57 protein-coding genes and 1 pseudogene (1 of these 58 cut by a window edge) are annotated in these 54,799 nt (G+C 72.8%); 22 read left to right on the forward strand and 36 right to left on the reverse strand.

What is annotated here, in order from left to right; genetic code table 11:
* Positions 1–344: 344 nt before the first annotated feature.
* Positions 345–1,013: a DNA-3-methyladenine glycosylase gene (locus tag AF335_RS32990; RefSeq protein ID WP_102922116.1), complete on the reverse strand. Its 669-nt coding sequence runs from the start codon at positions 1,011–1,013 to the stop codon at positions 345–347.
* Between the two features lie 63 nt (positions 1,014–1,076).
* On the opposite strand from AF335_RS32990, the gene AF335_RS32995 reads away from it, so the two are divergent.
* Complete coding sequence (locus AF335_RS32995) at positions 1,077–1,859, forward strand: sporulation protein (protein ID WP_102922117.1); 783 nt, start codon at positions 1,077–1,079, stop codon at positions 1,857–1,859.
* A 34-nt stretch (positions 1,860–1,893) separates the two neighbouring features.
* Here the strand turns inward: AF335_RS32995 and AF335_RS33000 are convergent, their stop codons facing one another.
* Complete coding sequence (locus AF335_RS33000; RefSeq protein ID WP_102922118.1) at positions 1,894–2,325, reverse strand: barstar family protein; 432 nt, start codon at positions 2,323–2,325, stop codon at positions 1,894–1,896.
* On the reverse strand, positions 2,322–2,780 hold the full coding sequence (locus tag AF335_RS33005; RefSeq protein ID WP_244927230.1) for a guanyl-specific ribonuclease: 459 nt from the start codon (positions 2,778–2,780) through the stop codon (positions 2,322–2,324). The genes AF335_RS33000 and AF335_RS33005 overlap by 4 nt, the downstream gene beginning before the upstream one ends.
* Before the next feature lie 84 nt (positions 2,781–2,864).
* Between AF335_RS33005 and AF335_RS33010 the strand changes: the two genes are divergently transcribed.
* Both AF335_RS33010 and AF335_RS33015 read left to right on the forward strand, forming a co-directional pair.
* On the forward strand, positions 2,865–3,404 hold the full coding sequence (locus tag AF335_RS33010; protein ID WP_102922119.1) for a YbhB/YbcL family Raf kinase inhibitor-like protein: 540 nt from the start codon (positions 2,865–2,867) through the stop codon (positions 3,402–3,404).
* A gap of 443 nt (positions 3,405–3,847) precedes the next feature.
* A complete protein-coding gene (locus tag AF335_RS33015) occupies positions 3,848–4,381 on the forward strand; it encodes an HNH endonuclease (protein WP_102922120.1) in 534 nt (177 codons plus the stop codon).
* Positions 4,382–4,420: 39 nt separating this feature from the next.
* On the opposite strand, the gene AF335_RS33020 is transcribed toward AF335_RS33015, so the two are convergent.
* The 4 genes from AF335_RS33020 to AF335_RS33035 all read right to left on the reverse strand — a co-directional run bounded on the left by AF335_RS33020 (position 4,421) and on the right by AF335_RS33035 (position 7,635).
* Positions 4,421–5,191 (reverse strand): sulfite exporter TauE/SafE family protein, encoded by a 771-nt coding sequence (locus AF335_RS33020; RefSeq protein WP_102922175.1) that lies wholly within the window; start codon positions 5,189–5,191, stop codon positions 4,421–4,423.
* Between the two features lie 86 nt (positions 5,192–5,277).
* Entirely contained in the window at positions 5,278–6,231 is a 954-nt protein-coding gene (locus tag AF335_RS33025; protein WP_095578664.1) for an SPFH domain-containing protein, read from the reverse strand.
* Positions 6,232–6,335: 104 nt separating this feature from the next.
* On the reverse strand, positions 6,336–6,746 hold the full coding sequence (locus AF335_RS33030) for an NfeD family protein (protein ID WP_184743223.1): 411 nt from the start codon (positions 6,744–6,746) through the stop codon (positions 6,336–6,338).
* A 79-nt stretch (positions 6,747–6,825) separates the two neighbouring features.
* Positions 6,826–7,635: an ABC transporter ATP-binding protein gene (locus AF335_RS33035; RefSeq protein ID WP_102922122.1), complete on the reverse strand. Its 810-nt coding sequence runs from the start codon at positions 7,633–7,635 to the stop codon at positions 6,826–6,828.
* Between the two features lie 92 nt (positions 7,636–7,727).
* Here AF335_RS33035 and AF335_RS33040 point away from each other — a divergent pair, with 92 nt between their 5' ends.
* Positions 7,728–8,534, forward strand: a complete 807-nt coding sequence (locus AF335_RS33040; RefSeq protein WP_102922123.1) for a hypothetical protein — start codon at positions 7,728–7,730, stop codon at positions 8,532–8,534.
* 217 nt (positions 8,535–8,751) lie between these two features.
* Here the strand turns inward: AF335_RS33040 and AF335_RS33045 are convergent, their stop codons facing one another.
* The 4 genes from AF335_RS33045 to AF335_RS33060 all read right to left on the reverse strand — a co-directional run bounded on the left by AF335_RS33045 (position 8,752) and on the right by AF335_RS33060 (position 11,498).
* A complete protein-coding gene (locus AF335_RS33045) occupies positions 8,752–9,018 on the reverse strand; it encodes a chaplin (RefSeq protein ID WP_102922124.1) in 267 nt (88 codons plus the stop codon).
* 210 nt (positions 9,019–9,228) lie between these two features.
* Positions 9,229–9,468, reverse strand: coding sequence for a chaplin (locus AF335_RS33050; RefSeq protein WP_087928690.1), 240 nt, complete (start codon positions 9,466–9,468; stop codon positions 9,229–9,231).
* A gap of 151 nt (positions 9,469–9,619) precedes the next feature.
* A complete protein-coding gene (locus tag AF335_RS33055) occupies positions 9,620–10,264 on the reverse strand; it encodes a response regulator (protein WP_102922125.1) in 645 nt (214 codons plus the stop codon).
* Positions 10,257–11,498, reverse strand: coding sequence for a GAF domain-containing sensor histidine kinase (locus tag AF335_RS33060; protein WP_102922126.1), 1,242 nt, complete (start codon positions 11,496–11,498; stop codon positions 10,257–10,259). The genes AF335_RS33055 and AF335_RS33060 overlap by 8 nt, the downstream gene beginning before the upstream one ends.
* Positions 11,499–11,673: 175 nt before the next feature.
* On the opposite strand from AF335_RS33060, the gene AF335_RS33065 reads away from it, so the two are divergent.
* Together AF335_RS33065 and AF335_RS33070 are read left to right on the forward strand one after the other, a co-directional pair.
* On the forward strand, positions 11,674–12,375 hold the full coding sequence (locus tag AF335_RS33065; protein WP_102922127.1) for a nitroreductase family protein: 702 nt from the start codon (positions 11,674–11,676) through the stop codon (positions 12,373–12,375).
* A gap of 341 nt (positions 12,376–12,716) precedes the next feature.
* On the forward strand, positions 12,717–13,412 hold the full coding sequence (locus AF335_RS33070) for a transglycosylase SLT domain-containing protein (protein ID WP_102922128.1): 696 nt from the start codon (positions 12,717–12,719) through the stop codon (positions 13,410–13,412).
* Between the two features lie 80 nt (positions 13,413–13,492).
* Here the strand turns inward: AF335_RS33070 and AF335_RS33075 are convergent, their stop codons facing one another.
* Positions 13,493–16,144 (reverse strand): ABC transporter ATP-binding protein/permease, encoded by a 2,652-nt coding sequence (locus tag AF335_RS33075; RefSeq protein ID WP_102922129.1) that lies wholly within the window; start codon positions 16,142–16,144, stop codon positions 13,493–13,495.
* Positions 16,145–16,439: 295 nt separating this feature from the next.
* Between AF335_RS33075 and AF335_RS34975 the strand changes: the two genes are divergently transcribed.
* Both AF335_RS34975 and serB read left to right on the forward strand, forming a co-directional pair.
* A complete protein-coding gene (locus AF335_RS34975; RefSeq protein ID WP_170127859.1) occupies positions 16,440–18,122 on the forward strand; it encodes a streptophobe family protein in 1,683 nt (560 codons plus the stop codon).
* 6 nt (positions 18,123–18,128) lie between these two features.
* Positions 18,129–19,361, forward strand: coding sequence for a phosphoserine phosphatase SerB (gene serB, locus AF335_RS33085; RefSeq protein WP_102922131.1), 1,233 nt, complete (start codon positions 18,129–18,131; stop codon positions 19,359–19,361).
* 127 nt (positions 19,362–19,488) lie between these two features.
* Here serB and AF335_RS33090 read toward each other — a convergent pair whose 3' ends face one another.
* The 7 genes from AF335_RS33090 to fabG all read right to left on the reverse strand — a co-directional run bounded on the left by AF335_RS33090 (position 19,489) and on the right by fabG (position 24,099).
* Positions 19,489–20,007 (reverse strand): SixA phosphatase family protein, encoded by a 519-nt coding sequence (locus AF335_RS33090; RefSeq protein ID WP_102922132.1) that lies wholly within the window; start codon positions 20,005–20,007, stop codon positions 19,489–19,491.
* Positions 20,008–20,171: 164 nt separating this feature from the next.
* Positions 20,172–20,393 carry a hypothetical protein gene (locus AF335_RS33095; RefSeq protein ID WP_102922133.1) on the reverse strand — a complete coding sequence of 74 codons (222 nt, stop codon included), beginning with the start codon at positions 20,391–20,393 and terminating at the stop codon, positions 20,172–20,174.
* A gap of 160 nt (positions 20,394–20,553) precedes the next feature.
* Entirely contained in the window at positions 20,554–20,670 is a 117-nt protein-coding gene (locus tag AF335_RS36355) for an SGM_5486 family transporter-associated protein (RefSeq protein WP_260421950.1), read from the reverse strand.
* A 134-nt stretch (positions 20,671–20,804) separates the two neighbouring features.
* Positions 20,805–22,088 (reverse strand): MFS transporter, encoded by a 1,284-nt coding sequence (locus AF335_RS33100; protein WP_228772958.1) that lies wholly within the window; start codon positions 22,086–22,088, stop codon positions 20,805–20,807.
* 66 nt (positions 22,089–22,154) lie between these two features.
* Positions 22,155–22,481 (reverse strand): hypothetical protein, encoded by a 327-nt coding sequence (locus AF335_RS33105; RefSeq protein ID WP_102922134.1) that lies wholly within the window; start codon positions 22,479–22,481, stop codon positions 22,155–22,157.
* A gap of 137 nt (positions 22,482–22,618) precedes the next feature.
* Entirely contained in the window at positions 22,619–23,389 is a 771-nt protein-coding gene (gene fabI / locus AF335_RS33110) for an enoyl-ACP reductase FabI (RefSeq protein ID WP_102922135.1), read from the reverse strand.
* Between the two features lie 5 nt (positions 23,390–23,394).
* Positions 23,395–24,099, reverse strand: a complete 705-nt coding sequence (gene fabG / locus AF335_RS33115; protein ID WP_102922136.1) for a 3-oxoacyl-[acyl-carrier-protein] reductase — start codon at positions 24,097–24,099, stop codon at positions 23,395–23,397.
* Positions 24,100–24,304: 205 nt separating this feature from the next.
* On the opposite strand from fabG, the gene AF335_RS33120 reads away from it, so the two are divergent.
* A complete protein-coding gene (locus tag AF335_RS33120) occupies positions 24,305–25,843 on the forward strand; it encodes a TldD/PmbA family protein (protein ID WP_244927232.1) in 1,539 nt (512 codons plus the stop codon).
* A gap of 105 nt (positions 25,844–25,948) precedes the next feature.
* Here the strand turns inward: AF335_RS33120 and AF335_RS33125 are convergent, their stop codons facing one another.
* Positions 25,949–26,365 (reverse strand): hypothetical protein, encoded by a 417-nt coding sequence (locus tag AF335_RS33125; RefSeq protein ID WP_102922138.1) that lies wholly within the window; start codon positions 26,363–26,365, stop codon positions 25,949–25,951.
* A gap of 186 nt (positions 26,366–26,551) precedes the next feature.
* On the opposite strand from AF335_RS33125, the gene AF335_RS33130 reads away from it, so the two are divergent.
* Together AF335_RS33130 and tyrS are read left to right on the forward strand one after the other, a co-directional pair.
* Entirely contained in the window at positions 26,552–27,958 is a 1,407-nt protein-coding gene (locus tag AF335_RS33130) for a metallopeptidase TldD-related protein (RefSeq protein WP_102922139.1), read from the forward strand.
* Positions 27,959–28,080: 122 nt separating this feature from the next.
* On the forward strand, positions 28,081–29,505 hold the full coding sequence (tyrS, locus tag AF335_RS33135; protein ID WP_102922140.1) for a tyrosine--tRNA ligase: 1,425 nt from the start codon (positions 28,081–28,083) through the stop codon (positions 29,503–29,505).
* Between the two features lie 116 nt (positions 29,506–29,621).
* Here tyrS and AF335_RS33140 read toward each other — a convergent pair whose 3' ends face one another.
* On the reverse strand, positions 29,622–29,900 hold the full coding sequence (locus AF335_RS33140; protein WP_102922141.1) for a GlsB/YeaQ/YmgE family stress response membrane protein: 279 nt from the start codon (positions 29,898–29,900) through the stop codon (positions 29,622–29,624).
* A 222-nt stretch (positions 29,901–30,122) separates the two neighbouring features.
* On the opposite strand from AF335_RS33140, the gene AF335_RS33145 reads away from it, so the two are divergent.
* Together AF335_RS33145 and AF335_RS33150 are read left to right on the forward strand one after the other, a co-directional pair.
* Positions 30,123–30,509: a DUF3099 domain-containing protein gene (locus AF335_RS33145; RefSeq protein WP_102922142.1), complete on the forward strand. Its 387-nt coding sequence runs from the start codon at positions 30,123–30,125 to the stop codon at positions 30,507–30,509.
* 240 nt (positions 30,510–30,749) lie between these two features.
* On the forward strand, positions 30,750–30,974 hold the full coding sequence (locus tag AF335_RS33150) for a hypothetical protein (RefSeq protein ID WP_102922143.1): 225 nt from the start codon (positions 30,750–30,752) through the stop codon (positions 30,972–30,974).
* Between the two features lie 138 nt (positions 30,975–31,112).
* Here AF335_RS33150 and moaA read toward each other — a convergent pair whose 3' ends face one another.
* The 3 genes from moaA to AF335_RS33165 form a co-directional block, all read right to left on the reverse strand.
* On the reverse strand, positions 31,113–32,102 hold the full coding sequence (gene moaA, locus AF335_RS33155; RefSeq protein WP_244927233.1) for a GTP 3',8-cyclase MoaA: 990 nt from the start codon (positions 32,100–32,102) through the stop codon (positions 31,113–31,115).
* A gap of 123 nt (positions 32,103–32,225) precedes the next feature.
* Positions 32,226–33,854 carry a solute symporter family protein gene (locus AF335_RS33160; protein WP_102922145.1) on the reverse strand — a complete coding sequence of 543 codons (1,629 nt, stop codon included), beginning with the start codon at positions 33,852–33,854 and terminating at the stop codon, positions 32,226–32,228.
* Positions 33,851–34,231 (reverse strand): DUF485 domain-containing protein, encoded by a 381-nt coding sequence (locus AF335_RS33165; protein WP_102922146.1) that lies wholly within the window; start codon positions 34,229–34,231, stop codon positions 33,851–33,853. Before AF335_RS33165 ends, AF335_RS33160 begins: the two co-directional genes overlap by 4 nt.
* 572 nt (positions 34,232–34,803) lie before the next feature.
* Here AF335_RS33165 and AF335_RS33175 point away from each other — a divergent pair.
* Complete coding sequence (locus AF335_RS33175) at positions 34,804–36,348, forward strand: S8 family peptidase (protein ID WP_102922148.1); 1,545 nt, start codon at positions 34,804–34,806, stop codon at positions 36,346–36,348.
* A 72-nt stretch (positions 36,349–36,420) separates the two neighbouring features.
* Here the strand turns inward: AF335_RS33175 and AF335_RS33180 are convergent, their stop codons facing one another.
* Both AF335_RS33180 and AF335_RS33185 read right to left on the reverse strand, forming a co-directional pair.
* Entirely contained in the window at positions 36,421–37,122 is a 702-nt protein-coding gene (locus tag AF335_RS33180) for a lysoplasmalogenase (RefSeq protein ID WP_102922149.1), read from the reverse strand.
* A complete protein-coding gene (locus AF335_RS33185; RefSeq protein ID WP_102922150.1) occupies positions 37,119–38,027 on the reverse strand; it encodes a sterol desaturase family protein in 909 nt (302 codons plus the stop codon). Before AF335_RS33185 ends, AF335_RS33180 begins: the two co-directional genes overlap by 4 nt.
* 1,025 nt (positions 38,028–39,052) lie before the next feature.
* Here AF335_RS33185 and AF335_RS33195 point away from each other — a divergent pair.
* The 4 genes from AF335_RS33195 to AF335_RS33210 are packed head-to-tail and all read left to right on the forward strand — an operon-like array spanning position 39,053 to position 43,540.
* Positions 39,053–40,066: a DEDDh family exonuclease gene (locus AF335_RS33195; RefSeq protein WP_102922177.1), complete on the forward strand. Its 1,014-nt coding sequence runs from the start codon at positions 39,053–39,055 to the stop codon at positions 40,064–40,066.
* A gap of 48 nt (positions 40,067–40,114) precedes the next feature.
* Positions 40,115–40,966: an SURF1 family cytochrome oxidase biogenesis protein gene (locus tag AF335_RS33200; protein ID WP_102922152.1), complete on the forward strand. Its 852-nt coding sequence runs from the start codon at positions 40,115–40,117 to the stop codon at positions 40,964–40,966.
* 29 nt (positions 40,967–40,995) lie between these two features.
* Complete coding sequence (locus AF335_RS33205) at positions 40,996–42,780, forward strand: glycoside hydrolase family 15 protein (protein WP_102922153.1); 1,785 nt, start codon at positions 40,996–40,998, stop codon at positions 42,778–42,780.
* 4 nt (positions 42,781–42,784) lie between these two features.
* Complete coding sequence (locus AF335_RS33210; protein ID WP_102922154.1) at positions 42,785–43,540, forward strand: SDR family oxidoreductase; 756 nt, start codon at positions 42,785–42,787, stop codon at positions 43,538–43,540.
* Positions 43,541–43,870: 330 nt separating this feature from the next.
* On the opposite strand, the gene amaP is transcribed toward AF335_RS33210, so the two are convergent.
* The 5 genes from amaP to AF335_RS33235 all read right to left on the reverse strand — a co-directional run bounded on the left by amaP (position 43,871) and on the right by AF335_RS33235 (position 46,325).
* Positions 43,871–44,470: an alkaline shock response membrane anchor protein AmaP gene (gene amaP / locus AF335_RS33215; RefSeq protein WP_102922155.1), complete on the reverse strand. Its 600-nt coding sequence runs from the start codon at positions 44,468–44,470 to the stop codon at positions 43,871–43,873.
* A 4-nt stretch (positions 44,471–44,474) separates the two neighbouring features.
* The gene (locus AF335_RS33220) at positions 44,475–45,161 is read right to left on the reverse strand and encodes a DUF6286 domain-containing protein (RefSeq protein ID WP_184743154.1); all 687 of its coding nucleotides are present in this window, start codon (positions 45,159–45,161) and stop codon (positions 44,475–44,477) included.
* Positions 45,162–45,331: 170 nt separating this feature from the next.
* On the reverse strand, positions 45,332–45,673 hold the full coding sequence (locus tag AF335_RS33225) for an Asp23/Gls24 family envelope stress response protein (protein WP_102922178.1): 342 nt from the start codon (positions 45,671–45,673) through the stop codon (positions 45,332–45,334).
* A gap of 29 nt (positions 45,674–45,702) precedes the next feature.
* Complete coding sequence (locus AF335_RS33230; RefSeq protein WP_102922156.1) at positions 45,703–45,891, reverse strand: hypothetical protein; 189 nt, start codon at positions 45,889–45,891, stop codon at positions 45,703–45,705.
* Between the two features lie 11 nt (positions 45,892–45,902).
* Positions 45,903–46,325 carry an Asp23/Gls24 family envelope stress response protein gene (locus tag AF335_RS33235; protein WP_102922157.1) on the reverse strand — a complete coding sequence of 141 codons (423 nt, stop codon included), beginning with the start codon at positions 46,323–46,325 and terminating at the stop codon, positions 45,903–45,905.
* A gap of 200 nt (positions 46,326–46,525) precedes the next feature.
* Between AF335_RS33235 and AF335_RS33240 the strand changes: the two are divergent.
* A pseudogene (locus AF335_RS33240) lies at positions 46,526–47,349 on the forward strand (nucleopolyhedrovirus P10 family protein).
* Positions 47,350–47,426: 77 nt separating this feature from the next.
* Positions 47,427–48,212 (forward strand): hypothetical protein, encoded by a 786-nt coding sequence (locus tag AF335_RS33245; protein ID WP_102922158.1) that lies wholly within the window; start codon positions 47,427–47,429, stop codon positions 48,210–48,212.
* 62 nt (positions 48,213–48,274) lie between these two features.
* Here AF335_RS33245 and AF335_RS33250 read toward each other — a convergent pair whose 3' ends face one another.
* The 3 genes from AF335_RS33250 to AF335_RS33260 all read right to left on the reverse strand — a co-directional run bounded on the left by AF335_RS33250 (position 48,275) and on the right by AF335_RS33260 (position 51,565).
* Positions 48,275–49,066 carry an enoyl-CoA hydratase/isomerase family protein gene (locus AF335_RS33250; RefSeq protein ID WP_102922159.1) on the reverse strand — a complete coding sequence of 264 codons (792 nt, stop codon included), beginning with the start codon at positions 49,064–49,066 and terminating at the stop codon, positions 48,275–48,277.
* A 128-nt stretch (positions 49,067–49,194) separates the two neighbouring features.
* Complete coding sequence (locus AF335_RS33255; protein ID WP_030366669.1) at positions 49,195–49,416, reverse strand: helix-turn-helix domain-containing protein; 222 nt, start codon at positions 49,414–49,416, stop codon at positions 49,195–49,197.
* A 550-nt stretch (positions 49,417–49,966) separates the two neighbouring features.
* Positions 49,967–51,565 (reverse strand): ABC-F family ATP-binding cassette domain-containing protein, encoded by a 1,599-nt coding sequence (locus tag AF335_RS33260; RefSeq protein ID WP_102922160.1) that lies wholly within the window; start codon positions 51,563–51,565, stop codon positions 49,967–49,969.
* Positions 51,566–51,801: 236 nt separating this feature from the next.
* Here AF335_RS33260 and ypfJ point away from each other — a divergent pair, with 236 nt between their 5' ends.
* Positions 51,802–52,689, forward strand: coding sequence for a KPN_02809 family neutral zinc metallopeptidase (gene ypfJ / locus AF335_RS33265; RefSeq protein WP_102922161.1), 888 nt, complete (start codon positions 51,802–51,804; stop codon positions 52,687–52,689).
* 45 nt (positions 52,690–52,734) lie between these two features.
* Positions 52,735–53,142: a VOC family protein gene (locus AF335_RS33270; protein WP_102922162.1), complete on the forward strand. Its 408-nt coding sequence runs from the start codon at positions 52,735–52,737 to the stop codon at positions 53,140–53,142.
* Positions 53,143–53,178: 36 nt separating this feature from the next.
* On the opposite strand, the gene AF335_RS33275 is transcribed toward AF335_RS33270, so the two are convergent.
* Both AF335_RS33275 and AF335_RS33280 read right to left on the reverse strand, forming a co-directional pair.
* Positions 53,179–54,573 (reverse strand): hypothetical protein, encoded by a 1,395-nt coding sequence (locus tag AF335_RS33275; protein WP_102922163.1) that lies wholly within the window; start codon positions 54,571–54,573, stop codon positions 53,179–53,181.
* A gap of 99 nt (positions 54,574–54,672) precedes the next feature.
* A protein-coding gene (locus AF335_RS33280) for an alpha/beta hydrolase family protein (protein WP_102922164.1) crosses the window boundary here: on the reverse strand, positions 54,673–54,799 show its end. 1,001 nt of this gene lie beyond the right edge of the window; 127 of the gene's 1,128 nt are visible here — the last part of the coding sequence; its start codon lies off the right edge, out of view; it ends in the stop codon at positions 54,673–54,675.

Consider the following 54,799-nt stretch of genomic DNA (forward strand, 5'->3'; position numbering starts at 1 on the left):
ACGCTGTTGAGTTCTCAAGGAACGGACGCTTCCTTTGTACTCACCCTCTCGGGCTTTCCTCCGAGCGCTTCCCTTCGGTATTTCGTGTTCCGACTCTATCAGATCCTTTTCCGTGCCGTTCCCGGCTGGAATTTTGTTTCCGATCCCCTGTCGGCGGGGTGTTCACTACTTTAGCGGCTTTTCCTGTCGGCTCCTAATCGAGCCGATCGACGCCATATTTCGGCACAGCGAAATACAGCCCCGGTCAGGGGCAACCTCGTAACGTAGTGATTGCGCCGCCCTCTCGGATCGCGCACACAGCGCGTCCGTCTCAAGCGGCTCGGGCTACGTTAGGTCTTCCGCGCTCAGGAGTCAAGCACCGTCCTGCTCGCCTTCGCGCCCCGATGGCGCGGTGCGTGAGCCCGGTACGGGCTCACCGTCGGATCCCCGTCCGCCCAGAAGCGCCACGGGTGCGTCGCTCCCTCGCCTCCTACCCCCGTGCGCGGGCCGTTACGCACCCGGTCCGGGTGAACCGGGTGACCGCTGAGGAGGGCCAGCGGGGCGTCCGGGCCGGCGCAGATGTCGACGCCGTTGAGACCCCGGTCCACGTCGAGGGCCGTGGCCAGGCGCGCGGGCCCCTGGGCCAGCTCGCGGTCCTTGCGTGCCTTCGGCCGGCGTGCGCGGGCGAGATCCGCTCCCTTGACGACCTCACCCGCACGCAGCAGCACTCCGCCGGCCGTGCCTTCCGGGCCGCATACGAGGTTCAGGCTGAACCACATGCCGTAGATGAAGTAGACATAGGCGTGGCCGGGCGGTCCGAACATCGAGGCGTTCCGCTCGGTCCGGCCCCGGTAGGCGTGTGATCCGGGATCGGCCTGGCCCGCGTATGCCTCCACCTCCGTGATCCGGAGCTCGATCGGCCCGTCGGGGGACGTACGGACCAGGGTGCGGCCCAGCAGGTCCGGGGCGACCTCCAGCACGGGACGGTCGAAGAAGTGCCGGGCGATTGGCATACGGTCAGGCGCGGCGATCATGCTGATCGAGCGTAATCGAGTGTGGGAGGGGTCCGCATGCGGCCCCGGGGAGGAAGAGGAAGCATGGGTTTCAAGAAACTGCTGGCGAGCCTCGGCGCCGGGGGCGCGTCCGTCGAGACGGTGCTGTTCGAGGAGAACGTCGTTCCCGGCAGCGTCGTCCAGGGCGAGGTGCGGATCCAGGGCGGATCGGTCGCGCAGCAGATCCAGGGCCTCTCCGTCGGGCTCCAGGCCCGGGTCGAGGTCGAGGGGGGCGAGCAGGAGTACAAGCAGGACGTCGAGTTCACCCGGGTACAGCTGGGCGGCGCCTTCGAGGTGCAGGCGGGGGCGGTGCACACCGTGCCGTTCGGCCTGGAGATCCCGTGGGAGACGCCGATCACCACCTTCCTGGGCCGGCACCTCACCGGTATGAACGTCGGGGTGACCACGGAGCTCGCGATCGCCCGCGCGGTGGACTCCGGCGACCTCGATCCGGTGAACGTGCACCCGCTGCCGGCGCAGCAGGCCATTCTCGACGCCTTCGGGCAGCTGGGCTTCGGCTTCAAGGCCGCCGACCTGGAGAAGGGGCACATCCGCGGTACGCGGCAGCGGCTGCCCTTCTACCAGGAGATCGAGTTCCGCGCGCCGTCCCAGTACCGCGGGCTGAACGAGGTAGAGCTGTCGTTCGTCGCGGACGACCGTGAGATGGACGTGGTGCTGGAGATGGACAAGAAGCCGGGGCTGTTCACCGAGGGCAGCGACACCTACCGGTCCTTCACGGTCGACCTGCACGCGTACGACCGTACGGACTGGGCCGCGTACCTCAACCAGTGGCTCGCCGAGGTCGGCGGCCGCCGCAACTGGCTCTGACGGGCCGGAGCCGGGGGCCGGAGCCCCCGGCGGCTCAGCCGAGCAGCACGGCCAGGGGCGCTTCGGCGTCGGCCCAGTAGTCGACGGCGTCACCGAAGATCGCCTCGGCCGTGCGGGCCTCCTTCGGGGCCGCCTTGCGGAAGGCCGCCCAGTCCTCCGTGACCAGCAGATAGCCGCGGGCCTTGCCCTCCTCGCGCCACCACGAGAGGTCGGTGAGGCAGTCGGCGAGGGCGTCCCAGTTGCGCCCGAACCACTCGGGGAACTCCAGGTCGGTCGCGCACCTGTCGAGGAAGGCCGTCTTGGTCGTGACACCGCCGAGGCGCAGCGCGGCCGCCCGCCATTCGGCCTCGGCGGCGAGGGCCGTGACGCGGGGGGCGGTGTCGGTCGGGGGCAGCCGGTAGGTGCCGGGCGGGGTGGTGCCGAGGAGGAGCCCGGTGAGTCCGGGCGCGGGCAGCAGGCCGGTCATGGTTGTACCACCGCTTCGAAGGTCTCGTAGTGGTCACCGGTGTAATAGCGCTCGGCGTGGGTGCCGGTGATGATGCGCCGGGCGCCGCGGTTGCGGGCGCCGGGGGTGGGGACGGTGTACTCGTGGTAGTAGCCACGGGTCTGCTTCGGCAGCCGGTTCTCGTAGTTGCCGAAGACGGTGCCGTCCTTCTCGTAGGGGAAGGGGCCTCCCTTGTCGATGAGGTCGAGGGTCTTGCGGGCCTCGGCGGGCAGCCGGTCCCGGGGGACGGTCTTCATGCCCTTGGCCCAGGAGGGGACGGGCGTGGCGGCGGCCGAGGTGGCACCGCCGCCGCTCTTCTTCCCTTCGGAGGAGCAGGCGGGCAGGAGGAGCAGGGGGAGGGTGGCGAGGAGGGCGGTCAGCGCGCGCAGGGTGCGGCCGGCCGGTCGTCGTCCGAATGGTCCAAGCAGTCGAAGCACGTTTCGTATCGTCTCAGCCCGGGCCGCCCGCGCCTGGTTAGGCTGGCGCTTTCACTGTTCCGCGCGTAACTGGAGGCGTCGAAGGTGTCAGAGCAGAAGCGTCCGCCGCTCCCCCATGAATTCCACCCGCCGGTACCGTCGTTCACGGTGGTGAGCGAGGACCTGACGGAGGGTGGGAGGCTCGCCGGCGCCCAGGTGTTCGCCGGGGGCAATGTCTCGCCGCAGCTGCGCTGGGAGGGCTTCCCGGCGGGTACGAAGAGCTTCGCCGTCACGTGCTTCGACCCGGACGCCCCGACCGGCAGCGGTTTCTGGCACTGGGTGCTCTTCGACATCCCCGCCTCGGTGACGGAGCTGCCGGCCGGTGCCGGTTCGGGTGACATGAAGGGGCTGCCCGAGGGCGCGGTGCACGTGCGCAACGACTACGGCACCCGGGACTTCGGCGGCGCGGCGCCGCCGCCCGGGGACGGCCCGCACCGCTACGTCTTCACGGTGTACGCGGTCGACCAGGAGAAGCTGGGCCCGGACGAGGCCGCCTCGCCGGCGGTCGTGGGCTTCAACCTGCGGTTCCACTCCCTGGGCCGGGCTCAGCTGGTCGGCGGGTACGAGGTGCCGGCCGCGGGCTGAGGCCCGCCGGACGAGGCGTGCGACCGGAAAATCCGTTGCGCCCCGCCGCCCCGGATCGCACAGTGGTGCATGGCTGACGGCCCCGCATGGCCGTCGGGCAGTGGACACCGCAGTGGCGGGGGCGGCGGGGCGTTTCGCGCTTCGGTCGTCTGCCGGAGCCCGGTGTTGGGCCGGGTGGCCGCGTCCACTGCCGCCGCTCCGGGCCCGTGTGTCACTACGGGGGAAGGGCCCGGAGCGTCGCCCCCGTTTCTTCCCGGGCGGCTTCCCGGGCGGGGTTGCCGCCTTTGCGCGCCGCTCTCCCGCCGCTTTCACCTCTCCCCCCTCAGCCCTTCCCTCCCAACTCTCTTTCCCCATAAGGAAATTGCGTTGTTTTCCGGCCGTTTCCGAAGGCACAGTTGAGCCACCTCGCCGCAGGGGCGGGGACGGTCCGGGAGGTGGACGGAATGCGGGAGACTCTGGTCCTCAACGCGAGCTTCGAGCCGCTGGCGACGGTGTCGCTGCGGCGGGCGGTGGTGCTCGTGCTTCAGGGCAAGGCCGTCGTCGAGCGGGCCCGGCCCGGGCTGCGTGTGCGGGGCGCGGCGGTCGAAGTGCCGGTGCCCCAGGTGATCAGGCTCTGCCGGTACGTACGGGTGCCGTTCCGAAGACGGGCGCCGTGGTCGCGGCGGGGCGTACTCGTACGGGACAGGCACCGCTGCGCGTACTGCGGGCGGCGGGCGACGACGGTGGACCACGTGGTGCCGCGCTCGCGCGGGGGCGAGGACAGCTGGCTGAACACGGTGGCGGCGTGCGCGGAGGACAACCACCGTAAGGCGGACCGGACGCCGGAGCAGGCGGGGATGCGGATGCTGGTGCTGCCGTTCGAGCCTTCGCCGGGGGATGCGATGGTGTCGGCGGTGGGGTTGTCGGGGCGGGAGCTTTTCCCCACCCCGCCCCTTCCCGATACCGGGGGCAAGCCCCCGGGCCCCCGGCCGCGCTGACGCGCGGTGGCCTCAAACGCCGGCCGGGCTGAATTTTCGCTACCTCAGCAGCATCTGTGTGATGGCCACGACCCCCACCGCCACGATGACCCCGCGCAGCGCCACCGGCGGCAACCCGCGCCCGACCTTCGCGCCTATCTGGCCTCCCAGGGCCGAGCCCGCGGCGATGAGCAGCACCGCGGTCCAGTCGAAGTCCGCGACGAAGAGGAAGAAGACCGCGGCGACGCCGTTGACGACGAGCGCGAGGACGTTCTTGATGCCGTTGACGCGCTGGAGGTCCTCGTCGAGGAGCAGGCCCATGAGGGCCAGGTAGAGGACTCCCTGGGCCGCGCCGAAGTAGCCGCCGTAGACGCTCGCGAGAAGGAGGCCGGCGAGCAGGGCCGGGCCGCCGTCGGTGGCGGTCCCGGTCGTGCCGCGGGCCTCGCGGCGGCGGGCGAGCGCCTTGGCGAGGGTGGGCTGGAGGACGACCAGGACGAGCGCGAGACCGATGAGGACGGGCACGATCGCGTCGAACGCCTCGGACGGGAGCGTCAGGAGCAGGACCGCTCCGGCGAGGCCGCCGACGAGCGCGGTGCCGCCGAGGCGCAGCAGGCGGCGGCGCTGGCCCCGGAGCTCACGGCGGTAGCCGATGGCGCCGCTGATGTTGCCGGTGACGAGGCCGAGGGTGTTGGAGACGTTGGCGGTGACCGGCGGGATGCCGATCGCGAGGAGCACCGGGAAGGTGAAGAGGGTGCCCGATCCGACGATGGTGTTGATGGTGCCCGCGCCGATGCCGGCGGCGAGGACCGCGAGTGCTTCCCAGATGGACAAGGCCATCTCCTTCATGGTCAGGGTGTCGCCTCCCCGCCGTGGAAGGTCGGGGGGCCACGCTGATCATGCAGGAGATGGGGCGCTCGTCAATCGATCGGGGGTGCCTCGCGGCGGGGTGACTCCTTCGCGGGGCGGGCGTCGGAGCTGCCCGGGCGCGGCGGGCCCATGGGGCCGAAGTTGCCGACGGCGCCGCTGAGACCCTTGAGGGCGTCGCCGATCTCGCTGGGGACGATCCAGAGCTTGTTGGCGTCACCCTCGGCGATCTTCGGCAGCATCTGGAGGTACTGGTAGGAGAGGAGCTTCTCGTCGGGGTCGCCGGCGTGGATGGACTCGAAGACCGTGCGGATGGCCTGGGCCTCGCCCTCGGCGCGCAGGGCGGCGGCCCGGGCCTCGCCCTCGGCGCGGAGGATCGCGGACTGCTTCTCGCCCTCGGCCGTGAGGATCTGCGACTGGCGGATGCCCTCGGCGGTGAGGATGGCGGCGCGCTTGTCACGGTCGGCGCGCATCTGCTTCTCCATCGAGTCCTGGATGGAGGTGGGCGGCTCGATGGCCTTGAGCTCGACGCGGTTGACGCGGATGCCCCACTTTCCGGTGGCCTCGTCCAGGACGCCGCGCAGCGCCGCGTTGATCTCCTCGCGGGAGGTGAGGGTCCGCTCCAGGTCCATACCGCCGATGATGTTGCGCAGGGTGGTGACGGTGAGCTGCTCGATAGCCTGGATGAAGCTGGAGACCTCGTACGTGGCGGCCCGGGCGTCGGTCACCTGGTAGTAGATGACGGTGTCGATGTTGACGACGAGGTTGTCCTGGGTGATCACCGGCTGCGGGGGGAACGGCACGACCTGCTCACGGAGGTCGATGCGGTTGCGGATGGAGTCGATGAAGGGGACGACGATGTTCAGGCCGGCGTTGAGCGTCCGGGTGTACCGGCCGAAGCGCTCGACGATCGCCGCGCTGGCCTGTGGGATGACCTGCACCGTCTTCATCAGGGCGATGAAGACGAGCACCACCAAGATGATCAGGACGATGATGATCGGTTCCATCGTGGCTCCCCGCGCCTGTTGTGGTTGATCGAATTCCTGAGTCTTTCAGAACACACCGTCGTCGTGCAGGCTTTGGGGCAGATGGCGGCCCGTGCGGCGGCCGGTCACATGACGACCGCCGTCGCGCCGTCGATCTCGACGACGTCCACCTGCTCGCCGGGGTCGAAGCTGCGCTCGGAGTCGAGCGAGCGGGCCGACCAGATCTCGCCGCCGATCTTGACCCGGCCGCCCTGGCCGTCGACCCGCTCCAGCACGACGGCCTGCCGGCCCCGGATGGCGTCCACGCCGGTGGCCAGCTCCGGGCGCTGGGCCCGCTGGCGGTTGGCGATGGGGCGCACGACGGCGATGAGGGCCACCGAGACGGCGGCGAAGACGACGAACTGCGCCACCGCGCCGGCGCCCAGGGCCGAGGTGACGGCGGCCGCGACGGCCCCGGCCGCGAGCATCCCGAACTCGGGCATCGCGGTGACGACCAGCGGGATGCCCAGTCCGACGGCGGCCACGAGCCACCACACCCAAGTGTCCACGTGTTCATGGTAGGGGCGGTGGCCGTGGCCGGACAGTGCGCGCGGCGCGCCGGGCGGGCGCGCGGGGTCAGGACAGGGGCAGACCCTGGGCCGTGAAGCGGTCGCCGCGGCGCTCGACGACGAGGGGGAGGCCGAAGCAGTGGGAGAGGTTGCGGGAGGTGAGCTCCAGCTCGACGGGGCCGGCCGCGAGCACCTTGCCCTGACGGATCATCAGGACGTGGGTGAAGCCGGCCGGGATCTCCTCGACATGGTGGGTGACCATGAGCATGGAGGGCGCGAGGGGGTCGCGGGCGAGCCGGCCGAGGCGGCGGACGAGGTCCTCGCGGCCGCCCAGGTCGAGGCCGGCGGCGGGCTCGTCGAGGAGCAGCAGCTCGGGGTCGGTCATCATCGCGCGGGCGATGAGGGTGCGCTTGCGCTCGCCCTCCGAGAGGGTGCCGAACTTCCGGTCCAGGTAGTCCGTCATGCCGAGGACGTCGAGGAAGGCGCGGGCGCGCTGCTCGTCGACCTCCTCGTAGTCCTCGCGCCAGGTGGCCGTCATGCCGTAGGCGGCGGTGAGGACCGTCTGCAGGACGGTCTGGCTGCGCGGCAGCTTGTCGGCGAGGGCGATGCCCGCCACGCCGATCCGGGGGCGGAGCTCGAAGACGTCCACCGCGCCGAGCTTCTCGCCCAGGACCTTGACGGTGCCCGTGGTCGGGAAGAGGTAGCTGGAGGCGACATTCAGGAGGGTGGTCTTGCCGGCGCCGTTGGGGCCGAGGACGACCCAGCGCTCCCCTTCCTTGACCGACCAGGAGACCTGGTCCACCAGAGCCCGGCCCTCGCGGACCACGGATACGTCCACCAGTTCCAGCACTTCGCTCATGAGCGCGTTGTCTCCCATTGCAGTGTCGTCGTCGCTTGCGCCTGTAGGCGAAGCCCCCTAGGGAAAACCTACGCCACCGGTTGTCGGCGCCAGTCCTTAGGCTGGTGCCCATGCTGGATGAACACCGCTCAGGGCGGCTCACCGCATGGGGAAATGCCCTCATTGCCGGTTTTGCCTCACCCGATGACGTAGCCCATCACATCAAGGGTGACGACGCCGTGCACCGCGTCACCGGCCTGCCCGGCGAGTCCGGGCCGGTCGGCCTCACCCTGGCGCTCGGCCGCCTCCGCGCCCTGGGGGCGACCGGCCTGCGGCTCGCGCTGCCGGTGCCCGGGCACCTGCTGGGGCTGAGCGGCCCGCCGGAGTTCAACGCGCGGGCGCTGGAGGCCGAGGAGGCGGTCGTCGCCACGGGAGCCGCTCTCGGGCTCGTGCCGGAGGTGTACGAGGCGGGACCCGAGGGCGATGTGCACGTCGAGGTGGAGTGGCACTGCATGGCCGTGCGGGACGCGCCGCCGGCCGACGTGCCCTCGCTGGGCGAGGCCGAGCGGGAGCTCGCCGAGGCGCTCCGGGAGGCGACCGAGGTGCTCACCCGGCTGGACGTCGCCGGTTCGGGGCCCGTGGCGCAGGCCGCCCTGGACGCCTACCGGGCGCGGGCGGAGGCCGGGCGCGAGGTGCTGGCGCCGGGATACCCGCCGCGTGCGGTGCGGGTGCTGGAGCTGGCGCAGCGGGTGGGCGCGCTGATCGCGATCGCCTACGCCCCGGGGGGCCACGAGGGCCGGGAGCACGGCGGGGCCGTGAGCGCCTCGGAGATGGCCGCCCGGGCCCAGGCGCTGCGCCCGGTGGAGCGGACGGCCCGGCGGGCGCAGGTGGCCGCCTACAACGCCATGGTGGAGGAACGGGAGCGCGGCCCGCGCTGACCCCGGCACGGGGGAAGCCCGGCACGGGGGAAGCCCGGCACGGGGGAAGCCCGGCACGGGGGAAGCCCGGCACGGGGGAAGCCCGGCACGGGGGAAGCCCGGCACGGGGGAAGCCCGGCACGGGGGAAGCCCGGCACGGGGGAAGGCCCCGCGGACCGGAGTCCGCGGGGCCTTCCCCTTACCGCCCGTACGCCGGGCGCACGCGCGACCCGTGGGGTCAGGCGTTGACGCAGGTGTTGCCGAAGGTCGGGTTGAGGAGCCCGATGAGGATGTCGATGGTGTTGCCGCAGACATTCAGCGGGACCTGGATCGGGACCTGGATCACATTGCCGGAGATGACACCCGGCGAGCCCTTGGCGACGCCGTTGGCGACCGCACCCTTGTGACGAGGGCCGTCGTCGTTGGCGGTCGCGGCGCTGACAGAGGCACCGGCGGCCAGGCCGGACACGGCCAGGACGACGGCGGCCTTCTTGACACTGTTCATGAGGGTCTTCCTTCTGCTGATGTCCTTGACGACCCCAGCCGCGGGGTCGCGTAGTGATGAACGCCAGCGCACCGCCGATGGCACGGCCATCGGCGGTGTTTGCCCTCTTTCGGACGATTGATCGCCCTCGTCTGCCCGGCTACGAGAGGTCGGAGCCAGGCAGACCGGATGTAACTGCTGGGCCGCCCCGCAGCGCGGGGGAGCGGTTGCTTAGTTGTTGACGCAGTGGTTGCCGACGGCCGGGTTGAACAGGCCGACCACGTTGATGGTGTTGCCGCACACGTTCACCGGGACCTTGACGGGCACCTGGATGACGTTGCCGGAGACGACGCCCGGGGAGTTCTGGGCGTGGCCGTCGGCCTGGGCGTGGGCGGAGGCCGCACCGGCGCCCGCGAGGGCGAGACCGCCGGCGGCGATCGTGACGGCAGCGGCCTTCTTCATGTTCTTCACTCTTCTTGTGACCTTCCTGGAGTTGCCACGGCCAGCCGCCGCGGTACGCCATGGAAAACGGGTCACGTTCGGTCAGGTTGCGGGGCCAGGTCGATCGCCACACGACCGTATGAATCTCTGATAGGAAGACGACATTCCGCTACGGTCGCGATCAAGCTCCTATCCCATGTCGCACGGCCCACAGGGCCGCCTGGGTGCGATCGGCGAGGTCCAGCTTCATCAGGATGTTCGAGACGTGGGTCTTGACAGTCTTCTCGGACAGCACGAGAGCCCGGGCGATCTCCCGGTTGGACCGCCCGTCCGCGATCAGGACGAGCACCTCGCGCTCCCGCTCCGTGAGGGCGTTGCCCCGCCCGTTCCCGCCGCCCGCCTCGTCCTGGGACAGCAGGGCACCGGCCACCTCGGGCTGCAGCAGGACGTGCCCGGCGTGCACGGACCTGATCGCGCCGGCCAGGGCCTCCGGGTCGACGTCCTTGTAGACGTAGCCCGCCGCGCCGGCGCGCAGCGCGGGGATCACGGTCCGCTGCTCGGTGAAGCTGGTGACGACCAGTACCCGGGCGGGGTTCGCCAGCTCGCGGAGCCTGCGCAGCGCCTCGATGCCGTCGGTACCCGGCATCTTCACGTCCATGAGGACGACGTCCGGGCGCAGCTCCTCGGCCCGCTCGACGCCCTCGGCGCCGTCCGCGGCCTCCCCCACGACCTCGATGTCGTCCTGGACCTCCAGGAACGTGCGCAGCCCTCTGCGGACCACCTGGTGGTCGTCCACCAGCACCACCCTGATGACTCCTTCAGCCACCGGGGACCTCCATCTCGATCGTGGTGCCCTTGCCGGGCTCCGAGGTAACGGTCAGACTGCCGCCGACGCCGCCGGCGCGGTCCCGCATGGAGACGAGCCCGAGGTGGCGGCCCGCCCGGCGGACGACGGAGGTGTCGAAGCCGCACCCGTCGTCCGCCACCCGCAGGACGGCGCCCTGGCCCCCCTTGCCGCGCTTGCCGGCCTCGGCCCCCTTGCCCGCCTTGCCCGCCTTGCCCGCCTTGCCCGCCTTACCGGGCGCGCCGCCGTCTCCGGAGCGGTGGAGGGTGACCGCGACCCGCTCGGCCCCGGAGTGCCGCAGGGCGTTGTGCAGGGCCTCCTGGGCGACGCGCAGGAGCGCCTCCTCCTGGGCCGCCGGCAGCGCCCGTACGCCCGGGGAGTCGAAGGTGACGTGGGCGGCGTGGGCCCGGTCCAGGACCTGGACCTGGGTCCGCAGGGTGGCGACGAGCCCGTCCTCGTCCAGACCCGCCGGGCGCAGCTCCACGACGGCGGCGCGGAGCTCGTCGGCGGCCTCGGCGGCGAGCCGCGCCACCTCGTGCAGCTCGTCCTTGGCGCGGGCCGGGTCGCGGTCGACGAGCGCGGTGGCGGCCTGGGCGGTGAGCCGGAGGGAGAACAGCTTCTGGGCCACGGCGTCGTGCAGCTCGTGGGCGAGCCGGGCCCGCTCCCCCGCGATGGTCAGCTCGCGGCTGCGCTCGTAGAGGCGGGCGTTGGTGAGGGCTATGGCGGCGTGCTGGGCGAGGACGCGCAGGAGCTCCTCGTCCTCCGCGGTGAAGCCGCAGCCGGGCTTCGCCGCCGGGGCCCGCCCCTTCTTGTTGGCCAGGAAGAGGGCCCCGAGGATCTCCTCGCCGTCCGCGACCGGCATGCCGAGGAAGTCGTGCATCGGCGGGTGCGCGGCGGGCCAGCCGCCGAAGCGCGGGTCCTTGCTGACGTCCGCGAGGCGCTGCGGGGTGGCGTCCTGGAGCATCGCGGCGAGGATGCCGTGCTGGCGGGGCAGCGGGCCGATGGCCTTCCACTGCGCCTCGCTGACGCCGTCGACGACGAACTGGGCGAAGCCGCCGTGGTCGTCGGGGACGCCGAGGGCCGCGTACTCGGCGTCGAGCAGCTCCCGGGCGGAGACGACGATCGTCTTGAGCACGTCCCGCACCTGGAGATGTCGGCTCATGGCGAGGAGCGCGGTGCTCACGGCGGTCAGGCCGGAGCGTGGGCCGTTGGTCATGGCTTCACGGTACCGAGGTGAAGGAAGGGGCGTATCGGACCGGCGGTGGCAGGTGCCTAGGGCGCGCGGCCTAGGCCGGACGGCCCGGCACCCGCGCCCGGCCCGCCGGGCGGTCCGCCCGGCGAGTTCCCGCATGTACCCCTCATCCGGGGCGGCGGACGGCCAGACTCGGAGCATGTCTATACCAACGACACAGTGGACACCGACCCACGGCGATCCCTACCGGCCGGTTCCCTATCGCCCCGAGCGGATGCCGGCCGCCGAGTCCCTGGCCCGCGCGGCGGAGCTCCGGGAGCGGATGGACCGCCGCCGCACGGTCCGGCAGTTCTCGGCGGACCCGGTGCCGGAGCAGGTGGTGCGGGACGCGATCGCGTGCGCGGCCACGGCTCCGTCGGGGGCGCACCAGCAGCCGTGGACGTTCGTCCTGGTGCGGGACCCCGGGGTGCGGCGGCGGATCCGGGAGGCCGCGGAGGCGGAGGAGCGGGTCTCCTACGAGGGGCGGCTGGGCGAGGAGTGGCTGGCGGCGCTGCGGCCGCTGGGCACGGACGAGGTCAAGCCGCACCTGACGGACGCGCCCGCGCTGATCGTGGTCTTCCAGCAGCGCTACTGGCTGGGCGAGGACGGTGAGAAGCGCAAGCACTACTACGTGGACGAGTCGGTCGGCATCGCGGTGGGGATGCTGCTGTCGGCGCTGCACCTGTCGGGGCTGGCGGCCCTGGTGCACACTCCGAGCCCCATGCGGTTCCTGTCGGAGGTGCTGGGGCGGCCGGCGAACGAGAAGGCGTTCGCGGTGCTCCCGGTGGGGTATCCGGCGGCGGACTGCCAGGTGCCCGATCTGGTCCGCAAGAGCCTGGACCAGGTACTGGTCGAGATCTAAGCAAACGATCACATACGCAAAGAATAAGTGCCGTCACACCGGGTGAGGCCGGCGGGCCCCCGGTGTGACGCCGGGCATAGGACGCAGGTCACCTACGACCCCGGCTAGTGGATGTGTAAGCCCTCCATAAACGGGCAGCAGGCCCGTTTACGCCCTCTTCCGCGGGTTCTCCGCAGGGCCCTCCGCAACGATGCGGGGTAGTACTCGGCTTCTTTGCCAGAGCTTTTTGCTGCCGCTAAGAATTGCGACGTCGCAGGGCGCCGTCGATCGAGACGCGGCGTCTTTTTTCGCGCCGATCCGGGCCACTGCGACTCAAGCGATCGGAAGAGGTTCAGCTCAGCATGCGCTCCCCCATCTCTGGCTATAGCCGCCTTACCAAGGTCCACAAGTTCTCCGCCGCCGGCATCGCCGCCGCGGGCGTCGCGGCGGTGGCGTTCGCCGCCCTGCCCGGTGCCGCCGACGCCGAGACGAAGGCCATCGACGTGAAGCCGGTCGCCTTCACCTCCACCACCCTGGGCGTGCAGGACCAGCAGGAGCAGCTCGGCAAGCAGTCCGAGAACGCCGCGAAGCTGGCGAAGTCGGAGGCCGAGGCCAAGCAGCGCGCCGAGGCGAAGGCCAAGGCCGACAAGGAGCGGGCCGACAAGGAGGCCGCGAGCCGGTCCGAGGAGCGCAAGCCGATCCAGGCCGCCCCCGCCGCCCCGGCGAAGCCGGTCTACGCGAACAACCTGGACGGCTGGATCCGCGAGGCCCTGGACGTCATGAAGGCCAAGGGCATCCCGGGCTCGTACGAGGGCATCAAGCGCAACATCATGCGCGAGTCGACCGGCAACCCCCGGGCGATCAACAACTGGGACTCCAACGCCGCCGCCGGCATCCCCTCCAAGGGCCTGCTCCAGGTGATCGACCCGACCTTCAAGGCGTACCACGTCGAGGGCACCTCCTGGGACATCTACGACCCGGTCGCCAACATCACCGCCGCCTGCAACTACGCGGCGAAGGTCTACGGCTCGATGGACAACGTGAACTCCGCCTACTGAGCCGGGCGAGCACAGCCGTACATACGCCGAAGGGCGGCACCCGGTCCGGGTGCCGCCCTTCGGCGTATGCGCGCGGGCGCTTACTTCCGCATGACCTCGGGCTCGTGCCGGCGCAGCAGACGCGCGACGACGAAGCCGCAGGCGACGCCGATGCCGAGCAGGACGCCCAGGTCCAGCAGGTACTGGGCCGCGGTGTGCTCCCAGAGGGGGTCGGGGCCCGCGCCCGGCCACGGCATCAGCACATTGAGGTCGGCCGTGGCGCCGGCGGCGCCGATCGCCCAGCGGGAGGGCATCAGCCAGGCGATCTGCTCCACGCCGACCTTGTCGAAGATCTGGAAGAGCACGCCGGTGAAGACGACCTGGACGATCGCGAACATCACCAGCAGCGGCATGGTCTTCTCGGCGGTCTTCACCAGCGAGGAGATGATCAGGCCGAACATCATCGAGGTGAAGCCCAGGGCCATGATCACCAGGGTCATCTCGACCGCCGGCAGGCTAGTGAGGATGACGCCCTCCTTCGGCATCTTCTCCCCCCGGACCCCGAAGCCGATCGCACTGATGAGCGCGCCCTGGATGACGGTGATGAAGCCCAGGACGACGACCTTCGACATCAGGTACGCGGAGCGGGAGAGGCCCGTCGCCCGCTCGCGCTCGTAGATCACCCGTTCCTTGATCAGCTCACGGACGGAGTTGGCCGCGCCCGCGAAGCAGGCGCCGACCGCGAGGATCAGCAGGATGGTGCCGGAGTCGCGGTTGGTGAAGTGGTTCTTCTCCGGGCCGGGGCCGAGGCCGAAGTCGGCCGGGATGACGGTGCTCACCGCGCCGAGCACGGCGGGCAGGATCAGCATCAGGGCCAGGAAGCCGCGGTCGGAGGCGATCACCGAGGCATAGCGGCGCATCAGGGTCCACAGCTGGGAGCCCCAGCTCTGGGCCTTGGGCGGCTGGATCATCTGCGGCTGGACGTGCACCGACTGCGGGGCGACGGCGTCGATGTCCGCCGCGTACATCTGGTAGTGCTGCGAGCCGCGCCAGCGGCCCGACCAGTCGTAGTCGCGGTAGTTCTCGAAGGCCGAGAAGACGTCCGCCCAGGTTTCGTAGCCGAAGAAGTTCAGCGCCTCCTCGGGCGGGCCGAAGTAGGCGACCGAGCCGCCCGGCGCCATCACCAGGAGCTTGTCGCAGATGGCCAGCTCGGCGACGGAGTGGGTGACCACCAGGACCGTGCGGCCGTCGTCGGCGAGGCCGCGCAGCAGCTGCATGACGTCGCGGTCCATGCCCGGGTCGAGGCCGGAGGTGGGCTCGTCCAGGAAGATCAGCGACGGCTTGGTGAGCAGCTCCAGGGCGACGGAGACGCGCTTGCGCTGACCGCCGGAGAGGGAGGTGACCTTCTTCTCCGCGTGGATGTCGAGCTTGAGCTCGGTGAGCACCTCGCCTATCCGGGCCTCGCGCTCGGAGGCCGCGGTGTCGCCGGGGAAGCGGAGCTTGGCGGCGTAGCGCAGCGCCTTCCGGACGGTGAGCTCCTTGTGCAGGATGTCGTCCTGCGGGACCAGACCGATGCGCTGGCGCAGCTCGGCGAACTGCTTGTAGAGGTTCCGGTTGTCGTAGAGGACGTCGCCCTCGTTGGCCGGGCGGTAGCCGGTGAGTGCCTTCAGCAGGGTGGACTTGCCGGAGCCGGACGGGCCGATGACCGCGATCAGCGACTTCTCGGGAACGCCGAAGGAGACGTCCTTGAGGATCTGCTTGCCGCCGTCGACCGTGACGGTGAGGTGCCGGGCGGAGAAGGAGACGTCGCCGGTGTCGACGAACTCCTCCAGCCGGTCGCCGACGAGGCGGAAGGTGGAGTGACCGACACCGACGATGTCCTGCGGGCCGATGATCTGCTGGCGGACCGGCTGACCGTTGACATAGGTGCCGTTGTGGCTGCCGAGGTCGACGATCTCGAAGCGGCCGTCGCCGGTGGCCCGGAATTCGGCGTGGTGGCGGGAGACCTGGAGGTCGGAGACGACCAGCTCGTTCTCCAGGGCACGACCGATGCGCATCACCCGGCCGACGGCCATCTGGTGGAAGCTGGTCGGGCTGCGGTCGCCGTAGACGGGCGGGGTGCCGCCCTGCGAGGGGGCACCGCCGTGCGCCGGGGGCTGGTGCGCGGGGCTCTGGTGCGGGACGTATGCCTGTTGATGTGCCTGCTGATGCGCCTGCTGGTGACCCGGGTGCTGGGCCTGCTGGTGCGCCTGCTGGTTCTGCTGTGCCTGCTGCTGCCAGGCGTCCGGTGCCGGCTGCTGGTACGGGGTCTGCTGCTGCCAGCCGCCGGGCTGCTGGTGCGACGGCGGCTGGTGCTGCTGGTGCTGGGGCTGGTGGTGCCCGGGTACCTGAGGGGCCATCGCGGTCTGCGCGCTGTAGAGGTCCCCGGCGGGTGCGCCGACCCCCGCGCCGGCGGCGGCGAGATTCAGCCGCGGGCCGTCCGTCGCGTTGCCCAGATGGACGGCCGAGCCGGGGCCGATCTCCATCTGGTGGATCCGCTGGCCCTGCACATAGGTGCCGTTGGTGCTGCCGTGGTCCTCGATGACCCAACTGCGGCCGCTCCACCGCACGGTGGCGTGCCGCCACGAGACACGGGCGTCCTGCAGCACCATGTCGCCCTGCGGATCACGACCCAGGGTGTACGACCTGGACGGATCGAGCGTCCAGGTCTGTCCATTCAATTCCAGTACGAGTTCCGGCACTCCATGCCCCACTACTTGTCCCCCGATGAGCCCCCTGCACAGGGAGTCTAGGGATGGCGAACATCGGGAGGAACTATTTCAGGCACAGTCGCCGAACCGAAACTCGGGACTGACGCAACCGTGTAACAGGCGCCGTTGACGGCGGCGAAACGCGCCCTGAGAGTAGGTACCGCCACGGATGCGTACGGATCATGCGCAATCCGGGCACCGGTCGGCAACGGGGGGCGCCATGGCCAAGAACGACGACGTGCGGAAAACACGCGGCCGGATATCCGTCGCAGAGCTTCTTCTCTCTTCCATTGCGGCTGTGAGCTGGGCTTTTCTCGCCATGGCCGGAATTTCGGCACTGGGCCTGCATCTGCTCGGCGCGGATACCGCGGGCGCGCTCGGTCCGATGACGGCGGCGGCCGTCGTCCTCGCGGTGGGCGGATCCGTCACCCCATCGGGTGCGGTGGAAGCCTTCGGTCTGCGGGGCGCGGAGGCGCGTACGGCCATCGAGATCGCGCCACTGGGCGTGAGCCTGGCGGGCGCGCTCCTACTGGGAACGATCTTCGCGCGGTCGCTGCGGTCGGCCGGCCCCACCGTGCGCACCGGCGAGCTCGCCCTGCGGGCGGGCGCGGTGGCCGTGCTCTTCCTGTTCCTCCTCGGCGGGCTGGCCTGGGCCGGTGCGGACACCGTCACCATCGACGGGGCGGGCCTGGGCCTCGGCGGCACCGGGGGCGGGGGCGGCGGGCCCCGTCTGGTGATCCCCGGAATCGGCGACCTCGGGGACGTCGGCGGCCTCCCCGACCGGCTCGCGGGGCTGGCCGGCGCCAAGGCGTCCGTCGGGTTCTCGGTGCGGACCGGGCCCTCCCTGGCCGGTGGCGCCGGCTGGGTGCTCGGCGTTCTGCTGATCACGCTGCTCGCCGCCCGCAGGGCCCCGCTGCCGCGCGGCTGGGAGCTCCTGCACCGGAGCGTGCGCCCGGCGGTCTCGGCGCTGTGCGCCGTGCTGGTCCTCGCCGTGGGCGCCGGGCTGGCCGCGGCGGGCTACGCGGCGGCGGTCGACGCCCACCCGGGAAGGGTGCTGGGGGCCGCGCTGCTCGGGGCGCCGAACGGGGTGTGGCTGGGGCTGCCGCTGGGCCTGCTCGTCCCCTGGCGCGGCACGGCGACCGGGGCGCTGGCACAGATGCTGCCGTCACCGCTGGACAAGCTGCTGACCGCCCGGCTGAACCAGCCGGTGACGCTGGGGAGGCTCGCGGAGCTGGACGGGCGGGTGTGGCTGCTGGCCGTGGGGTGCGGGCTGCTGATGCTCGCGGCCGGGGTGCTCACCGCGGTCCGTACGCCCCGGGGCGCGCTGACGCCGGTCCGGTTCGCCGCCCGGTGCGCGGCGGCGCTGGGGGTGGCGACGGCGGTGGCGCTGCCGGTGCTGGTGCTGGTGACCCGGGTGCGGGTAGACGCCGGGCTGTCCGTGCTCGGCTTCGACGCCTTCGGGGCCGGGCTGGACCTGCGGGGCAGCGTCCCGGCGGCCGTGGGCCTGGGCGCGGCCTGGGGTGCCGCGGCCGGGGCCGCCGGCGGACTGCTGGCGTGCGCGGCCGGCGCGGCGGGCGGCGCGCGCCCCGGTCCGCCCCGGGCGCGCGGGTGGCCGCACCTACCCGGACCTGGCCTATCTGCCGGGCCCGTACAACCCCTCGCCGTCCTACCGGCCCGCGCGCGACGACACCAACCCGTACAAACGGCTGCCGCTCGACGACCGCTCCAGCGCGCCGACCCAGCCGGGCCGCCCGATCCCGCCGCTCCGGCCCCGGCGGCGGTCCAAGGGCGGCTGGGCGTACGGCACCTCCATGCCGGACGAGGGGCCGCCACCGCCGGGGCCGCCACCGCCTCCGCCACAGCGGCCGCCCGGGCCGCCGGGGCGTCCGCCCGGTCGCCGTTAACGCCGATTCCGCCCAGTCTTCGCCGTCCGTCCGGTGGGACACCCGTACGGTTCCGGTGCGGGTGCGGATACGGTTAGAGGACCATGAGCGCATCGCAGACCTCGCCTGCCACCTCCATCACCGGTGACGACGTACCGACTCTCCTCGTCAAGATCTTCGGGAAGGACCGGCCGGGCATCACCGCCGGGCTCTTCGACACCCTCGCCGCCTACGCCGTCGACGTGATCGACATCGAGCAGGTCGTCACCCGGGGCCGGATCACCCTGTGCGCCCTGGTCGTCGCGCCCGCCGGGGGCGCCACGGCGGAGGGCGAGCTGCGGGCGACCGTGCACAGCTGGGCGGATTCGCTGCACCTCCAGGCGGAGATCATCTCCGGTCTGGGCGACAACCGGCCCCGTGGCACCGGCCGTTCCCATGTCACCGTGCTGGGCCACCCGCTGACCGCCGAGTCGACCGCGGCCATCGCCGCGCGCATCACCGGCACCGGCGGCAACATCGACCGCATCTTCCGGCTGGCGAAGTACCCCGTGACGGCCGTGGAGTTCGCGGTGTCGGGCGCCGGGACGGAAGAGCTGCGCACCGCGCTGGCCGTGGAGGCCGCCGCGCGTGGGGTGGACGTGGCGGTCGTGGCGGCGGGTCTCCAGCGGCGGGCCCAGCGCCTGATCGTGATGGACGTCGACTCGACGCTGATCCAGGACGAGGTCATCGAGCTGTTCGCGGCGCACGCGGGCTGTGAGGCCGAGGTCGCGGAGGTGACCGCGCGGGCGATGCGCGGCGAGCTGGACTTCGAGCAGTCGCTGCACGCCCGGGTCGCGTTGCTGGCGGGGCTGGACGAGTCCGTGGTGGACAAGGTGCGGGCGGAGGTCCGGCTCACGCCGGGCGCCCGGACCCTGATCCGGACGCTCAAGCGGCTCGGCTACCAGGTGGGTGTGGTCTCCGGCGGCTTCACCCAGGTCACCGACGACCTCCAGGAGCGGCTGGGCCTGGACTTCGCCTCCGCCAACACCCTGGAGGTGGTGGACGGCCGGCTGACCGGCCGGGTGGTCGGGGAGATCGTGGACCGGGCGGGCAAGGCCCGGCTGCTGCGCCGGTTCGCCGCCGAGGCCGGCGTCCCGCTCGCCCAGACCGTGGCGATCGGGGACGGCGCGAACGACCTGGACATGCTCAACGCGGCGGGTCTGGGAGTGGCGTTCAACGCGAAGCCGATAGTGCGGCAGGCGGCGCACACGGCGGTGAACGTGCCGTTCCTGGACACGGTGCTGTATCTGCTGGGCGTCACCCGGGAAGAGGTCGAGGCGGCGAACACGCACGAGTGAGCGTGCGGGCGGGGCGGGGCCTACCGCTTTCGGGGGCACCTGCCCGGCCCGGCGTCCGAGGTCGTCGGCCCCGGTCACCGGACGGCCGGACCCCGCCCGGTGTCCGGGGCCGACGCCGTCCCGCGCGCTACGCGTGCGGGCTCCAGAACGCGACCAGGCGGCCCACGCCGTGCTCGACGCTCTTCCAGGAGCCCGAGAACGTGAGGACCGCGATCGCGGAGGTGGGGAATCCGGAGCGGTTCATCCGCGGGAGGAGATCGCCCTCCGACTCCCCCGCCAGAGCGTCGGCCAGCGCGTGCGTCCCCGGGTTGTGCCCGATCAGCAGCAGATCGCCGACCTCGTCGGACGTCTCGTTGACCACCGCGATGAGCTCGCCGAGCGAGGCTTCGTAGAGCCTGTCCTCATAGACGGTCCGGGGGCGCTGCGGCAGTTCCGCGACGGCGAGCTTCCAGGTCTCGCGGGTGCGGGCGGCGGTGGAGCAGAGAGCGAGGTCGGGGACGATGCCGGAGCCGGCGAGCCAGCGGCCCGCGACCGGGGCGTCCTTGCGGCCGCGGTCCGCGAGGGGACGCTCATGGTCGTCCACATCGGCCCACTCGGCCTTGGCGTGCCGGAGAAGAACAATCCTGCGGGTCGGTTCGGCGCTCATGTTTTCCAGCTTCGCATGAAAAGCGCGGCGAGGCGCGGGGTGTTGGGAGGCTTCCTCCCCCTGACCTCCCCCTGACCTCACCTTGGCCTCCCGCCGGCCGCGGCCGGTCCTTCTCGCCGGGCCGCTCGCGCGTTCCCCGCCCGGCCCGGCCGCCCGCGCGACCGTCAGACGGCCGCCCGGCCGAGCGCGTGCCGGACGAAGTCCACGACATGGGCGACGGTGCTCGCGCTCCCGGTGCCGAGGGCTCCGGCGTCGGAGGCGGAGGCCGGGAAGGCCATCAGGGCGAGCAGCGTCACGAAGGCCACCACGGGCAGCACGAGGGCCCACCAGGGCAGCCTGGTCTGCACGGCGCCGGAGCGGATCCGGGCTTTCGTACCGGCGGACATGGGTTCTCCTCCGAGAGGTTCGGCGCACCGCTCTTCGCGGTGTACTACGAACCTACGGAGCGCGGCATCCCGTTCCCATCCGGTGGACCACCCACTTCACCCTGAGCCCAGCCCCCTAAGGGACGGTGGGGTTAACCCCACCCCCGGGGCCCGCGCCGGCTCAGGGGGACGCGAGGGTGGCGATCACGCTGATGACGACGGTGATGCCGAGCATCGCGCCGAGGATGGTGAGCAGCATTTTCTGCCCGTTCTTGGGGTTCGGGTCCAGGACTGGCATGGGTCCAGTGTCGCACCGGCCCGCGGGCGGCGGACGACAGGGTCGGGTCCCGTTCCGGGGGCCGGTGCGCGGCCCGGGGTCCGGGCCCGCGCCGCCGCCTCCGGAGCCCGTCCGCCGGGGGCTCGCCCCCTCGATCAGATCTCGTCCTCCACGACGCGGTCGCGGCCGGCCAGCACGCCGGCCACCGCCTGAGGCACCATCAGGGCGGCCATGAAGGCGATCGGCACGTCCCAGCCGCCGGTGGTCTCGTTGAGCCAGCCCACGAGCAGCGGGCCCGGGACGGCCAGGAGGTAGCCGGTGCCCTGGGCGAAGGCGGACAGCCGGACGACGCCGTCGCCGGTCCGCGCCCGCATGCCGATCATGGTGAGGGCCAGCGAGAAGGCGCAGTTGGAGAGGCCCAGCAGCACGACCCAGGCCCAGGCGCCGCCGGCCGGGTCCAGCCACAGCCCCGCGTACCCGGCCAGGCCGCAGCACGCGAGGGCGGCGGCGAGGACGCCCTGGCGGGCCAGCCGGGCGGCGAGGCTCGGCAGCAGGAAGGAGAGGGGGACGCCCATCAGCATCGTCGCCGCGAGCAGCACCCCGGCGGTGGTGGCGGGTACGCCCGCGTCCCGGAAGATCGCCGGCAGCCAGCCCATGGCGATGTAGGCGCTGGTGGACTGGAGGCCGAAGAAGGAGGCCAGGGCCCAGGCGGTGGGGCTGCGGGTGATGCGGGTGCGCGGGGCGTCCCCGGCGGTGGCGGCGGCCGCGCGGCTCCTGCGCTCCCGGACGGTGAGCACGGCCCAGGGCGCCACCGCGACCGCGGCGAGCGCCGCCCAGACGAGGAGGCCGAGCCGCCAGCCGCCGCCCAGCGCGCCGGTGAGCGGGACGGTCGTGGCGGCGGCGAGCGAGGTCCCGGCGGCGACGGCCATCGTGTAGAGGCCCGTCATGGGGCCGATCCGGTCGGGGAACCAGCCCTTGACGACGACGGGCATCAGGACGTTGCCGACCGCTATGCCGGCCAGGGCGAGCGCGCTGAGCGCGAGGAAGCCGGGGACGCCGCCCAGGAACGGCCGCAGGGCGAGGCCCGCGGCGGTCACGGCCATGCCCGCGCACACGACCCCGGCCGGTCCCCAGCGGCGGGACAGCCGGGGCGCCGCGAGCCCGAAGGCGGCGAAGCAGAGGGCGGGCACCGAGGTGAGGAGGCCCGCGACGGCGCCGCTCATGCCGAGGCCGGCGCGCACCTCCTTGAGGAGCGGGCCGAGGCTGGTGACGGCGGGGCGGAGGTTGAGCGCGGCGATGACGAGGGCCAGGACGAGGAGACCGCCCCGCGCCCCGCCGGAGAGCCGGTCGCCCGTACCCTCCGGGCCGGGGTGCGTTACGCCGTCCGGGGGATGGGCGGTGGGCCGGGGCGCGGTCAGTTCTTCGTCCATGTGTGCCATGAACGCATCATGCCCGTACCGTCGTCCGCGCAGCCGGTCCATGGCCGGGGTCTCGGCCGGGGCGGGTCAGCCGGGCAGGTGGGTCACCCAGGCGCGGCGTATCCCCAGCCAGCAGCGCTGGGTGAGGGAGACGTGCCGGGCGGGGTCGACGGCGACCGGGGCGGTGTCCATGTCCGGGTCCCACCAGCGGGCGCACTCGACATGCAGTTGTACGCGGTCGGGGGTGGAGTCGCCGTTGAAGCAGTCGGCCCTGGCGTGCGAGCCGTGGACGCGGGTGCCGCACTCGGCCTGCCGCGGCTCGGCGGGCACCGCGCGGGCGGCCGGTCCCAGGGTCACGGTGAGCGCCGTGGCCGCGCACAGCAGCGCTGCCGTACGGCGGAACGGGGTCCTCATCGCCGGTAGCCTCCTCCCGCCCCGAGCGTCCCCTCCCCCAGTGTGCGGGCGCGGGCCCCGGCGCACGACCCGGGAAAGCGGTGGGCCCGCCCGGACGTCCGACGTCCGGGCGGGCCCGCCACGAGTGCTGCCGGGGCTCAGGCGCCCATCATGTGCACGCCGCCGTCGACGTGGACGATCTCGCCCGTGGTGCGCGGGAAGAAGTCGGACAGCAGACCGACGACGCCGCGGCCGGCCGGCTCCGGGTCGGCCAGGTCCCAGCCGATCGGGGCGCGGTGGTTCCACACGTCCGCGAGCTCCTCGAAGCCCGGGATGGACTTGGCGGCCATCGACTTGATCGGACCGGCCGAGACCAGGTTGCAGCGGATGCCCTGGGGGCCCAGGTCGCGCGCGAGGTAGCGGTTGGTGGACTCCAGGGCGGCCTTGGCGACGCCCATCCAGTCGTACTTCGGCCAGGCGATCTGCGCGTCGAAGGTCAGGCCGACGACCGAGGCGCCCGGCGACATCAGCGGCAGCAGGGCCATGGTCAGCGACTTGTAGGAGTACGCGGAGACCTGGACCGCCGTGGCGACGTCCTCCCAGCTCGCCTCCAGGAAGTTGAAGGCGCCCTGCGGGCCGAAGGCGATGGAGTGCACGATGCCGTCCAGGCGGGCGTCCTCGCCCTGGAGCTCACGGACCTTGTCCGCCAGCCCGGCCAGGTGCTCCTGGTCGGTGACGTCCAGCTCGATGACCGGAGCGGGCTTCGGCAGCCGCTTGGCGATCCGCTCGACCAGGCTGAGGCGGCCGAAGCCGGTCAGGATGACCTCGGCGCCCTCGTTCTGGGCGACCTTGGCGGCCTGGAAGGCGATCGACGACTCCGTGAGGACGCCGGTGACCAGGATGCGCTTGCCTGCGAGGATTCCACTCATGACGTTCAGTGACCCATGCCCAATCCGCCGTCGACAGGAATGACGGCTCCAGTGATGTATGCGGCCTCGTCCGAGGCGAGGAAGCGGACCGAGGCGGCGATCTCCTCGGGCTGCGCGTAGCGCGCGAGCGGAACCTGCTTCGTGATGTTCTCCCGCTGCTCGTCGGTGAGCACGCGGGTCATGTCGGTGTCGACGAAGCCGGGGGCGACGACATTGCAGGTGATGTTCCGGGAGCCGAGCTCACGGGCGATCGAGCGGGCGAAGCCGACCAGGCCGGCCTTGGAGGCGGCGTAGTTGGCCTGGCCCGCCGAGCCCAGCAGGCCGACCACGGAGGAGATCAGCACGATACGGCCCTTGCGGGCGCGCAGCATGGCCCGGGAGGCGCGCTTGACGACCCGGAAGGTGCCGGTGAGGTTGGTGTCGACGACGGAGGTGAAGTCGTCCTCCGACATGCGGAGCAGCAGCTGGTCACGGGTGACGCCGGCGTTGGCCACCAGCACCTCGACCGCGCCCTGCTTCTCCTCGATCTCCTTGTACGCCTGCTCGACCTGCTCGGGGTCCGTGATGTCGCACTTCACGGCCAGGAAGCCGGCGGGCGGCTCACCCGAACGGTAGGTGATCGCGACCTTGTCGCCCGCTTCGGCGAAGGCGCGCGCGATGGCGAGGCCGATGCCCCGGTTTCCTCCGGTGACGAGAACCGAGCGGCTCAAGGGACCACCCTTCCTTCACGTATAGCTGCCATATCGGACTGCTGATCGTCTGTACCGTACGAAAACTATCTGGCCGGAGCACGCTACGTGCAGCCCGCCTCAAACAGGAGCGCATCGTGGTCACTGTCGGGTCCCTACAGAAAACACTGGTCAGTGGCGGATCGGGCGCGACATGATTCACAGCGACGACCTCCGGGAGGACCCTGTGCCCCATCCGACGCCCCACCCCATCGACGAGTCATTCCTCGCCCTGCCACTGCGCCCGCTGGCCGACGCGGCGCTCGCGCGTGCCCGCGCCCTGGGCGCCGAGCACGCGGACTTCCGCTTCGAGCGGGTGCGCAGCGCCTCCCTGCGGCTGCGCGACGCCCGGCTGGCGGGCTCCTCGGACACCACCGACGTCGGATACGCGGTGCGCGTCGTGCACGGCGGCTGCTGGGGCTTCGCGGCGGGCGTGGACCTGACGATGGACGCCGCGGCGCGGGTGGCGGGGCAGGCCGTGGCGATGGCGAGGCTGTCGGCGAAGGTCATCGCGGCGGCCGGCTCGGACGAGAGGGTGGAGCTGGCCGACGAGCCGGTGCACGCCGAGCGGACGTGGGTCTCCTCGTACGAGACCGACCCCTTCGGGGTGCCGGACGCGGAGAAGACCGCCCTGCTGGCGGAGTGGAGCGCGCGGCTGCTGGCGGGCGAGGGCGTCGCCCACGCGGACGCGTCGCTGCTCACCGTGCACGAGAACAAGTTCTACGCGGACTCCGCCGGTACGACCACCACCCAGCAGCGGGTCCGGCTGCACCCGCAGCTGACGGCGGTCGCGGTGGACCCCGCGGGCGGCGGCTTCGACTCGATGCGCACCCTGGCGCCGCCGGCCGGCCGGGGCTGGGAGTATCTGACGGGCACCGGCTGGGACTGGGACGCCGAGCTGGCGGAGATGCCCGCGCTGCTGGCGGAGAAGATGCGCGCGCCGAGCGTCCGCGCCGGTGCGTACGACGTGGTGATCGACCCCTCCAACCTGTGGCTGACGATCCATGAGTCGATCGGGCACGCCACCGAGCTCGACCGGGCCCTCGGCTACGAGGCGGCGTACGCGGGCACGTCGTTCGCGACGCCCGACAAGCTGGGCACCCTGAGGTACGGCTCGGAGATCATGAATGTGACGGGCGACCGGACCGCCGAGCACGGCCTGGCGACCGTCGGCTACGACGACGAGGGCGTGGCGGCCCAGTCCTGGGACCTCGTCAAGGACGGCGTCCTCACCGGCTATCAGATGGACCGGCGCATCGCGAAGCTCACCGGCCTGGGCCGGTCCAACGGCTGCGCCTACGCCGACTCGCCCGCGCACGTGCCGGTGCAGCGGATGGCGAACGTCTCGCTCCGGCCGGCACCGGACGGCCCCTCGACCGAGGAGCTGATCGCCCGTGTGGAGAACGGGATCTATGTGGTCGGCGACCGCTCGTGGTCCATCGATATGCAGCGGTACAACTTCCAGTTCACCCAGCAGAGGGCGTACGCGATCCGGAACGGCCGGCTTCACGGACAGCTCCGGGATGTCGCCTACCAGGGGATCACCCCTGAGTTCTGGGGCTCCATGGAGGCCGTCGGCGGGCCGAGTACATACGTCCTGGGAGGGGCCTTCAACTGCGGAAAGGCCCAGCCCGGCCAGATCGCCGCGGTCTCCCACGGCTGCCCCTCGGCGCTCTTCCGGAACGTGAACATCCTGAACGCTTCGGACGAGGCGGGGGGCTCCTGACGGAGCCGTCTGCCCTGTCCGCCGGGCGGGAGGACGGCCCCGGCGCCGTAGCGCGTCGGCGCCGTCCGCGGCGGTCCTCTCGAGGTCGCGCCCCGGGAGAGGCCCTCAGATCCGGGCGTTGAGGGTCATGAAGAACCGCCGCTCGATGAAGTGGTCGAAGGCCGGGCGCACCTCGCCGTCCACGAGGTCGACACCGCACATATAGAGCTCCGGACGGTTGGACAGCAGCTCGAAGTCCCGTACCGCGTCCTCGAAGCCGCACACCACGCCCGGCTCGGCGGCCGAATCGATCAGCAGGACGTGGTCGTGCGCGGCCATGGGCGTCCGCCGGGCCCACTCCACCGCCGCGTCGTCCGAGACGCCCGCCAGCGCGAGCGAGCGATGCGGGAGCTGACCCCAGTCGATGCCCGACCCCGCCCACGGAAGCGTGCACAGGTAGGCGTCGAACCCGGCCGAGAGGGACACGGGCCCCGCGCTCGCGCCGTGCTCGCCGAGCCAGCCGGAGATCTCGTCGATGCGCATGCGCAGAGGCTAGGTCAGCGGCGCCCGGCGCCGGGCGCCGGGCGGGAAAAGCCACTGTCCTTCCGGGCGCCCCGGTGCTTACCCTGCGAAGGCGATCAATGAGGTGATCACAGCCGGAAGCGCTCAGTAGGCTCGGCTCCGACATCGACACGAGGTCGTCTTGAACACCACCGAGGAGGCCGGTCAGTGAGCTCTCGTACGACGCGCAGCCGGAACGCACCCCACGAGATCGTCGAGCGAGCCCTGGAGCTGTCCCGCGCCGACGGCTGTGTGGTGATCGCGAGCGAGGAGTCCACCGCCAATCTGCGCTGGGCCGGCAACGCCCTGACCACCAACGGCGTCACCCGGGGCCGTACGGTCACCGTGATCGCCACCGTCGACGGCGCCGAGGGCACCGCCTCCGGTGTCGTCTCCCGGTCGGCGGTCACCGCGGCCGAGCTGGAGCCGCTGGTGCGGGCCGCCGAGGCCGCCGCGCGGGAGGCCGGGCCGGCCGAGGACGCGCGGCCGCTGGTGACGGGCGTACCGGGGTCCGCCGACTTCACGGCGGCGCCCGCCGAGACCGGCGCCGCGGTCTTCGACGCCTTCGCGCCCGCGCTCGGCGAGTCCTTCGCCCGCGCCCGCGCCGAGGGCCGGGAGCTCTACGGCTTCGCCCACCACGAGGTCGCCTCGCACTACCTCGGCACCTCGACCGGGCTGCGGCTCCGCCACGACCAGCCCACCGGCACCCTGGAGCTGAACGCCAAGTCCCCGGACCGGCTGCGGTCCGCCTGGGCGGGCCGGGCGACCCGGGACTTCCGCGACGTCGACCCGCCGGCCCTCGACGCGGAGCTGGCGCGCCGGCTCTCCTGGGCGGAGCGGCGGATCGAGCTGCCCGCCGGGCGGTACGAGACGCTGCTGCCGCCGACGGCCGTGGCCGACCTGCTGATCTACCAGCAGTGGTCGGCGACGGCCCGGGACGCGGCCGAGGGCCGTACGGTCTTCTCCAAGCAGGGCGGCGGCACCCGGATCGGCGAGAAGCTGTCGCGGCTGCCGCTGACCCTGAGCAGCGACCCGGCCGCCGAGGGCCTGGAGTGCGCGCCCTTCGTGCTCACCGCGAGCTCCGGCGACGACGCGTCCGTCTTCGACAACGGCCTGCCGCTGGGCCGGACGGACTGGATCCGCGACGGGGTGCTGGAGCGCCTGGTGACCACCCGGCACAGCGCCGGCCTGACGGACCTGCCGGTGGCGCCCTTCGTCGACAACCTGATCCTGGACGCGGGCGGCACCCGCTCGCTGGACGAGATGGTCGCCGCCACCGACCGCGGCCTGCTGCTGACCTGCCTCTGGTACATCCGCGAGGTCGACCCCGCGTCGCTGCTGCTCACCGGGCTGACCCGGGACGGCGTCTATCTGGTGGAGAACGGCGAGGTCGTCGGCGAGGTCAACAACTTCCGCTTCAACGAGTCGCCGGTCTCGCTGCTGTCCCGCGCCACCGAGGCCGGGCGCACCGAGCGGACGCTGCCGCGCGAGTGGGGCGACTACTTCACCCGTGCCGCGACGCCCGCCCTGCGCGTGCCGGACTTCAACATGAGCTCGGTCAGCCAGGGGGTGTGACAGACGGGGCGCGCGACCGGTCCGAATAGACTGGTCCGCGTCCGACCTGTCCGTCACCGGGCCCCGCGCCCGCTCCGCTTCACCTTCATCGCTCCGCCCCATCGATCACCAGGAACGTCAACATGACACGCCTCGGCGAATCCGTCGCCCGCGCCGGCGAGCTCCTCGCGCAGGACCTCTCCTCCGACCAGACCGTCCAGCGGCTGCTCACGGAGACGGGCTCGCGGCGCTATCTCGATCTGACGGATCTGTCGGCGAAGGAGCAGGCCGAGCTGATCGCCTCCCGCACGGTCGAGGTGCTGCCGGGCGTGGCGAAGCTCGCCGAGCGCATCGACCAGCGGAAGGCCGAGGGCAAGGGCCTCTCCATCAAGCTGGGCATCGACCCGACGGCGGCCGACGTCCACCTCGGCCACGCCGTACCGGTGATCATCCTCAGCCGGTTCCAGCGCATGGGACATGACGTCACCCTGCTCATCGGTGACTTCACGGCCAAGATCGGCGACCCGACGGGCCGTACGGCGGAGCGCCCGCCGCTGACGGACGAGGACATCGCCCGGAACCTGGCGGGCTACCGCGAGCAGGTCCGGCCGTTCTTCGACTTCGAGAAGGTCACCTTCGTCCAGAACAGCTCCTGGCTGGCCCCGTACACCTTCCCGGAGCTGCTCGGGCTGCTCTCCCAGGTGCCGGTCTCGCAGCTGCTCCAGCGCGAGGACTTCCGCACCCGGCTGGCGGCCGGCTCGGGCCTGTCCATGGCCGAGCTGCTCTACCCGATCGCACAGGGCCTGGACTCGGTCGCGCTGGACTGCGACGTCGAGCTCGGTGGCGCGGACCAGCTGCTCAACCTCCAGATGGGCCGCAAGCTGATGGAGCTGCGGGGGCAGAAGCCGCAGCTCGTCGTCACGATGCCGCTGATCGAGGGCACGGACGGCACGGGCGCGAAGATGTCCAAGTCCAAGGGCAACTACGTGGGTCTGACCGCCCCGGCCGACGATGTCTTCGGCAAGATCATGTCGGTGCCGGACCGGCTGATGGAGCCCTACCTCAAGGCGTGGACGGAGTGGACGGACCAGGAGGTCACCCAGGTCCTGGCCCGGGTCGAGGACCGGTCGCTGCACCCGATGGACCTCAAGAAGGTCCTGGCCGGCGAGGTCGTCACGGCGCTGTACGGCGTCGAGGCCGCCATGGCGGCACGCGCCGGGTTCATCGCGCAGTTCTCGAAGAAGAGCTTCACCGATGTGGAGTCGCTGCCCGTGGTGGAGCTGGCGGAGCACGGCGCGGAGCCCGCGACGACGGTGCTCAGCCAGGTGCTGGGCTTCCAGCCGAGCGCCTCGGCCGCGCGCCGGGTCGCCAAGCAGAACGGTCTGCGGCTGATCGTGGAGCACGCGGGCGGCCAGGAGTCGGTCGTGCTGGCCGAGGCCCAGGCCATCCGCCCGCTGGCGGAGGTCGTCAAGGAGACCCTGGCCGCCGCGGCCGGGTCCGGGGCGGGCGAGGTCACCGGGGTGTACCTCAAGGCCGGCCGGAAGATCGCGCAGCTCGGCGGCGTCTGATCCCCGACGGCTCCTCCCGGGTTTCCGGGGCGGGGCCGCCGGGCGAATGGTTCCAGGGGCGGTCCGGTGCGTACCGGACCGCCCCTGGCGTCCGTCGCCGCCCCGGGGCGGGAGCTTCAGGCGTGGGACTTCTTGCCGCCTCGCATCCCGACCCACAGCCGGTCGCCGATGGCGACCACGAGAACCGCGCCGGCCAGCTGGAGCAGGTGCCGCCCCCAGTCGATGCCCTTGGTGTCGTTGATGCCCAGCCCGGTGGCCGCCCAGTTCCCGAGAACGCTGCCGATCATGCCGAAGATGACCGTCAGCCAGAGTGGGATCTGCTGTTTGCCCGGCAGGATCGCCTTGGCGATCAGGCCCAGGACCAGACCGACGATGATTGCCCACAACCAGCTCATGTCGCCTCCTCGTGCGGCGCGATATGGCGTGCTCCGCCATTCTGGGGCCGCTGTCCCTACGCCGCACTTCGGACCGGCCGCTACGCCTTCGGTACGGGCTTCGCACCAGGTCGGGCCGGAGTCTCGGGGTGCCCCGGTCTCGTCGCCGGACCCGGCCGGGCGTAACGTGGAATACGTCCTGGACAGAGGCGCTTCGTCGCGGCGATCGGGTGGTGGAACGTGATGCGGAAGCAGGGCGGGGCGGAGGTCTTCAGGATCACCGGGGCCCGTCGTGGACTGGCCGAGGACGTGCGCGGCCGCCAGCGCCGCTACGTCATCTCGATGCTGATCCGCACCCTCTCGGTGGTGCTCACCGTGGTGCTGTGGAACGTCGAGCGCTATGTGGCCATAGGCACGCTCGTCCTGGGCGCGCTGCTGCCCTACGTCGCGGTCGTGATCGCCAACGCGGGCCGGGAGAACGTCCCTTCGCTGCCCGGTACGTTCGTCCCCGCTCCGACCCGTCCGGTGCTGCCGCCTCCGCCTCCCGCGGACATGGCGGAATCGGGGTCGGAATCCGGCCGCCGGGCGGCACCGCCGTCCTCCGGCGATCAGGGTCGTGACCACGACTGATGTCCCGAGGGGGCGGAACGGGCCCCCGGGCACTGCGCCAAGCTCAAGAAAACCTCAGATCAATCATGTGGTTTCAGTGCCGCGCGCCGGGCACCCCGTGACATACTTCCTAAGCGCTCCGCATCCCCCGTCGGAGCGACAGACCGACGCCGGGCGGCTCCCCCCGTGGCTGCCCGGCGTCGCCGTGTGTCCACCCGGGCAGGGTCCTGCCGCCCGTGGCGCGGGACGTAGAGTCGGGGTGTGAACTCCCCTGATGACGCCGTGATCTGTTCCGCCAAGGGCTGCCGCGCCGACGCGGTGTGGGTACTGGCGTGGAACAACCCCAAGCTGCACACGCCCGATCGCCGCAAGACATGGCTCGCGTGCGAGGAGCACCGCGAGCACCTGTCCAACTTCCTCGATCTGCGGGGGTTCCTCAAGGACGTGGTGACGCTGGCGGAGTGGGAGGCGCGGTCCTCCTCGTAGCGTCCTGCTCGTAGCGGTCCTGCTCGTGGTCGAGGGTCCCTCCCGCTGTCGGGGGCAGCGCCCCGAAAGGGCCGCGGGGAACCGCGCGGCCGGCCACGCCGCACCCGCGGACGACCCGCCGGAGGGCCGGCGGAGCGCTCAGCCGCCGATCGCCGACATCGGCCGCTGCGGCTGGAGGAACTCCGGGTCGTCCAGGCCGGAGCCGGCCTTCTTGCCCCACATGGCCCGCCGCCACAGCGCGGCCATCTCCTCGTCCGTGGCCCCGGAGCGCAGCGCCCCCCGCAGGTCCGACTCCTCGCGCGCGAACAGGCAGGTGCGCACCTGGCCGTCGGCGGTGAGGCGGGTGCGGTCGCAGGCGGCGCAGAAGGGGCGGGTGACGGAGGCGATCACGCCGACCCGGGCGGGGCCGCCGTCGACCCGCCAGCGCTCGGCGGGGGCGGAGCCGCGCTCGGTGCCGCCCTCGGGGGTCAGCTCGAAGCGGGTGCGCAGGCTCGCGAGGATGTCCTCGGCGGTGATCATGCCGTCGCGCTTCCAGCCGTGCTGGGCGTCGAGCGGCATCTGCTCGATGAAGCGCAGTTCGTAGCCGTTGCCGACGGCCCAGGCGAGGAGGTCGGGCGCCTCGTCGTCGTTGAACCCGGGCATCAGGACGGTGTTGACCTTGACCGGGGTGAGCCCCGCGGCGCGGGCCGCGGCGAGGCCGTCCAGCACGTCCTGATGGCGCTTGCGCCGGGTCAGGGTGTGGAAGACGTCGGGGCGCAGGGTGTCGAGGGAGACGTTGACGCGGTCGAGGCCGGCGTCCGCGAGCGCCTGGGCGGTACGGGCCAGCCCGATGCCGTTGGTGGTGAGGGACATCCGGGGGCGCGGCCGGAGGGCGGCACAGCGCTCGACGAGGGCCACGAGGCCGGGGCGGAGCAGGGGCTCGCCGCCGGTGAAACGGACCTCGGTGACGCCGAGGTCCGTGACCGCTATGCGGATGAGGCGGAGGATCTCGTCGTCGGTGAGCAGGTCGGGCTTGGCCAGCCAGCTCAGGCCCTCCTCCGGCATGCAGTAGGTGCAGCGGAGGTTGCAGCGGTCGGTGAGCGAGACGCGTAGATCAGTGGCGGTGCGGCCGTAGGTGTCGATGAGCACGGTGACGGCCCCTCCCGCGAACTGGCGACGGTGATGCGTTCGATGTCTCGCAGCGTACGCGATGCCCCTGGTGTTCAACAGATCGTTGAACACCAGGGGCATCGGCGGGCCCGTGCGGGCGGGTCAGTGCGCGCCGTATCCGGTGAGGGAGCGCACCTCCAGCTCGGCGTACTTCTTGGCGTCCGGCTGCTCCTTGGTGAGCAGGGAGCCGAGCCAGCCGAGCAGGAAGCCGAGCGGGATGGAGACCAGGCCCGGGTTGGCGAGCGGGAAGAAGTCGAAGCTCATTCCGGGGAAGAGCGCCTTGGGGTTGCCGGAGAGGACCGGCGAGAAGATCACCAGGGTGACGGAGGAGATCAGCCCGCCGTAGATCGACCACAGGGCGCCCTGGGTGGTGAAGCGCTTCCAGAAGAGGCTGTAGAGGATCGTGGGGAGGTTGGCGGAGGCGGCCACGGCGAAGGCCAGGGCGACCAGGGCCGCGGCGTTGAGCCGGTGGGCGAAGATGCCCAGCACGATGGAGATCGCGCCGATGACGACGGCGGCGCACTTGGCGGTGAGGATCTCCTCCTTCTCGCTCGTGCGGCCCCTGCGGATGACGTTGGCCCACAGGTCGTGGGCGAAGGACGCGGACGAGGCGAGGGTGAGTCCGGCGACCACCGCGAGGATGGTCGCGAAGGCGACGGCCGAGATCACGGCGAGGAGGATCGCGCCGCCGGTGGAGCCGGCGCCGCCGCCGATCTTCTCGGCGAGCAGCGGGGCGGCGGTGTTGCCCGACTCGTTGGAGGCGGTGATGGCCTTGGGGCCGACGAGCGCGGCGGCGCCGAAGCCGAGTGCGATGGTCATCAGGTAGAAGGCGCCGATGATGCCGATCGCCCAGTTCACGGACTTACGGGCGGCCTTGGCGGTGGGCACGGTGTAGAAGCGGATCAGGATGTGCGGCAGGCCCGCGGTGCCGAGGACGAGCGCCAGGCCGAGCGAGATGAAGTTCAGCTTGGAGGTGCCGTCCTTGCCGTACTGGAGGCCGGGTTCGAGGAACGCCTCGCCCTTGCCGCTCTGCTTGGCGGCCTCACCGAGGAGGGAGGAGATGTTCCAGCTGAACTTGTTGAGCACGAGGATGGTGATGAGCAGGGTGCCCGCGATCAGCAGGACGGCCTTGACGATCTGCACCCAGGTGGTGCCCTTCATGCCGCCGATGGTCACGTAGAGGACCATCACCAGGCCGACCAGGCCGATGATCCAGCGGCGCGAGCCCTCGCCGGTGGCACCGAGCAGGAGGGCGACGAGGGCGCCCGCGCCGACCATCTGGGCGAGCAGGTAGAAGATCGAGACGACGATGGTGGAGGTGCCCGCGGCGGTGCGCACGGGGCGCTGCTTGAGCCGGTAGGCGAGCACGTCGGCCATGGTGAAGCGGCCGGAGTTGCGCAGCGGTTCGGCGACCAGCAGGAGGGCGACGAGCCAGGCGACGAGGAAGCCGATGGAGTAGAGGAAGCCGTCGTAGCCGAAGAGCGAGATGGCGCCGGCGATGCCGAGGAAGGACGCGGCGGACATGTAGTCGCCGGAGATGGCCAGGCCGTTCTGGAATCCGGTGAAGGAGCGGCCGCCGGCGTAGAAGTCGGTGGCGTCCTTGGTCTGCCGGCCGGCCCAGACGGTGATGGCGAGCGTCGCGGCGACGAAGACCGAGAACAGCGTGATGATCAGGGTGCGGTGCTCGGTGGCGGCGGCCGCCGCCAGCGTGAGGTGCGGGCTGCCGGTCATTCGCCGCCCTCCAGACGCGCGCGGAGGGCCTCGGCCCTGGGGTCGAGCTCGGCGGCGGCGTGCCGGGAGTACCACCAGGCGATCAGGAACGTGGTGAGGAACTGGCCGAGACCGAGGACGAAGGCCACGTTGACGTGCCCGACGACGGCGGTGTCCATGAAGTCGCCCGCGTAGTTGGAGAGCAGGACGTACAGCAGGTACCAGGCGATGAAGGCGAGGGTGAGCGGGAAGGCGAACGAGCGCTGGGCGCGGCGCAGTTCACCGAACTCGGCGCTCGCCTGTACGTCGCTGAAGCGGTCGGGTTCGGCCGAGGGGCCGGGGATGCCGGGGCAACCCGGCTCCTCCGGCTCCTGGGTGGCGGTCGGTGCGGTGTCCACGAGCTCTCCTGACAAAGGGGGTACGCAGGCGCGGGCCGTCGGTCTTGTGATTCGGATCACGCATCGTAGAGGCAGGTCGCAGTATGCGACAGGGGGGCGGTGAACGAATTCGTCAAGAGCCGCCGTACGGGCGACACCGCCCGCCCGCGCCCTCGTTGACCCTGGTGTGAGCGACGCGTCACCTCCTCCCCCGCCGTCCCCCGGTCGCCGGCCGTTCGGGATCGTCAGGTTGACGGCGCCCATAGCGTCGGTGGCCGGCCCCTCCCCGGGGCGGTCGGCCGCGATCCCCAGGGCGGGCCGGTGGTACGGGCCGCGTGTGCCGCTGCCGCCGCTGAGCATCGAGGCGTTGCGCGACGCGGGTCTGTCGCCCTGAGCCCACCCGGTCCGGAAGGGGCCGGCCCGGGGCCCGAAGGGCCGTCATTTGATACCGATTCGGTGCCGTGCGGGGCCATCACCGGTCTTTGTACCCGGAATTCATTGCTCCGGACCGGTGATCGGCGCTAGCTTCACTCGTCATGTACCCGTCCGCGCGCGGCACGCGCCCGGCGGCTTTCGGATGATGTGGAGAACCCATGGCTCATCTGCGCTCCAGACGGCGCCACGCCCTGCTGGCCGTTCCCGTCGGAATCGCCCTCACCGCCTCGCTCGGCTTCCTGCCGGGCGCCGCGTCGGCCGCCCCGCAGGGCACGACGACCAAGGCCGCGGTCACCACGGACGGCCCGAAGCTGTCCTACGTGGTCAACACCGGCACCGACAAGGCCACGCTCACCAAGGTGAAGCAGGCCGTCAAGGCGGCCGGTGGCTCCATCGTCGAGAGCTACGACCGGATAGGCGTCATAGTCGCCCACTCCGGCAACCCGGAGTTCGCGAAGACGCTGCGCGCCGTCCCGGGCGTGGCCTCCGCCGGTGCCACCCGCACCGCGCCGCTCACCCCGGCCGCCACCACGGACGTCGGCAAGCCCGAGAAGCTGAAGCTGCCCAAGGGCGCGGCGCTGAGCGCGGGCCGCCCGGCCGCCGACGGCAAGGAGCCCCTGGAGGGCCTCCAGTGGGACCTGCCGGCCATCAAGGCGGACCAGGCGGCGAAGATCAACCCGGGTAGCCGGAAGGTCACCGTCGGCGTCATCGACACGGGCGTGGACGACACCCACCCCGACCTCGCGCCCAACTTCTCGGCGAGCCAGTCGGCCAGCTGCGTCACCGGCAAGGCCGACACCACGCCCGGCGCCTGGCGCCCGTTCGACCCGGAGCAGGACTACCACGGCACGCACGTGGCCGGCACGATAGCCGCGGCCCGCAACGGCGTCGGCGTCGCCGGTGTCGCGCCGAACGTGAAGGTCTCCGCGATAAAGGTCTCCACGCCCGGTAAGAGCCTCTTCTACGCCGAGAGCGTGGTCTGCGCCTTCGTCTTCGCCGCCGACCACGGCGTCGCGGTGACGAACAACAGCTACTACGTCGACCCGTGGCTGTTCAACTGCGCGGACGACGCCGACCAGAAGGCGATAGGCGAGGCCGTCGGCCGGGCCGCGAAGTACGCCCAGGGCAAGGGCATCGTCAACGTCGCCTCCGCCGGCAACTCCAACTTCGACCTGGCGGCCAAGGAGATCAACGACACCTCCAGCCCCAACGACACCAAGCCGCTGCCGCGCAAGGTGGACCCGTCGAAGTGCCTGGACGTCCCGGCCCAGCTGCCCGGCGTGGTCACGGTCTCGGCGACCGGCCCGAAGGCGCTGAAGTCGTACTACTCCAACTACGGTCTGAACCAGATCGACGTGGCCGCCCCCGGTGGCGACAAGTACCAGGTCCCCGAGCTGCCCGCCAAGGACGGCCGCATCCTCTCCACGATGCCGGGCGGCGACTGGGCCTACCTCCAGGGCACCTCGATGGCCGGCCCGCACGTGGCCGGTGTGGCGGCGCTGCTGAAGAGCACGCACCCCAAGTCGAGCCCGCAGGAGATCCAGTGGCTCCTCAAGGCGCAGGCCGACAACCCGGGCTGCTCGACCACCCCGTACGACCCGGACGGTGACGGCAAGATCGACGGTGTCTGCACCGGCACCAAGCACGTGAACAACTTCTACGGCTACGGCATCGTCGACGCCCTGGACGCGGTCCAGAACTGACGCACCGGCCGTAGGAGAGGGGCCCTGCCGCATCGGCGGCAGGGCCCCTCTTTCCGTGCCCGCGCGCCGACGTCAGGAGCGCGCGGGCACCGCCCCGTACGCCCGGGGCCGGGGCGCGGCGCCCGGCCCCGGCGGGTCCTGCGGCCGCGCCGCCCGCAGCAGCCCGTCCGCCAGGAGGAACTGCGCGGGCAGATAGCTGAGCATGATCCAGAACTGGGGCACGGGCGGCTGCGGCCAGTCGGCGACGCCACTCGCGATGAGCGTGTCCGAGGCCAGGAAGAGCAGCCCGCCGATGCCGGTGCGCAGCCGGGCGCGGCTCGCGCCGAGCGCCATCGCGGTCAGCAGCAGGCTGTAGAGCCCGACCGGCACCCGCATCCCCGGTGCGAGGTCGGGCCAGAGCAGCGCCACCGTGCCGAGGCACGCCACCGCGTACGCGCCGCCCAGCCCGTACGTCCGGCGGCCGCCCGGTGCGCCGTGCCGGGCGCACAGCAGGAGGTAGCACCCGTGCCCGGCGGCGAAGGAGGCCATGCCGAGCAGGAAGGCCGTGTCGCCGCCGGTCAGCAGCAGGGTGTCGCCGCAGCAGCCGAAAAGCAGCGCGCCGGCCAGTGGCCGGGGGCCGCCGCGGGCGAGGACGTGGGCGGCGAGGAGCGGCATCAGCGCGGGTTTGGTGACGGTCGTCGCGACGGCCGATCCCGCGAGGAGCGCGCCGAGGTGGGCGAGGGCGGTCAGGGCGAAGGCGGCGAGCAGCGCGGGGGCCGCCCGGGGGCGCCTCACGCGGCTCGCTCGTGGGCCGGGGCCCGTCCCTGGGCGGGCTGTTCCGGGGCCCGCGCGTCCCCGGGCGCGGGGGCGGGCTGCCAGCCGGGGCCGCGGAACACCCGCCCGGCCCGCTCCCGCCAGCTCCGCGCCCGCCGCAGGTCGCGCAGGATGGCCGCGTACTCGTGGGTGGCGACGCGCAGCGGGTTGTAGGTGTCGATGTTCTTCGTCAGGCCGTAGACGGGCCGCTCCCCCTCGGGGACGAACGAGCCGAAGAGGCGGTCCCAGACGATGAGGATGCCGCCGAAGTTGCGGTCGAGGTAGCCGCCCTGCGAGGCGTGGTGCACCCGGTGGTGGGAGGCCGTGTTCAGCACGTACTCCAGCGGCCGGGGCAGCTTGCCGACGCGCTCGGTGTGCACCCAGAACTGGTAGACGAGGTTCGCCGACGAGCAGAAGGCCACCGCCGCCGGGTGCACCCCGGCCGCGATCATCGGGAGGTAGAAGGGCCAGACCGTCAGCGTCGTCCAGGGCTGGCGGAGCGCGGTGGTGAGGTTGAACTTCCGGCTGGAGTGGTGCACCACGTGACAGGCCCAGAGGACCCGTACGACGTGGTGGCCCCGGTGCGACCAGTAGTAGAGGAAGTCCTGCGCCAGCAGCATCAGCGGCAGCGTCCACCAGAGGAAGGGCACGCGCAGGGGGGTGAGTTCGTAGAGGGCGGTGTAGACGGCCACGATCGGGATCTTCCAGAGGGCGTCGAAGGCCACGCTGCCGATGCCCATGCCGACGCTGGTCGCCGCGTCCTTGGCGGAGTAGCCCGCCGCGCCCGTCCGCTCCGCCGGACGCAGCCGGTAACTCGCCAACTCCAGCGCGGTGAGCAGGAGGAAGGCCGGTATGGACCACAGCATGACGTCGGGAAGGTGCGGCATGGCCGCACCATAGGCGCGCCGACGGGCCCTCCGCTAGGGGTTGTTACCGTCGGGTACCGGACAGCGTTCACGGCACGCGCCGCGCGCGGCGGCCGCGTACCCGGAGGCGGTGACCGTCACGGCCGGTACCGCGCGCACGGCGTGGCCCACGACCGTCCCGGTGCGGGTCGGGACGCACGGCCGGTACGGCCGGGAGCCCGTCCGCCGCTCGGCGCCCCGCGTCCGGATCGTGGCGCGCACCGGGGCGCGCGGGTGGGCCTCGATCTGTCCGTTTCGAGGCGCTGCCGGACACCTTCGCCGGGTACCTGCCCTGCCCGGCCGGTGGGCGCGCGACGCCTCGTACGACCCGCGCGCCGTGCGGCAGCGCTTCGGTCCGCTCGGCGGCTCCCGGGTCCGCGCGCCGATGGTGATCGACCTGGCCGACGGCCGCATGCTGTGGACGGACGTCCACCTTACGGGTGATGGGGGCGTCCACGACGTGGAGCGGCACGTCGACCGCCCGGGCCGGCTCGGCCGTGCGCTGTGGTGGTACTTCACCGGCGGCTCCCGCGTCACCCTGTGGGACCTCGCGTGCTCGGACGAGGCCGTCGTCGTCCGGCGGGCGCCCGAGCCGGGGGCGCCGGACGAGGTACCGGTCTTCCGGCGCCGCGAGTACGAGGACGCGGCCGCGTTCGCGGCACGCCCGCGGGCGCTGGGCGCGCCCGAGGAGCGGCGGCCCGCAGGCGGCCCCGGCAAGGCGGACGGGCGCGCGGCCGGCGGACGCCGGGCCCTGCTCGCCCCGCACGAGGGCGGCGTCGCGCCCGGGAAGGCCGCCTCTTCCCCGGGCCCGTCGACGCGTGCGAGGGCGTGGCACGGGTCACGGCCGGCGACCTCCTCGCGGCGCTCGCCCGGCGGCCCGCCGGGCGCGCCCGCGACGGCGCGCCCCGCGCCCGGCCGCCACCGCCGCCGTCCGGCCGGGTCTGACCCCGTGTTACGGGACCGGCCGGGGCCCGCGCTGTCAGTGCGGCCCCGTATTCTCTGTGACCATGCTCGTAGACCGCGCCGCCGCCGATTCGCCGACCCCGTGGCCGGCCGCCTATCCCGAGGGGTACGCGGTCGTCGACGTGGAGACCACCGGGCTCGCCCGGGACGACCGGATAGTGTCGGCCGCGGTCTATCAGCTGGACGCCAGGGGCCGGGTGGAGGACCACTGGTACACCCTGGTCAACCCGCAGCGGGACCCCGGTCCGGTGTGGATCCACGGCCTCACCACCGAGGTCCTGGCCGACGCGCCGCTCTTCCCGGAGATCGCCGGGGAGCTGGCGAAGCGGCTGGACGGCCGGGTCCTGGTCGCGCACAACGCCGCCTTCGACTGGTCGATGCTCGCCCGTGAGTACGCCCGCGCGCGGGCGACCGCCCCCGTGCGCCAGCGGCTGTGCACCATCGCGCTCTCCAAGGAGCTGCGGCTGCCTCTGCCCAACCACAAGCTGGAGTCCCTGGCCGCGCACTACGGCGTCGTGCAGCAGCGCGCCCACCACGCCCTGGACGACGCCCGGGTGCTCGCCGAGGCGTTCCGGCCCAGCCTCCAGCTGGCGGCCGAGGCGGGGCTGCGGCTGCCGCTGCTGGCCTGCCAGCCGCTGACGGAGTGGTCCGACGGGCCCACGGCCCCGCGCTCCGCCGCGGTCGGCTATCAGCCGTCCTACCGTTCGGGGACCTGGCGGCCCAGCCGTAAGCGGCCGGCCTGCCCGTACCCCAACCCCGGCCGTTACAAATCGGGTGAACAGCTCATTCAGGGCATGAGGGTGGCGTTCTCCGGTGACACCTCCGTCGACCGGGAGCTCCTGGAGGACCGGGCCGTCGAGGCCGGGCTGCACATCGCCACGAGCGTGTCCCGGCTCACCAGCCTCCTGGTGACCAACGACCCCGGCTCCCCCACTTCCAAGACCACCAAGGCGGCCTCCTTCGGCACGCCGGTGATCGACGAGGCGGCCTTCATGCAGCTGCTCTCGCATGTGGTCCCGGCCCCGGGCGGCGCGAAGGGCACGACGGCCGGCGGCTGACGCCACCCGATGCCAAAGGGGCGAACCCCGCCAGGTACCGTCAAACGCGTGTATCGCTTCCTGTTGTCCCGGCAATGGGTGATCCTCACGCTCGTGGGGCTCGTGCTCATCCCGGTGATGATCAAACTGGGCTTCTGGCAGTTCCACCGCCATGAGCACCGGGTCGCGCGCAACGACCTGGTGGCCCGCAGCCTCTCCGCCGACCCGGTGCCCGTCACCGAGCTCACGCGGCCGGGCCGGGCGGTGCCGGGCGACGACGTCTGGCGCCGGGTCACCGCGAGCGGTACGTACGACACCAAGGGCGAGGTCGTCGTCCGGATGCGGACCGACGCCAACGGCAAGTCGGGCTACTGGGTCCTCACCCCCCTGGTGCTGGCCGACGGCCGCGCCGTCCTCGTCAACCGGGGCTGGATCCCGGCCGACGGGGACCTCACCCGCTTCCCCGAGGTCCCTGCCCCGCCTTCGGGCAAGGTCACCGTCACCGGCCGGCTGCGGGCCGACGAGACGGACTCCAGCGGCATCAAGGACACCGCCGGGCTGCCGCCCCGTCAGGTCATGCGGATCAACAGCGAGCGCCGGGCGGCGGAGCTGCACCGCCCCGTCCTCGGCGGCTACCTCGAGCTCACCGCCCCCGAGCCCGGCGACCGGGGCCCCGTGCTCGTACCGGCCCCGGACCACGACAGCATCGGCCCCCACATGGCCTACGCCGTCCAGTGGTGGCTCTTCAGCGCCTTCGTGCCCGTCGGCTGGGTGATCCTCGTCCGCCGCGAACGCCGCGACCGGGCCGCCGAGGCCGCCCGGCGGGCGGAAACGAGCGGCGAGCCCGAGACGGCCACCGAGGCGGGGACGGCGCCGGCCGAGGCCGCGGACGCCGTCCGGACGGGCAGCTCACCGGAGTAGTCCGGCCGCCTCGCGGGAAGACGCTCCGCGTGGCAGCACTCATCGAGGACTACGCGCTCATCGGCGATCTCCAGACGGCCGCCCTCGTCGGCCGGGACGGCTCGATCGACTGGCTCTGCCTGCCCCGCTTCGACTCGGCGGCCTGCTTCGCCGCGCTCCTGGGCGACGAGGACAACGGCCACTGGCGGCTCGCGCCCGACGGCGCCGGGGAGTGCACCCGGCGCGCCTATCTGGCGGACTCCCTCGTCCTGGAGACGGTGTGGGAGACCGGGACCGGCACCGTCAAGGTCACCGACTTCATGCCGCAGCGCGACACCGCCCCCGACGTCGTCCGGATCGTCGAGGGCGTCTCCGGCTCGGTCGACATGCTCGGCGTGCTCCGGCTGCGCTTCGACTACGGCGACGTGGTGCCCTGGATGCGCCGCTGCGACGGCCACCGCGTCGCCGTCGCCGGCCCCGACTCGATCTGGCTGCGCAGCGAGCCGCCCGTGCGCACCTACGGCAAGGACCTCAGCACCCGCTGCGAGTTCACCGTCGCCGAGGGCGACCGGGTCGCCTTCGTCCTGACCTGGCACCCCTCGCACGAGCCCCGGCCGGCCCTGATCGACCCGGCCGAGTCACTGCGGCACAGCCTGGCGGACTGGCGCGCGTGGGCGGCCCGGTGCACCTACGACGGCCCGCACCGGGAGGCCGTCCTCCGCTCGCTGATCACGCTCAAGGCGCTGACCTACGCGCCGACCGGCGGCATCGTCGCGGCCCCCACCACCTCCCTGCCCGAGGAGCTCGGCGGCGTCCGCAACTGGGACTACCGCTACTGCTGGCTGCGCGACTCCACCCTCACCCTCGGCGCCCTGCTCTCCGCGGGCTACGCCGACGAGGCCCGCTCCTGGCGCGACTGGCTGCTGCGCGCGGTGGCCGGCGACCCCGCCGACCTCCAGATCATGTACGGCCTCGCGGGCGAGCGGCGGCTGCCCGAGACGGAGCTGCCCTGGCTCCCGGGGTACGAGCGGTCCTTCCCGGTCCGCGTCGGCAACGGCGCCGTCGGCCAGCTCCAGCTCGACGTCTACGGCGAGGTCATCGACTCCTTCCACGTCGCCCGCGAGGGCGGGATCGCCGACGAGCCGCACGCCTGGAACCTCCAGCGCAGCCTCATGCAGTTCATCGAGCGGCACTGGCGGGAGCCCGACGAGGGCATCTGGGAGATCCGCGGCCCGCGCCGTCACTTCGTCCACTCCAAGGTGATGGCCTGGGTCGCGGCCGACCGGGCCGTCCGCGCCCTGGAGGCCCGCCCCCGGCTCCGCGGCGACCTGGACGGCTGGCGGGCCATGCGGGACGAGGTCCACGCCGAGGTCTGCGCGCACGGCTACGACGCGGGGCGCGGCACCTTCACCCAGTCCTACGGCTCCGCCGAGCTCGACGCGGCCACCCTGCTCATCCCCCGCGTCGGCTTCCTGCCGCCCGGCGACCCCCGCGTCGTGGGCACCGTGGACGCCGTCCGCCGGGAGCTCGGGCGCGGCGGGCTGGTGCGCCGCTACAGCCTCGACGACAAGTCCCTCGACGGGCTGCCCGGCGGCGAGGGCGTCTTCCTGGTGTGCTCGTTCTGGCTGGCCGACGCGCTGCACCTGACCGGCCGTGCCGAGGAGGCCCGGGAGCTCTTCGAACGGCTGCTGTCCCTGCGCAACGACGTCGGCCTGCTCTCCGAGGAGTACGACCCGGCCGCCCTGCGGCAACTCGGCAACTTCCCCCAGGCGTTCAGCCACATCGGACTGGTCGGCACGGCCCTGGCCCTGAGCGGGGCGGGCACGGCACACTGACGCCATGGATCTTGGACTGAAGGACCGGGTGTACGTGCTCACCGGCGCGAGCCGCGGGCTGGGCAACGCGGCGGCCCGGGAGCTGGTGGCCGACGGGGCGAAGGTGGTGCTCACCGGGCGGGACGAGAAGTCCGTCGCGGCCGCCGCCGAGGAGCTGGGCGAGCGCGCCGTGGGGGTGGCGGCGGACAACGCCGACCCCGAGGTGGCCGCGCGTCTGATCGCCACCGCGCGGGAGCGCTTCGGCCGCTTCGACGGCGTCCTCGTCAGCGTCGGCGGCCCGCCGCCCGGCTCGGCCGCCGACAACACCGACGAGCAGTGGCGGGCGGCGTTCGACTCCGTCTTCCTCGGCGCCGTCCGCATGGCGCGGACCGCCGCCGCGGAGCTCTCCGAGGGCGGGGTGATCGGCTTCGTGCTGTCCGGGTCGGTGCACGAGCCGATCCCCGGCCTGACCGTCTCCAACGGCCTGCGCCCCGGGCTCGCGGGCTTCGCCAAGTCGCTGTCCGCGGAGCTGGGCCCGCGCGGCATCCGCGTGGTCGGCCTCCTCCCGGCGCGCATCGACACCGACCGGGTGCGGGAGCTGGACGCGCTCTCCGGCGACGCGGAGGCCGCGCGGGCGCGGCACTCGGCGGAGATCCCGCTGCGGCGGTACGGGACGCCGGAGGAGTTCGGACGGGCGGCGGCGTTCCTGCTGTCGCCGGCCGCGTCGTATCTGACGGGGTTGATGCTGCCGGTGGACGGGGGTGCGCGGCACGGGTTCTGACACCTGCGGCGGGCTTTTTCCCCGGCCCCGCCCCTTCCCGTAACCGGGGCCGACGCCCCGGGCCCCCTTCCGTGCTCCGCGCGGTGGCCTCAAACGCCGGCCAGGCTGGATTTTCGCCCGGTCCGAGCTCGGCTTTCCGCCCATTCCGGGCGACAACTCAGCCCGTCCGGGGGCACCTCCTGGGGGCACCCTCAGCGGTAGCTGGGGGAGGTAGCCGGGGGAGGTAGCCGGGGGAGTTTGAGGACCGGGGTCCGGGGCGGAGCCCCCCGCGCGGCGGAGCCGCACATCGGATACTGCGGGAAGGGGCGGGGCCGGGGAAAAGCCCGCCCGTCACCCCACCCGCTCCGCCCGGTGCCGCACCGCCCCCACCCGCACCTCCGCGGGAATCCGCGACAACCCCGTCGAAGCGCGCGCATGCGCCAGCACCTCCGCCGACAGCCCCCGCACCGCCGTCACGGGCGACCCGTGCGGAGCGAGCGTCAGCCCCACCCGCACCTCCGGTGCCACCCGGCGTCCCCTGAGTACCACCAGGGCCCTCTCCACCCCCGCCGAGGACTCCGCCTCCGCGGACAGCACCTCCTCCAACGCGCTCCCCCGGAGCACCACGGGCTCGCCGTCCCCGCCGTTCAGGAGGACCTCGCGCAGCCGGGCCCGCCGCAGCTGCGCCAGCAGCCACCACAGCGCCAGCAGGACCACGACGGCGAGCGCCGCGATCACCGCGGGCCACCACCAGCCCTCGGCGCGCCACTTGCGCCGGTCGGCCCGGCCGAGCAGGACGTCCCCGGGCGAGTCGAAGGGCCACGCGGACGGCAGCGTGAAGCCCCAGTGCCGCTGGAGATCCAGCGAACCGATGAGCACCGCGGCACCCAGCGCCACCAGCACCAGCCCGGCCAGCCCGGTCAGGACCCGGTTCACACCCCTCAGCGCCATGCGCTCACCTCTTCGCCGGCCGACGTACGGAGACCGACAGCCCGGGCCGCCGGGCGAGGCCCAGCTGCCGTACGCCGTCGGCGAGCGCGGTGTCCAGGTCGGCCCGCACCTCGTCCAGGTCCCGGAAGTGGGACCGCGCCCGCGCTCTGACCCGGCGGCGCCCCACGTCCACCCGGACGGACCGGACCCCGGAGACCTCCATGGCCCGGTCGCGGAGGACCAGCGCCGCCGCCCTGCGGTCCAGGCCGGCCCGGACGTCCTCGGTCTCGCGCCGCATCGGCAGCACCCGGCGGAGCCCGGGGGTGAGCGCGAGCGCGATCAGCCACAGCCCGGCGAGCACGGCCACCGCGGCGCCCGCGAGGATCCAGGCGTCGTCGAGCCGCCGGTTCGCCAGCTCGTGCGCGAGGCGCCGCCGCCAGCTCATCGCGGGGCGCCCGGCCCGTACGGCCGCCACGTCGTAGAGGAAGAGGCCGGCGGTGCCGAGCACCACGGCGGCGACGAGCGCGGCGGGCAGCCGCCGCACCGCCCAGAACCGCCCGGCGCGCCCGGCGGCACCGTCCTCCCGCCCACCGGGAGGTACGTCCGTAAGGACGCCGCCCCCTTCGGCACCGGAACCGGCCCCGGCTGGGGTGCCTGCCGACCCGGCGGCGGAAACACCGGCCGGACCACCGGCCCGCTCGCCCGAAGCCATACCTCCAGGACCGCAGCCCGACCCGGCCCCGGAACCGGCCGGACCACTCGCGGCACCATCGGCCGACCCACCGCCGCCGGTCCCGGCCAGGTCGCCGGAAGACCCGGCCCCTGGGACGCCCTCAGGACCGATACCCGGCACACCCGCGCCGGTCGGATCGCCCCCGCCGCTCAACGGACCCGCTCCCCGCTCCGCGCCCGTGCCCGTGTCTGCGCCGAGTGCAGGCGCTCCACCGTGACGGCCACCTCCGGTACCTCCATGCCCGCCAGCGCTCCCACCCGCTCCACGATCCGCCGCCGGACCCCCGCGCACCCGGCGGCGAGGTCCGACGGGTAGCCCAGTTCCACCGAGACCCGTACCCGGGCCGCGTCCTCGTGCACCGTCACCGTCGCGTACGGCGGCGTACGGCCCTCCGTCGCCGCGTCGCCGAGCGCTTCCCGCGCCGCCTGGGAGGCGATCTTCGCGACGACGCGGTCGGCGATCCGGGTCGCGCCGCGCTCAGCCGGTTCCACCACGCGCCCTCACCCCGCCCCTCGTGCGCTCATCGCCGCCCGTCCCTTTCCCGCGAGCGGAAGAATTCGCCCGGATCCACATCGCCGTCCAGGAACCGCCCCGCCACGAACCCGATCGCACCCAGGGCAGCCACCAGCAGGAAGGCTCCGAACCCGCCGAAGTACCCGGCGAATGCGAGGGCCATACCGGCGATCATGCCGACCACGGCCATGCTCATCGTCCGCTCCTCTACTGGAGCCGCTGCTCCGGTTCGTCCTCTTCCTCGTCCGGCAACTTCACGTCGCTCACGGCGATGTTGACCTCGACGACCTCCAGGCCGGTCATGCGCTCCACCGCCGAGATGACGTTTTCCCGCACCGCGCGGGCGACATCCGCGATCGCGACCCCGTAATCCACGACGATCTCCAGGTCCAGCGCCGTCTGGACCTCGCCGACCTCCGCCTTGACCCCCCGGGCGACGGACTTCCCGCTACCGGGCACCCGGTCGCGCACCGCGCCGAAGGTGCGGGCGAGGCCGCCGCCCATCGCGTGCACTCCGACCACGTCCCGGGCCGCCATCCCGGCGATCTTCTCCACGACGCCGTCGGCGATGGTCGTCCGGCCACGGTCGGAGGGGGCGGCCGGGGACTCCTTCGAGGGGGTGTCGGTCATCGTCGATCGCCTCTTTCCCAAGGGGGAGGAAAAACGTCTACGGCTCCATTTGCCACCTTAGGCGGGCTTCCCCGGCGCCGCTCGGGACGCCCGCGCCGGAGTCCTGGCGCGCCCCGCCGTCCGAGTGGGTCCGTCCGGCCCGGAGCGCCCGGGTGCGGCAGGCTGGGGGCGACGGCTGACCTGACGGCTGAGGGGTGACGGTGGTCGCGGACCGGTGGACACAGGCGGTACGTGCGCAACTCGGGCTCGGCAGACTGCTGCCGCTCGGCGGCCCGCGGGACGGCGCCTGGATCGCGGAATCCGCCGCGGCCGGCGTGCTGCGGCGGGCGGCCGGCGCCGCCGCGCCCGGGGTCCGGCTGGGCCGCCTGCGGCTCGCCCTCGCCGACCCGCCACCGCCGCCCGCCCGGCGGTACCGGCTCCGCCGACCGGGTTGCCCCCGGGGCCGCTGCGGGTGACCGCCGAGTTCGCCGCTCCGGCCGGCGAGCCGCTGCCCGCCGTGGCGGAGCGGCTGCGCGCGGCCCTGTGGTCGGCGGCCGACCGGGAGCTGGGACTGGCGGTCACGGCCGTCGACCTACGGGTGACGGCGCTGCTGGACGGCCCGGCGCCGGACCGCCCCGACGGATCGGACCATCCCGATGGATCGGACCGTACCGACGGATCGGACCGTACCGACAGGCCGGAAGGCCCCGACGGATCGGACGGTCCCGATGGACCGGAAGGCCCTGACCGCCCCGGAGAAGCGCCCCCTTCCGGCTCCACCCCCGACGGGCCCGCCCGCGCCGCCCTCGCCGTCCCCGGCGTCGCCCGCCTCGCCCCCGTCCTCGGTGCCCCGCCCCCTCCCGCCGACGGCGCCACCCGTCATGTGCAGATCCAGATCGCGGTATCGGCGGGGCGCCGCCCGCTGGACGTGGCCCGTGCCGTACGGGCCGCCGTGACCGCTGCCGAAAAGCCCCCGGTGACCGTGTCCGTGCTGGTCACCACGGTCGGGGCGACCCGGCGGGGCGCCCTCGGGACCCGTGGATAGACTCCCCCGCGTAATCGACCGGGAACGGGGGGAGAGCCGACCTGCCATTGGCGCGCCCCTCTGGGGGAGGCCACGTCATGGTGAGCAGGCGGCAGCAATCGAATCTCGCGAGCGACGGCCCCGGCTGTCTGCTCTTCCTGGGCACCGCGCGCGCCCGGGCGGCGGCCATCTTCGCCACCCCGAGCACCGTCCGCGTCGAGGACCCCGTCATCGGCCGCGTCCAGAAGGTGCGCGCCGTCGTGGGCGCCCTGACGACGTTCCTGATGATCTGGACGTACGGCGTGGACGGCGGCTGGAGCGAGGTGTTCGAGGACGGGGTGACCAAGGTCTTCCTGGCGCCCCTGGTCCTCATACTCGTGGGGCCGCTGGTGATAGGCGGCTTCATCCTCTACGTACCGGCCGAGCACCGCCCCCTGCTGCGCTCGCGGCTGCGCCATCCGCTCAAGGCCGTCGGCTGGTACCTCGGCATCCCCGCCGGGGCGACCGCCGCGCTCGTCGGGACCCTCTTCCTGGCCCGGTTCCTGAGCGACGTCTCGTACGTCATGGGGCTGCTGCTCTATCTGCTGATCCTGGTGGTGGGCGTCCCCTTCGCCGTCTGGCTGGTGACCTTCCTCGTCTTCGCCTCCGGCGCGGCGGCCCGCTACGCCTTCAACACCGCCGACGTGCACGCCTCACTGCCCGCCGTGCTCACGACGGTGCTGGTCTGGGTGCTCAACCTGGTCTCACTGGGCGACGGGCTGCCGAACGGCCCGCTCGCGGTGAAGCTCGCCGCCATGCTGGGCGGCCCCCTGTCGGTGACCGCCGTCTCCTACTGGGAGCTGCACGTGCTCCGCACCCACTACGGGGTGCGGATAAGGGGCTGAGCGCGCGGGGGCGTACGGACGGCCCCGGGCGGGCCGGCGCACGACGCCCCGCGCGCCGGGGCTCACTCGCCCAGGCCCGCCAGGTCGCGCAGCCGGCGGCCCTGCGCGGCGCGCTCGGCGACGCGCTGCTCCTCGAACGTCCGGCCGCCCGCCGCCCGCAGCAGGGCCTTGGTCTCGACGACGGCGTCGCGCGGCGCGGCCAGCAGGGCCGCGGCCAGGTCCTGGACGGCGGCGTCGAGCTCCGCGGCCGGCACCACGAGATTGGCGAGGCCCGTGCGCTCGGCCTCCGCCGCGTGGACGGCGCGGCCGGTGGCGCAGATCTCCAGGGCGCGGGCATAGCCGATCAGCGACACCAGCGGCTGGGTGCCGGTGAGGTCGGGGACCAGGCCCAGGCTGGTCTCGCGCATGGCGAACTGGGCGTCCTCCGCGCAGACGCGCAGGTCGCAGGCGAGGGCCAGCTGGAAGCCGGCGCCTATCGCATGGCCCTGGACGGCGGCGATGGAGATGATGTCGTTCCGCCGCCACCAGGTGAAAGCCTCCTGGTACGTGGCGATCTCGGCGTCGAGGGCCTCGTCCGTGCCACGTGCCAGGTCGAGGAAGGACGGCTCGCCCTCGAAGCCCTCGGGGGTGAACGCCTGCCGGTCGAGCCCGGCGGAGAAGGACTTGCCCTCCCCGCGGAGCAGCACGACCCGCACGCTGCCGGGCAGCAGCCGTCCGGCCTCGGCCAGCGCCCGCCAGAGCGCGGGCGACTGAGCGTTGCGCTTGGCGGGGTTGGTGAGGGTGACGGTGGCTACCGCCTCCTCCACGGTGAGCTGTACGCCGTCCTGTTCGAGCAGGGTCTTACGGGCTGTCATCGGGGCTCCGATCGGCTTCGGTACCGGCAGCTGCAGTCGCTAAGTTAACTGCACAGTAACCACCCGGTCGACTGCTCGACCGACCGGGTGGCACTGCCCGCACCGACGGTGCCCTGGGATGCGTGGCGTCAGGCCGAGGCGGCCTTCTTGCCGCGCGTCGCTCCGCCGCGACCGCGAAGGATCACGCCGGACTCGCTCAGCATCCGGTGGACGAAGCCGTAGGAGCGACCGGTCTCTTCGGCCAGCGCCCTGATGCTCGCACCGGAGTCGTACTTCTTCTTCAGGTCTGCCGCGAGCTTTTCGCGCGCGGCGCCGGTTACCCGGCTGCCCTTCTTCAGAGTCTCGGCCACCCGTGCCTCCTCATGGGAGATGCGCCTCTTGACTCTCATGATCACCCCTACACGGCCTCCTGGCCACCCATTCGACAAGGTCGATGGGATGAGGTTTCGGCGATTTTCCGGGCCGGCAACGGCTGGAGCAGGCAATTCCGAACTGTCGAGCTCGTACGGCCGTACGGGTGGCGAAGCGAAGCGGCAGGTCAGGCCGGGCACCGCCGGGAACCGACGCGAACGCCCCGGCGCATGGCACGGGGCGTGCGCCGGGGCGGCAGGGGGCGCCGGGGTACGAGCCTCCCTCACTCAGATGATGGATCACCTGTCGGCCGAATGATCGGGATCGTACTGATCACCCATGGAGCCACTACCCGGCGCGGGCATGCCGGGGGCCCGGCAAGAGCGTGTCCGGAGTCCGGCGACGGCGGGTCCCCGCGCACGTCGGGGGGCATGTCGGGGGCATATCCGGCCCCCTTCCGGGCGGCCCGTCCACCCCCTGCCGGACGGCGTGTCCGCCCCCTCGGAAGGCCCGCCCGGGGCCCTGGCAGGACACCCGGGCCCCCGTACGTCAGGCCAGGGCGACCAGGTCCGCGTAGTCCGGACCCCAGAGGTCCTCGACGCCGTCCGGGAGCAGGATGATCCGCTCGGGCTCAAGGGCGTCCACCGCGCCCTCGTCGTGCGTCACCAGGACCACGGCGCCCTTGTACGTGCGCAGCGCGCCGAGGATCTCCTCGCGGCTGGCCGGGTCGAGGTTGTTGGTCGGCTCGTCCAGGAGCAGGACGTTGGCGGAGGAGACGACGAGCGTCGCGAGCGCCAGCCGGGTCTTCTCGCCACCGGAGAGCACGCCCGCGGGCTTGTCCACGTCGTCACCGGAGAACAGGAAGGAGCCCAGCGTCTTGCGGACCTCGACCAGATCGAGGTCGGGCGCGGAGGAACGCATGTTCTCCAGGACCGTGCGGTCCGGGTCCAGCGTCTCGTGCTCCTGCGCGTAGTAGCCGAGCTTCAGGCCGTGACCGGGGGTGACCTCACCGGTGTCGGGCTTCTCGGCGCCCGCGAGGAGGCGCAGCAGCGTGGTCTTGCCGGCGCCGTTGAGACCGAGGATGACGACGCGCGAGCCCTTGTCGATGGCCAGGTCGACGTCGGTGAAGATCTCCAGCGAGCCGTAGGACTTCGACAGGCCCTCGGCGGTGAGGGGCGTCTTGCCGCAGGGCGCGGGCTCCGGGAAGCGGAGCTTGGCGACCTTGTCGGAGACGCGGACCTCGTCGAGGCCCTTGAGCAGCCGCTCGGCGCGCTTGGCCATGTTCTGCGCGGCCACGGTCTTGGTGGCCTTGGCGCGCATCTTGTCGGCCTGCGAGTTGAGGGCCGCGGCCTTCTTCTCGGCGTTCTGCCGCTCGCGCTTGCGGCGCTTCTCGTCCGCCTCGCGCTGCTGCTGGTAGAGCTTCCAGCCCATGTTGTAGACGTCGATCTGGGCGCGGTTGGCGTCCAGGTAGAAGACCTTGTTGACGACCGTCTCGACGAGGTCCACGTCGTGGGAGATCACGATGAAGCCGCCGCGGTACGTCTTGAGGTAGTCGCGCAGCCAGGCGATGGAGTCGGCGTCGAGGTGGTTGGTCGGCTCGTCGAGGAGCAGGATGTCGGCGTCGGAGAAGAGGATCCGGGCCAGCTCGACGCGGCGGCGCTGACCACCGGAGAGGGTGTGCAGGGGCTGGCCGAGGATGCGGTCCGGCAGGCCGAGGCTGGCGGCGATCGTCGCGGCCTCCGCCTCGGCGGCGTACCCGCCCTTGGTCAGGAACTCCGTCTCCAGGCGCTCGTACTTCTTCATGGCCTTCTCGCGCGTGGCGCCCTTGCCGTTCGCCATGCGCTCCTCGTTCTCCCGCATCTTGCGGAGGACCGTGTCGAGGCCGCGGGCCGAGAGGATGCGGTCGCGCGCCAGGACGTCGAGGTCGCCGGTGCGCGGGTCCTGCGGGAGGTAGCCGACCTCACCGGAGCGGGTGATGGTGCCGCCCGCGGGCATGCCCTGACCGGCGAGGCACTTGGTGAGGGTGGTCTTGCCGGCGCCGTTGCGGCCGACGAGGCCGATGCGGTCGCCCTTGGCGATACGGAAGGACGCGGACTCGATGAGGACTCGGGCGCCGGCGCGCAGCTCGATGCCGGAGGCGGTGATCACGGGAATTACTCCTGGGCGGGTGGACGGCGAGGGGGACGGGTGGTGAACACAGCCGCGCGCAGGCGCGCCGCGGCGGCCCTGCCAGGGCCTGCGGCAGCGGGGCGGGACCGGCCGGCGCCGTCTAATGCACGAGGAGGAATGCCATACGGACCAGTCTAACGGTGGAGCGCAAGCCGAATTCCGGGGGCGGCGGGCAGTGAGCTCCCCGATACTCAGGGTGGGAAGGCGGTGGGCACATGCAGTTCGACGACGACGCGGATCTGGACACCTCGCAGGTCCAGGACTCCCGGGGCAGCCGTATCCCCGGCGGCGGGGTGACCATCGGCGGCGGGATCGTGGGCCTGGTCGCCCTGGTGCTCGGGCTGTTCTTCGGCATCGGCCCGCAGGAGCTCGGGCTGAGCTCCGGGCCGGCGCCCGCGGCGACGTCCAGCACGGACGCACAGGTCTCCCAGCACTGCCGCACCGGCCGGGACGCCAACACCCGCGAGGACTGCCGGATCGTCGCCGTGGTCAACAGCGCCCAGTCGTTCTGGGGCCAGGAGTTCGCCCGCCGCTCCCGTACCTACACCCCGGCCTCGACGGTGTTCTTCACCGGACGGGTGAACACCGCCTGCGGCGCCGCCACCTCGGCCGTCGGCCCGTTCTACTGCCCCGGGGACCGGAAGGTCTATCTGGACCTGGGCTTCTTCGACGAGCTCAAGAGCAAGTTCGGGGCGAGCGGCGGCCCCTTCGCGCAGGCGTACGTCGTCGCCCACGAGTACGGGCACCACATCCAGAACCTGATGGGCACGCTCGCCCGCTCACAGGACCGGCGCACCGGTGCCGACAGCAACGCCGTGAAGGTCGAGCTCCAGGCCGACTGCTACGCCGGGGTCTGGGCCCGGCACGCCACCACGACCCCGGAGAAGTCCACCGGGCGGCCGCTGCTCAAGCAGCTGACACAGGCCGACATCGACGACGGCCTGTCCGCCGCGGCGGCGGTCGGCGACGACCGGATCCAGGAGAAGTTCCAGGGCCGGGTCACCCCTGAGAGCTGGACGCACGGCTCGGCCGCCCAGCGGCAGCAGTGGTTCGGCACCGGGTTCCGCACGGGCGACGTGGCGGCCTGCGACACCTTCCGCTGAGCCCGGACCCCCGCCCGTCCCGTCCCGATCCAAGGAGCGTCCGTCATGGCAGACACCCACGCGGGACCGCCCTCGCTCTACCCCACGCTGCTCTACCGCGACCCCAAGGCGGCCATCGAGCAGCTCACCAAGGCGTTCGGCTTCACCCGGGCCGCGCTCTACGAGTCCGAGGACGGCACCGTCCTGCACGCCGAGCTCGCCTTCGGCAACGGCGTGGTGATGCTCGGCTCCAAGGGGCGGGTCGGGGTGTTCGCCGAGGCCATGGCGGACAACGGGCCCACGGGCGTCTATGTGGTCGTCGACGACGTGGACGCGCACCACCGCAGGGCGGCGGAGCGCGGCGTGGAGATCCTGATGCCGCCGACGGACCAGGACTACGGCTCACGGGACTACATGGCGCGGGACCTGGAGGGCAATGTGTGGAGCTTCGGGACGTACGTGCCCGGCGGCTGACCCGGCCGGGACCCCGCCGGGGCCCCGGCGGGCGCCCTACACCCCGCCCGTGTGCACCTGGAAGGCCGCCCTGCGCATCGCCTTGGCCAGGGCCGGGTCCGGGTGGGCGGCGGCCAGGGCCACGAGCACCTGCACCGTACGGGGGTGCCCCACGGCCCGCACCTCCTCCAGGAGGCCGGGGACCGTGCCCTGCACGGCCGAGTCGAGGTGGCGGACCAGGAGGCGGCTCTCGCCGTGGTCGGCGACGGCCGCGGCGGTGTCCACCCAGAGCCAGGTGGCCTCCTCGCGGGTGAGCACCTCGGCCGCCTGCTCCGGGTCGCTGCCCTCGTGCTCGGCGAGCCAGAGCAGGGCGTACGGCCGCAGGCCCGGCTCCTCGGCGACGGCCCGGACGGCGGGTTCGGCGGCCGCCCCGACGGCGCGCAGCGCCTCGAAGGCCAGGCCCCGCACCAGGGCGTCGTCGCCGCGCGCGGCGTCCAGGAGCTCGCTGAGGGCGCCCCGGGTGGGCCGGGCGGCCAGCCAGGCGCGGTACTCGGCGCGGGCCGGGCCCGGGGTGAGGTCCGCGCAGCCGCGCAGCATGGCCTCGGCGGAGAGTTCGATGTTGCCCGCCGGGCTCTGGGCGGCGACACAGATCTGTTCGAGCTTGACCCACACCGCCCAGTTCCCGAGGGGGGTCAGCTGGGCCTCGGCGCCGGGGCCGCCGCGCGTGACGAGGGCGCCGACGGAGGCGAGGCCGTCGAGCGCCCAGCCGAGCAGCTCCGGCAGCGGGTCGGCGTCGCCCGCCGCCGGGCCGGGCGCGGGCGGCGGCACCGGGCTGCCGTAGGGGACCTCGCAGCGCTCGGCGCGGATCTCGGCCACGCGCTGCTGGAGCAGGTCGAGGAGCATCGTGACGGCGACGGGGCCGGCCGACAGGTGCATGACGGAAAGCAGCTGCGGGGCGGCCTCGACGACCTCGGCGGCGACGGTCGCGTCGGTGCCGGCGGGCGCCGGGTGGGCGAGCGACCAGGCGTCGAAGAGGGCGACCCAGCCGCGCAGGACGGCGCCGTCGTCGCGGTCCCAGGCGGTCAGCCGCCAGCCGGGGCGGGCGGCGTCGCCGTGCAGCTCGACGAGACCGGCGAGCCGGGCCCGGTCCCAGTCGGACCGTACCTGCGGGACCGTCAGCCCCAGGGCGGCCGCGGCCCGCTCGGCCGTCGCCCCGGCGAGGACACCGCCCTCGCCCGGCCGCGGCCCGTCGTCGGCGGCCCAGCGGGCCACGCGGACGGCGCCGATGAGGCCGCATCTGGCCTGGCGGGCGAGTTCCGCCGGCGCCGGGGTGCCGGCGGGTGGGCGGGGCGCCGGTCGGGAGCCTCGATTGGCCACGGCCCGGCGGGCAGCGGCGATCGGCTGTCGGGGGACCAGTCTGAGCCGGGAGTCGCGCGGAGTACGGGACGTCACAGGAGCAGTCTTGCCGTTGACGCTCCGAAAACCCAATCGGAATCAACAAGGCGGTCCCCCACCACCCTCACCGGCCGCTGAATACGGCCTGACCAGGACTCACATCAGCGGTATGAGGAATCGGCGCAGGGACTCCTCGTAACCCGCGGGGTGGGCATTCCACATCGCGGCGTGGGGGGCGTGCCGGACGGCGTGCAGATGAATCAGGCCGGGGCGGCGGGCGGCG

The organism is Streptomyces eurocidicus (assembly GCF_002891295.1).
Lineage (GTDB): Bacteria > Actinomycetota > Actinomycetes > Streptomycetales > Streptomycetaceae > Streptomyces > Streptomyces eurocidicus.

What these genes read in the sequence shown, in the direction of transcription:
- AF335_RS33185 (WP_102922150.1), bottom strand. Translation starts at nt 38,027, where the DNA reads ATGCCGCACCTTCCCGACGTCATGCTGTGGTCCATACCGGCCTTCCTC.
- AF335_RS33125 (WP_102922138.1), bottom strand. Translation starts at nt 26,365, where the DNA reads ATGCGCATCGACGAGATCTCCGGCTGGCTCGGCGAGCACGGCGCGAGC.
- AF335_RS32995 (WP_102922117.1), top strand. Translation starts at nt 1,077, where the DNA reads ATGGGTTTCAAGAAACTGCTGGCGAGCCTCGGCGCCGGGGGCGCGTCC.
- AF335_RS33025 (WP_095578664.1), bottom strand. Translation starts at nt 6,231, where the DNA reads ATGGAACCGATCATCATCGTCCTGATCATCTTGGTGGTGCTCGTCTTC.
- AF335_RS33145 (WP_102922142.1), top strand. Translation starts at nt 30,123, where the DNA reads ATGCGGAAGCAGGGCGGGGCGGAGGTCTTCAGGATCACCGGGGCCCGT.
- AF335_RS33000 (WP_102922118.1), bottom strand. Translation starts at nt 2,325, where the DNA reads ATGACCGGCCTGCTGCCCGCGCCCGGACTCACCGGGCTCCTCCTCGGC.
- fabI (WP_102922135.1), bottom strand. Translation starts at nt 23,389, where the DNA reads ATGAGTGGAATCCTCGCAGGCAAGCGCATCCTGGTCACCGGCGTCCTC.
- AF335_RS33270 (WP_102922162.1), top strand. Translation starts at nt 52,735, where the DNA reads ATGGCAGACACCCACGCGGGACCGCCCTCGCTCTACCCCACGCTGCTC.
- AF335_RS33095 (WP_102922133.1), bottom strand. Translation starts at nt 20,393, where the DNA reads ATGTCCGCCGGTACGAAAGCCCGGATCCGCTCCGGCGCCGTGCAGACC.
- AF335_RS33090 (WP_102922132.1), bottom strand. Translation starts at nt 20,007, where the DNA reads ATGAGCGCCGAACCGACCCGCAGGATTGTTCTTCTCCGGCACGCCAAG.
- AF335_RS33060 (WP_102922126.1), bottom strand. Translation starts at nt 11,498, where the DNA reads ATGACCAACGGCCCACGCTCCGGCCTGACCGCCGTGAGCACCGCGCTC.
- AF335_RS36355 (WP_260421950.1), bottom strand. Translation starts at nt 20,670, where the DNA reads ATGCCAGTCCTGGACCCGAACCCCAAGAACGGGCAGAAAATGCTGCTC.
- AF335_RS32990 (WP_102922116.1), bottom strand. Translation starts at nt 1,013, where the DNA reads ATGATCGCCGCGCCTGACCGTATGCCAATCGCCCGGCACTTCTTCGAC.
- AF335_RS33175 (WP_102922148.1), top strand. Translation starts at nt 34,804, where the DNA reads ATGGCTCATCTGCGCTCCAGACGGCGCCACGCCCTGCTGGCCGTTCCC.
- AF335_RS33040 (WP_102922123.1), top strand. Translation starts at nt 7,728, where the DNA reads ATGCTGGATGAACACCGCTCAGGGCGGCTCACCGCATGGGGAAATGCC.
- AF335_RS33015 (WP_102922120.1), top strand. Translation starts at nt 3,848, where the DNA reads ATGCGGGAGACTCTGGTCCTCAACGCGAGCTTCGAGCCGCTGGCGACG.
- AF335_RS33035 (WP_102922122.1), bottom strand. Translation starts at nt 7,635, where the DNA reads ATGGGAGACAACGCGCTCATGAGCGAAGTGCTGGAACTGGTGGACGTA.
- amaP (WP_102922155.1), bottom strand. Translation starts at nt 44,470, where the DNA reads ATGGCGCTGAGGGGTGTGAACCGGGTCCTGACCGGGCTGGCCGGGCTG.
- ypfJ (WP_102922161.1), top strand. Translation starts at nt 51,802, where the DNA reads ATGCAGTTCGACGACGACGCGGATCTGGACACCTCGCAGGTCCAGGAC.
- tyrS (WP_102922140.1), top strand. Translation starts at nt 28,081, where the DNA reads ATGACACGCCTCGGCGAATCCGTCGCCCGCGCCGGCGAGCTCCTCGCG.
- AF335_RS33065 (WP_102922127.1), top strand. Translation starts at nt 11,674, where the DNA reads ATGTCTATACCAACGACACAGTGGACACCGACCCACGGCGATCCCTAC.
- AF335_RS33230 (WP_102922156.1), bottom strand. Translation starts at nt 45,891, where the DNA reads ATGAGCATGGCCGTGGTCGGCATGATCGCCGGTATGGCCCTCGCATTC.
- AF335_RS33160 (WP_102922145.1), bottom strand. Translation starts at nt 33,854, where the DNA reads ATGACCGGCAGCCCGCACCTCACGCTGGCGGCGGCCGCCGCCACCGAG.
- AF335_RS33245 (WP_102922158.1), top strand. Translation starts at nt 47,427, where the DNA reads ATGGTGAGCAGGCGGCAGCAATCGAATCTCGCGAGCGACGGCCCCGGC.
- AF335_RS33105 (WP_102922134.1), bottom strand. Translation starts at nt 22,481, where the DNA reads ATGAGGACCCCGTTCCGCCGTACGGCAGCGCTGCTGTGCGCGGCCACG.
- AF335_RS33070 (WP_102922128.1), top strand. Translation starts at nt 12,717, where the DNA reads ATGCGCTCCCCCATCTCTGGCTATAGCCGCCTTACCAAGGTCCACAAG.
- AF335_RS33210 (WP_102922154.1), top strand. Translation starts at nt 42,785, where the DNA reads ATGGATCTTGGACTGAAGGACCGGGTGTACGTGCTCACCGGCGCGAGC.
- AF335_RS33140 (WP_102922141.1), bottom strand. Translation starts at nt 29,900, where the DNA reads ATGAGCTGGTTGTGGGCAATCATCGTCGGTCTGGTCCTGGGCCTGATC.
- AF335_RS33220 (WP_184743154.1), bottom strand. Translation starts at nt 45,161, where the DNA reads ATGGCTTCGGGCGAGCGGGCCGGTGGTCCGGCCGGTGTTTCCGCCGCC.
- AF335_RS33195 (WP_102922177.1), top strand. Translation starts at nt 39,053, where the DNA reads ATGCTCGTAGACCGCGCCGCCGCCGATTCGCCGACCCCGTGGCCGGCC.
- AF335_RS33235 (WP_102922157.1), bottom strand. Translation starts at nt 46,325, where the DNA reads ATGACCGACACCCCCTCGAAGGAGTCCCCGGCCGCCCCCTCCGACCGT.
- AF335_RS33100 (WP_228772958.1), bottom strand. Translation starts at nt 22,088, where the DNA reads ATGGCACACATGGACGAAGAACTGACCGCGCCCCGGCCCACCGCCCAT.
- AF335_RS33045 (WP_102922124.1), bottom strand. Translation starts at nt 9,018, where the DNA reads ATGAACAGTGTCAAGAAGGCCGCCGTCGTCCTGGCCGTGTCCGGCCTG.
- AF335_RS33250 (WP_102922159.1), bottom strand. Translation starts at nt 49,066, where the DNA reads ATGACAGCCCGTAAGACCCTGCTCGAACAGGACGGCGTACAGCTCACC.
- serB (WP_102922131.1), top strand. Translation starts at nt 18,129, where the DNA reads ATGAGCGCATCGCAGACCTCGCCTGCCACCTCCATCACCGGTGACGAC.